Annotated in this window: 64 protein-coding genes and 1 pseudogene (2 of these 65 only partly in view); 53 read left to right on the plus strand and 12 right to left on the minus strand. The window is 40.4% G+C overall.

The genetic code is table 11. The annotated features are described in order from the left end of the window. Positions 1–490: the 5' portion of a DUF2798 domain-containing protein gene (locus tag UB51_RS06945; RefSeq protein ID WP_044876682.1), read on the minus strand. 2 nt of this gene lie to the left of the window's left edge; only the first 490 of its 492 coding nucleotides appear in the window; the start codon lies at positions 488–490; only part of the stop codon is in view: it crosses the left edge, with 1 base visible at position 1. 422 nt (positions 491–912) lie between these two features. Here UB51_RS06945 and UB51_RS06950 point away from each other — a divergent pair, with 422 nt between their 5' ends. The 4 genes from UB51_RS06950 to UB51_RS29580 all read left to right on the plus strand — a co-directional run bounded on the left by UB51_RS06950 (position 913) and on the right by UB51_RS29580 (position 2,827). Continuing rightward, positions 913–1,407: a hypothetical protein gene (locus tag UB51_RS06950; protein WP_044876683.1), complete on the plus strand. Its 495-nt coding sequence runs from the start codon at positions 913–915 to the stop codon at positions 1,405–1,407. A gap of 91 nt (positions 1,408–1,498) precedes the next feature. Then, complete coding sequence (locus tag UB51_RS06955; protein ID WP_044876684.1) at positions 1,499–1,972, plus strand: hypothetical protein; 474 nt, start codon at positions 1,499–1,501, stop codon at positions 1,970–1,972. A gap of 304 nt (positions 1,973–2,276) precedes the next feature. Beyond that, complete coding sequence (locus tag UB51_RS06960) at positions 2,277–2,531, plus strand: hypothetical protein (protein ID WP_144406972.1); 255 nt, start codon at positions 2,277–2,279, stop codon at positions 2,529–2,531. Between the two features lie 68 nt (positions 2,532–2,599). Beyond that, positions 2,600–2,827 carry a hypothetical protein gene (locus UB51_RS29580; RefSeq protein ID WP_044876686.1) on the plus strand — a complete coding sequence of 76 codons (228 nt, stop codon included), beginning with the start codon at positions 2,600–2,602 and terminating at the stop codon, positions 2,825–2,827. A gap of 202 nt (positions 2,828–3,029) precedes the next feature. Here UB51_RS29580 and UB51_RS06975 read toward each other — a convergent pair whose 3' ends face one another. Next, the gene (locus UB51_RS06975) at positions 3,030–4,142 is read right to left on the minus strand and encodes a hypothetical protein (RefSeq protein WP_044876688.1); all 1,113 of its coding nucleotides are present in this window, start codon (positions 4,140–4,142) and stop codon (positions 3,030–3,032) included. Between the two features lie 125 nt (positions 4,143–4,267). Between UB51_RS06975 and UB51_RS06980 the strand changes: the two genes are divergently transcribed. Next, positions 4,268–4,468, plus strand: a complete 201-nt coding sequence (locus UB51_RS06980) for a hypothetical protein (protein ID WP_044876689.1) — start codon at positions 4,268–4,270, stop codon at positions 4,466–4,468. Between the two features lie 53 nt (positions 4,469–4,521). On the opposite strand, the gene UB51_RS06985 is transcribed toward UB51_RS06980, so the two are convergent. Then, on the minus strand, positions 4,522–4,848 hold the full coding sequence (locus UB51_RS06985; RefSeq protein WP_044876690.1) for a hypothetical protein: 327 nt from the start codon (positions 4,846–4,848) through the stop codon (positions 4,522–4,524). Between the two features lie 32 nt (positions 4,849–4,880). On the opposite strand from UB51_RS06985, the gene UB51_RS06990 reads away from it, so the two are divergent. Continuing rightward, positions 4,881–5,306 carry a hypothetical protein gene (locus tag UB51_RS06990; protein WP_044876691.1) on the plus strand — a complete coding sequence of 142 codons (426 nt, stop codon included), beginning with the start codon at positions 4,881–4,883 and terminating at the stop codon, positions 5,304–5,306. A 65-nt stretch (positions 5,307–5,371) separates the two neighbouring features. Here the strand turns inward: UB51_RS06990 and UB51_RS06995 are convergent, their stop codons facing one another. From UB51_RS06995 to UB51_RS07010, 4 genes are all read right to left on the minus strand, one after another. After that, positions 5,372–5,653, minus strand: coding sequence for a YxcD family protein (locus UB51_RS06995; protein WP_044876692.1), 282 nt, complete (start codon positions 5,651–5,653; stop codon positions 5,372–5,374). 5 nt (positions 5,654–5,658) lie between these two features. Then, positions 5,659–6,084: a membrane protein gene (locus tag UB51_RS07000; RefSeq protein WP_044876693.1), complete on the minus strand. Its 426-nt coding sequence runs from the start codon at positions 6,082–6,084 to the stop codon at positions 5,659–5,661. Positions 6,085–6,180: 96 nt separating this feature from the next. Further along, a complete protein-coding gene (locus tag UB51_RS07005) occupies positions 6,181–6,729 on the minus strand; it encodes a PadR family transcriptional regulator (RefSeq protein WP_044876694.1) in 549 nt (182 codons plus the stop codon). A 136-nt stretch (positions 6,730–6,865) separates the two neighbouring features. After that, the gene (locus UB51_RS07010; RefSeq protein WP_044876695.1) at positions 6,866–7,435 is read right to left on the minus strand and encodes a beta-class carbonic anhydrase; all 570 of its coding nucleotides are present in this window, start codon (positions 7,433–7,435) and stop codon (positions 6,866–6,868) included. Between the two features lie 206 nt (positions 7,436–7,641). Between UB51_RS07010 and UB51_RS07015 the strand changes: the two genes are divergently transcribed. From UB51_RS07015 to UB51_RS07035, 5 genes are all read left to right on the plus strand, one after another. Beyond that, on the plus strand, positions 7,642–9,159 hold the full coding sequence (locus UB51_RS07015; protein ID WP_044876696.1) for a carboxypeptidase M32: 1,518 nt from the start codon (positions 7,642–7,644) through the stop codon (positions 9,157–9,159). A gap of 214 nt (positions 9,160–9,373) precedes the next feature. Then, positions 9,374–10,384 (plus strand): ABC transporter substrate-binding protein, encoded by a 1,011-nt coding sequence (locus UB51_RS07020; RefSeq protein WP_044876697.1) that lies wholly within the window; start codon positions 9,374–9,376, stop codon positions 10,382–10,384. A gap of 30 nt (positions 10,385–10,414) precedes the next feature. Then, positions 10,415–11,185, plus strand: coding sequence for an ABC transporter ATP-binding protein (locus tag UB51_RS07025; protein WP_044876698.1), 771 nt, complete (start codon positions 10,415–10,417; stop codon positions 11,183–11,185). Between the two features lie 17 nt (positions 11,186–11,202). Continuing rightward, positions 11,203–12,036, plus strand: coding sequence for an ABC transporter permease (locus tag UB51_RS07030; RefSeq protein ID WP_044876699.1), 834 nt, complete (start codon positions 11,203–11,205; stop codon positions 12,034–12,036). Positions 12,037–12,128: 92 nt separating this feature from the next. After that, a complete protein-coding gene (locus tag UB51_RS07035; protein ID WP_044876700.1) occupies positions 12,129–13,106 on the plus strand; it encodes an aromatic acid exporter family protein in 978 nt (325 codons plus the stop codon). Positions 13,107–13,263: 157 nt separating this feature from the next. Here UB51_RS07035 and UB51_RS07040 read toward each other — a convergent pair whose 3' ends face one another. Continuing rightward, complete coding sequence (locus UB51_RS07040) at positions 13,264–14,040, minus strand: polysaccharide deacetylase family protein (RefSeq protein ID WP_052675787.1); 777 nt, start codon at positions 14,038–14,040, stop codon at positions 13,264–13,266. 247 nt (positions 14,041–14,287) lie between these two features. Between UB51_RS07040 and UB51_RS07045 the strand changes: the two genes are divergently transcribed. The 15 genes from UB51_RS07045 (at position 14,288) to glnA (ending at position 33,077) form a co-directional block, all read left to right on the plus strand. After that, positions 14,288–14,851, plus strand: a complete 564-nt coding sequence (locus UB51_RS07045) for an outer spore coat protein CotE (RefSeq protein WP_044876701.1) — start codon at positions 14,288–14,290, stop codon at positions 14,849–14,851. Between the two features lie 296 nt (positions 14,852–15,147). Further along, positions 15,148–16,392: a putative amidoligase domain-containing protein gene (locus tag UB51_RS07050; protein WP_052675788.1), complete on the plus strand. Its 1,245-nt coding sequence runs from the start codon at positions 15,148–15,150 to the stop codon at positions 16,390–16,392. 36 nt (positions 16,393–16,428) lie between these two features. Continuing rightward, on the plus strand, positions 16,429–19,197 hold the full coding sequence (gene mutS / locus UB51_RS07055; RefSeq protein WP_044876702.1) for a DNA mismatch repair protein MutS: 2,769 nt from the start codon (positions 16,429–16,431) through the stop codon (positions 19,195–19,197). Positions 19,198–19,250: 53 nt separating this feature from the next. Further along, positions 19,251–21,182: a DNA mismatch repair endonuclease MutL gene (gene mutL / locus UB51_RS07060; protein ID WP_044876703.1), complete on the plus strand. Its 1,932-nt coding sequence runs from the start codon at positions 19,251–19,253 to the stop codon at positions 21,180–21,182. 168 nt (positions 21,183–21,350) lie between these two features. Continuing rightward, on the plus strand, positions 21,351–22,136 hold the full coding sequence (locus tag UB51_RS07065) for a class I SAM-dependent methyltransferase (protein ID WP_044876704.1): 786 nt from the start codon (positions 21,351–21,353) through the stop codon (positions 22,134–22,136). Then, positions 22,120–23,100 (plus strand): tRNA (adenosine(37)-N6)-dimethylallyltransferase MiaA, encoded by a 981-nt coding sequence (gene miaA / locus UB51_RS07070; RefSeq protein WP_044876705.1) that lies wholly within the window; start codon positions 22,120–22,122, stop codon positions 23,098–23,100. Before UB51_RS07065 ends, miaA begins: the two co-directional genes overlap by 17 nt. Before the next feature lie 20 nt (positions 23,101–23,120). Further along, positions 23,121–23,360 carry an RNA chaperone Hfq gene (hfq, locus tag UB51_RS07075; protein ID WP_044876706.1) on the plus strand — a complete coding sequence of 80 codons (240 nt, stop codon included), beginning with the start codon at positions 23,121–23,123 and terminating at the stop codon, positions 23,358–23,360. 139 nt (positions 23,361–23,499) lie between these two features. Then, positions 23,500–26,103: a transglycosylase domain-containing protein gene (locus tag UB51_RS07080; RefSeq protein ID WP_044876707.1), complete on the plus strand. Its 2,604-nt coding sequence runs from the start codon at positions 23,500–23,502 to the stop codon at positions 26,101–26,103. A gap of 172 nt (positions 26,104–26,275) precedes the next feature. Next, the gene (locus UB51_RS07085; RefSeq protein WP_044876708.1) at positions 26,276–26,833 is read left to right on the plus strand and encodes a ribonuclease FAU-1 family protein; all 558 of its coding nucleotides are present in this window, start codon (positions 26,276–26,278) and stop codon (positions 26,831–26,833) included. Next, complete coding sequence (locus UB51_RS07090; protein WP_044876709.1) at positions 26,830–27,489, plus strand: YdcF family protein; 660 nt, start codon at positions 26,830–26,832, stop codon at positions 27,487–27,489. Before UB51_RS07085 ends, UB51_RS07090 begins: the two co-directional genes overlap by 4 nt. 55 nt (positions 27,490–27,544) lie before the next feature. Beyond that, the gene (locus tag UB51_RS07095; protein ID WP_044876710.1) at positions 27,545–28,531 is read left to right on the plus strand and encodes an AAA family ATPase; all 987 of its coding nucleotides are present in this window, start codon (positions 27,545–27,547) and stop codon (positions 28,529–28,531) included. Between the two features lie 50 nt (positions 28,532–28,581). After that, positions 28,582–29,868, plus strand: coding sequence for a GTPase HflX (gene hflX, locus UB51_RS07100; protein WP_044876711.1), 1,287 nt, complete (start codon positions 28,582–28,584; stop codon positions 29,866–29,868). A gap of 88 nt (positions 29,869–29,956) precedes the next feature. Continuing rightward, entirely contained in the window at positions 29,957–31,210 is a 1,254-nt protein-coding gene (locus UB51_RS07105) for a methionine gamma-lyase family protein (RefSeq protein WP_044876712.1), read from the plus strand. 80 nt (positions 31,211–31,290) lie between these two features. After that, positions 31,291–31,701, plus strand: a complete 411-nt coding sequence (locus tag UB51_RS07110; RefSeq protein WP_044876713.1) for a MerR family transcriptional regulator — start codon at positions 31,291–31,293, stop codon at positions 31,699–31,701. A gap of 47 nt (positions 31,702–31,748) precedes the next feature. Then, the gene (gene glnA / locus UB51_RS07115; RefSeq protein ID WP_044876714.1) at positions 31,749–33,077 is read left to right on the plus strand and encodes a type I glutamate--ammonia ligase; all 1,329 of its coding nucleotides are present in this window, start codon (positions 31,749–31,751) and stop codon (positions 33,075–33,077) included. Positions 33,078–33,191: 114 nt separating this feature from the next. On the opposite strand, the gene UB51_RS07120 is transcribed toward glnA, so the two are convergent. Next, the gene (locus UB51_RS07120; RefSeq protein ID WP_082063061.1) at positions 33,192–34,193 is read right to left on the minus strand and encodes a tyrosine-type recombinase/integrase; all 1,002 of its coding nucleotides are present in this window, start codon (positions 34,191–34,193) and stop codon (positions 33,192–33,194) included. Between UB51_RS07120 and UB51_RS07125 the strand changes: the two genes are divergently transcribed. From UB51_RS07125 to UB51_RS28745, 9 genes and pseudogenes are all read left to right on the plus strand, one after another. Further along, complete coding sequence (locus UB51_RS07125; RefSeq protein WP_044876715.1) at positions 34,173–35,126, plus strand: hypothetical protein; 954 nt, start codon at positions 34,173–34,175, stop codon at positions 35,124–35,126. The two genes, UB51_RS07120 and UB51_RS07125, sit on opposite strands and share 21 nt — an antisense overlap. A gap of 164 nt (positions 35,127–35,290) precedes the next feature. Beyond that, positions 35,291–35,707, plus strand: coding sequence for a MarR family winged helix-turn-helix transcriptional regulator (locus tag UB51_RS07130; protein ID WP_044876716.1), 417 nt, complete (start codon positions 35,291–35,293; stop codon positions 35,705–35,707). Continuing rightward, on the plus strand, positions 35,698–36,051 hold the full coding sequence (locus UB51_RS07135; protein WP_044876717.1) for a DUF3147 family protein: 354 nt from the start codon (positions 35,698–35,700) through the stop codon (positions 36,049–36,051). The genes UB51_RS07130 and UB51_RS07135 overlap by 10 nt, the downstream gene beginning before the upstream one ends. A gap of 171 nt (positions 36,052–36,222) precedes the next feature. Further along, positions 36,223–36,629: pseudogene (locus tag UB51_RS07140) on the plus strand (phage holin family protein). Then, complete coding sequence (locus UB51_RS07145) at positions 36,629–36,853, plus strand: M23 family metallopeptidase (protein ID WP_044876718.1); 225 nt, start codon at positions 36,629–36,631, stop codon at positions 36,851–36,853. Before UB51_RS07140 ends, UB51_RS07145 begins: the two are co-directional and overlap by 1 nt. 179 nt (positions 36,854–37,032) lie before the next feature. Beyond that, positions 37,033–37,545: a GNAT family N-acetyltransferase gene (locus tag UB51_RS07150; RefSeq protein ID WP_044876719.1), complete on the plus strand. Its 513-nt coding sequence runs from the start codon at positions 37,033–37,035 to the stop codon at positions 37,543–37,545. Between the two features lie 40 nt (positions 37,546–37,585). Then, positions 37,586–38,161, plus strand: a complete 576-nt coding sequence (locus tag UB51_RS07155; RefSeq protein WP_044876720.1) for a GNAT family N-acetyltransferase — start codon at positions 37,586–37,588, stop codon at positions 38,159–38,161. A gap of 344 nt (positions 38,162–38,505) precedes the next feature. Beyond that, positions 38,506–38,610 carry a sporulation protein YjcZ gene (locus UB51_RS28460; RefSeq protein ID WP_199924991.1) on the plus strand — a complete coding sequence of 35 codons (105 nt, stop codon included), beginning with the start codon at positions 38,506–38,508 and terminating at the stop codon, positions 38,608–38,610. 260 nt (positions 38,611–38,870) lie between these two features. Continuing rightward, a complete protein-coding gene (locus tag UB51_RS28745) occupies positions 38,871–38,963 on the plus strand; it encodes a hypothetical protein (RefSeq protein ID WP_044876721.1) in 93 nt (30 codons plus the stop codon). Positions 38,964–39,269: 306 nt separating this feature from the next. Here UB51_RS28745 and UB51_RS07165 read toward each other — a convergent pair whose 3' ends face one another. Together UB51_RS07165 and lexA are read right to left on the minus strand one after the other, a co-directional pair. Further along, positions 39,270–39,698, minus strand: a complete 429-nt coding sequence (locus UB51_RS07165; RefSeq protein ID WP_044876722.1) for a DUF4183 domain-containing protein — start codon at positions 39,696–39,698, stop codon at positions 39,270–39,272. A gap of 144 nt (positions 39,699–39,842) precedes the next feature. Beyond that, entirely contained in the window at positions 39,843–40,469 is a 627-nt protein-coding gene (gene lexA, locus UB51_RS07170) for a transcriptional repressor LexA (protein ID WP_044876723.1), read from the minus strand. Between the two features lie 173 nt (positions 40,470–40,642). Between lexA and UB51_RS07175 the strand changes: the two genes are divergently transcribed. The 5 genes from UB51_RS07175 (at position 40,643) to UB51_RS07195 (ending at position 43,327) form a co-directional block, all read left to right on the plus strand. Continuing rightward, positions 40,643–41,008 carry a LysM peptidoglycan-binding domain-containing protein gene (locus tag UB51_RS07175; RefSeq protein WP_044876724.1) on the plus strand — a complete coding sequence of 122 codons (366 nt, stop codon included), beginning with the start codon at positions 40,643–40,645 and terminating at the stop codon, positions 41,006–41,008. Between the two features lie 93 nt (positions 41,009–41,101). Further along, complete coding sequence (locus UB51_RS07180) at positions 41,102–41,296, plus strand: DUF896 domain-containing protein (protein WP_044879949.1); 195 nt, start codon at positions 41,102–41,104, stop codon at positions 41,294–41,296. A 34-nt stretch (positions 41,297–41,330) separates the two neighbouring features. Continuing rightward, complete coding sequence (locus tag UB51_RS07185) at positions 41,331–41,855, plus strand: hypothetical protein (protein ID WP_044876725.1); 525 nt, start codon at positions 41,331–41,333, stop codon at positions 41,853–41,855. Between the two features lie 24 nt (positions 41,856–41,879). Then, on the plus strand, positions 41,880–42,680 hold the full coding sequence (locus tag UB51_RS07190; RefSeq protein ID WP_044876726.1) for an HAD family hydrolase: 801 nt from the start codon (positions 41,880–41,882) through the stop codon (positions 42,678–42,680). A gap of 230 nt (positions 42,681–42,910) precedes the next feature. Next, positions 42,911–43,327 carry a FixH family protein gene (locus UB51_RS07195; RefSeq protein ID WP_052675790.1) on the plus strand — a complete coding sequence of 139 codons (417 nt, stop codon included), beginning with the start codon at positions 42,911–42,913 and terminating at the stop codon, positions 43,325–43,327. A 108-nt stretch (positions 43,328–43,435) separates the two neighbouring features. Here UB51_RS07195 and UB51_RS07200 read toward each other — a convergent pair whose 3' ends face one another. Then, the gene (locus UB51_RS07200) at positions 43,436–43,978 is read right to left on the minus strand and encodes an acireductone dioxygenase (RefSeq protein ID WP_044876727.1); all 543 of its coding nucleotides are present in this window, start codon (positions 43,976–43,978) and stop codon (positions 43,436–43,438) included. 174 nt (positions 43,979–44,152) lie between these two features. Here UB51_RS07200 and metH point away from each other — a divergent pair, with 174 nt between their 5' ends. The 13 genes from metH to UB51_RS07265 all read left to right on the plus strand — a co-directional run. After that, positions 44,153–47,596, plus strand: a complete 3,444-nt coding sequence (metH, locus tag UB51_RS07205; protein WP_445322356.1) for a methionine synthase — start codon at positions 44,153–44,155, stop codon at positions 47,594–47,596. 89 nt (positions 47,597–47,685) lie between these two features. After that, positions 47,686–48,612, plus strand: a complete 927-nt coding sequence (gene rnz / locus UB51_RS07210; protein WP_044876728.1) for a ribonuclease Z — start codon at positions 47,686–47,688, stop codon at positions 48,610–48,612. 518 nt (positions 48,613–49,130) lie between these two features. After that, positions 49,131–49,919 (plus strand): HAD-IIA family hydrolase, encoded by a 789-nt coding sequence (locus UB51_RS07215; protein WP_044876729.1) that lies wholly within the window; start codon positions 49,131–49,133, stop codon positions 49,917–49,919. Between the two features lie 18 nt (positions 49,920–49,937). Beyond that, on the plus strand, positions 49,938–50,156 hold the full coding sequence (locus tag UB51_RS07220) for a hypothetical protein (protein ID WP_044876730.1): 219 nt from the start codon (positions 49,938–49,940) through the stop codon (positions 50,154–50,156). A gap of 97 nt (positions 50,157–50,253) precedes the next feature. After that, positions 50,254–51,069 (plus strand): Fpg/Nei family DNA glycosylase, encoded by an 816-nt coding sequence (locus tag UB51_RS07225; protein WP_044876731.1) that lies wholly within the window; start codon positions 50,254–50,256, stop codon positions 51,067–51,069. After that, positions 51,059–51,907 (plus strand): deoxyribonuclease IV, encoded by an 849-nt coding sequence (locus tag UB51_RS07230; RefSeq protein ID WP_044876732.1) that lies wholly within the window; start codon positions 51,059–51,061, stop codon positions 51,905–51,907. Before UB51_RS07225 ends, UB51_RS07230 begins: the two co-directional genes overlap by 11 nt. A gap of 37 nt (positions 51,908–51,944) precedes the next feature. After that, complete coding sequence (locus UB51_RS07235) at positions 51,945–52,286, plus strand: cyclic-phosphate processing receiver domain-containing protein (protein WP_044876733.1); 342 nt, start codon at positions 51,945–51,947, stop codon at positions 52,284–52,286. Next, complete coding sequence (locus UB51_RS07240) at positions 52,286–52,606, plus strand: thioredoxin family protein (protein WP_044876734.1); 321 nt, start codon at positions 52,286–52,288, stop codon at positions 52,604–52,606. Before UB51_RS07235 ends, UB51_RS07240 begins: the two co-directional genes overlap by 1 nt. Then, complete coding sequence (locus tag UB51_RS07245) at positions 52,603–53,376, plus strand: ABC transporter ATP-binding protein (RefSeq protein ID WP_044876735.1); 774 nt, start codon at positions 52,603–52,605, stop codon at positions 53,374–53,376. Before UB51_RS07240 ends, UB51_RS07245 begins: the two co-directional genes overlap by 4 nt. Before the next feature lie 17 nt (positions 53,377–53,393). Further along, positions 53,394–54,440, plus strand: coding sequence for a 23S rRNA (cytidine(2498)-2'-O)-methyltransferase RlmM (locus tag UB51_RS07250; protein WP_044879952.1), 1,047 nt, complete (start codon positions 53,394–53,396; stop codon positions 54,438–54,440). Positions 54,441–54,650: 210 nt separating this feature from the next. Beyond that, entirely contained in the window at positions 54,651–56,126 is a 1,476-nt protein-coding gene (locus tag UB51_RS07255) for a serine/threonine-protein kinase (RefSeq protein WP_044876736.1), read from the plus strand. Positions 56,127–56,180: 54 nt separating this feature from the next. After that, positions 56,181–57,200, plus strand: coding sequence for an SAF domain-containing protein (locus UB51_RS07260; protein WP_044876737.1), 1,020 nt, complete (start codon positions 56,181–56,183; stop codon positions 57,198–57,200). A 23-nt stretch (positions 57,201–57,223) separates the two neighbouring features. After that, positions 57,224–57,671 carry the 5' portion of a hypothetical protein gene (locus UB51_RS07265; protein ID WP_044876738.1) on the plus strand. Its footprint extends 263 nt past the window's final position, so 448 of the gene's 711 nt are visible here — the first part of the coding sequence; it begins with the start codon at positions 57,224–57,226; the stop codon falls past the right edge of the window.

Raw genomic sequence — 57,671 nt, forward strand, 5'->3', positions numbered from 1 at the left:
AATTGTATTCAAATTTAGGTTGAGTACTGTTTTTTTTTATAAATTTAACAAGTACCCATCTTGCTAATGGACCCACGACTAACAGTTGAACTGGATACGCAACTACAAAGTTTTGAATGAACAACATAAAATAATTTTTTAGTAGTGGACCTTCAAGACTGTTACTTAATAAAGCAGTGATTAGACCAAAAACGGACATACAAATGACCATACCAGTTACCATACAAGTTGAAACAGCAAGAATAACGTATACTTTTTTAGATTTATCATAAGGTAGCTTAAATGCAATTCCTCTCGCAATAGGTCCAACGATAAACGACTCTAATAGAAAGGCAACGATGAAAGTTAGAGCAAAATGCAATAAAGCACTCGACACTGTGAGCGTGCTCAATAATCCTTCCCTATACATGTTGTAGAAAAACATAACAAATACCATACTGAAAACCATCATTAAACCAAAATAAATACCTTCTCTTTTATTGCTCGGCAAATTCAATCTTCCTCTCTTTTTTGGGTAAGTTGTTATTATACCTAGATAAAATTTTCTTCATAAGTGAACTCTTTGTGATATTTCATCTTACACGTGCAAATATTTTTTGACCTTGTTTGATAGGGATCATAAAAATGAAGTCTTCCAAAAGGACGATGCGTTGGGAATTCGTCGATACGTTTCCAGATAGGGTTGTGGAATTAGATTTAAATTATGAAAATACTTACAAATACATTGGTCTTTGTAGTTTATGTCTTTTTTTATTCTCGTTGGGTAATATTAACTTAGAAGTATTGCCGAAAGAGAGGGTTTCATAATGGAACTCAAAGAAGGCCAACAGCCTAATCGCGCCTTATCCAGCACAAAAAGAACTATATATCCCTAGAATACATCAACAAGGCACAGGTGTTAATAGTCCTAAATTGGCTTGTGGACCATCAACAGGTGCAATGATAGCAAATTATTACAAGTCCAAAGGCTATAATATTCGAGGAAGTTCTTATTATGGCTCAGATGCGAAATTAGTTAATCATTTATATTCGGAGATGAATAGCGGAATGTGGGGAACTACTCTAACAAATTTTGCTTCTGGTCTCTTTACGCACTTAAGACACAATGATAGTCCTACTATTTGGAGAGGGTTAGCATATTCAGACTCTACTGCACATTTCGTTGAATATAAGGATGCTATTTATACAGATAGACCTGTTACAATTAGGTATGATTATTTCACAAATAACCCAGAAGATATAAATTATCATTTTGTGGTAGGAATGGCTTATAAGGCAGTAAATGGTTCAGATTATTTTGGAATAAAAGATCCAGACGGTGGACCAAACAATACTAGCACAAATTACTATAGCTGGTCTTCTCACTCTGGAGATTTCGCAATGCACTTAACAATACCACAATATTAGTTGGAATTTAAGCATAAGATGTTCGTTGTTTGGGGGCGTCTTATGCTTATTATAAATGGTTTATAGCACATTGATTGAGGTGGTGAAGTTCTTGAAAAAAGGTTATATTTATTCATTGGCAATTGTTTTTCTAGTTAATCTTATTCTTATTTTTCTAGTTGATTTATTTACTATTAAAATGAGTCCAAGTGGGCATATATCTGGTAATGGTAATCTTGGAATAATTTTATGGTTTTTTGAAATACCTTTATTCCTAGTGTTTCTTTTATTGTTTATTTTTTGGAAAAATATAAAATTTATCAATTTCATATCGTCAGGATATACCTTAGGAGTTGATGTCATTTTATTAATAGTTACCATTCGCCTTCAGTATGTTTTTGCTAATGGTATATATACGAAAATAGCAGGTAAAATTGATACCTATGGAACTGTTAACCAGTACACGAATACAATATTTATTAACTACTACACTTTCTTTATTGGGGTGATTTCAACATTATTTATTATGGGTGTGTTCTGGAAGATAAATAAAAGACAAGACAGACTCTCCAATTTAACCAGTTAGGTTGAAGAGTCTTTCATATTAATAACGTTCAAATTTGTGAAATACTATGTATTCAAGAAGTATAAGCAAAAACGTTATGTGTTCACCATAGATGAAATTTGGCAGGATTTCAAAAGATATTTTCAACCAAGTGGCTAAAATGATCCTACCAAATCAGAAAAGATGTTTCGCTACTATTTAGATAAGGCTTCAAATAAAAATACTTTTGACTTTGGTCAACATGATTGCAGAGAGGTTTGTTACTTTTCAATGACTCCAAAGTACACATTATCAACAGAGGGGTGAAATAAACGGATTGTATAACATGAAAATACATAATTCATTCTATCTATATAGTGTTGATGAAATAGATAGAATGAGAGATATAAATGATGAAATTAAAATGTTAGGATTTAGTAACTTTGGATATGGTGCGCCAACACTTTTTTCAGGCGGTATAGGATACTTCTACATTTCACCGATTGGTGAAGGGATGCCAAGCAAGAATGGAGCTAAACTAACTGATCAAGATAAATGGATCGGCGCTAAGTTGCCAGTAGAGGTACAAACGCTTTTATAAGAGTATGTAGCGATTATGCGTAAATGATCCTTATGAAATGCTTATTTCAGAAAAAGAGATATATTTATATGAAGTTAGAAATCCACTTTAAAGAATTAAGCTTAAAAGGTGGATTTAGATCAGAGCCTAAATTTCCGACGCCGCACAATCTGTTATTTCTCTTGTCTTATGCCAAGGCTTATGATGAGCCTCATGCTATTCATATGGTATCGAGAACGATAGAGAGTATGTATCGTGGTGGGCTGTATGACCATATTGGCTTTGGGTTCTCAAGGTATTCTACCGATGAGAAGTGATTGGTGCCTCATTTTGAGAAAATGCTATACGACAATGCACTACTCGCGATGTTTTTTAGAAGGCTATCAGGTGACGGAGGAGAGATTGTTCGCAGAGGTAGCGGAGACAATCCCAACAGACATATGATTAATTATGTGTTGTTTTTATTAATAAGAGCACTGGATACATATTTCTCAAGAAAAAAAGGTGGGATAACCCACCTTAATTAGACCATGACTTTAGAATTCCATCGTAAAAATATATATAAGAATTATCATATACCCACTGCTCCATATGCAAATTCGAGCTAGTGTAACTATTAATATCATTGGGACCTCCCCAAGACATTAAAACTTGATCTTTATTCATCCCAATAGATATCTTTTGTTTGACAATGTTATTCCATACATTTTGTGACCAATCTGGGTGTGTTTTTTTTGGGTCTGTAGTATAGAACCCATCATGTATTGGAGCGGAAGGATATCCACTCACAGGTAGTTTAAAGGTAACCATTTTTCCACTAGTCCTTTTTGCTTGAATTACAATATTCTCATCTCTGACATCAACAGACATAAAATAGACTTTTTCAATATTATTTAGTGGGTTTGAATATGGCAGTGAAAGATTTGCCCAATAATACTTATTTTTAAAACCAGTTTTTACTGTTTTATACTGAAAATATAAACAAAAACCAGAAGGGTCAGAATCGTATATTGTTTCATTAAGAGTCTTTCCGTCATTAAGTAGAATAGTTACATCTATTAAATCATAACCGGAATATTCCATGTCAATAATCCAGCCAACCTTATTTCCTTTGTACACAAAAACCTTTTCACCCATGTACCAAACCACATCATCAGGAACCTTGTTGAGTTTATTTATCATAACATTGGATTTATCAAATCCTTCTGTGTTACTCCAGATAAATATAGTAGAGGCTTTTTCTATGTACTTAGCTTTATATCCAGTTATTGTAAGAAATTGTTTTGTGTTTATGTAAGACACATTCTCATATATCTGATATTTAGTTTTATTAAGTTTGAAGTTTCCTTTGGGCGAGTCAATTAACAATGTACCATTTTTATACGAAACGTTAACTTTCTCAAGGTTTGACAACAATTTAACAGGAATATACACTTGATCATTGTTTGCTAGATAAGCTTTATGTTTTAGTATTTTAATCTTTCCGTCAAAGAAGACCGCTGTCTTTTCTGGTGCATATGAATGAGACAATTCGTATCCTGTATCAGCGTGAATAGCTTTTGGTAAAATAAAAGATCCTAGAATTAGAAAGCAAATCAAAATCAAGATAATTTTAGTGATTACTTTAGACATTATTATTAACCTCCAGTTTAGTAGTTCCTATGGAATAGTACCACGAACCTAATGTCTAAGCTAGAAGAATATGGGTAGCACGTACTATCAAATGAACATTTCTTAGAGAAAAGGAGAAAATAATAATGGACTTTGAAAAAGAAATTAAATCAATTTATAACAGTGGGCTTGGAGGATTCATTAATCCTTGGAATGCTATGAGTCAAATTGGAAATGTTTTAAAACGTCAAACAAATACAGTTAGTTTTGGAAATGGAACTGTATTTACAAATGATGGAATTATCGGGGAATTAGTTAATGGAAGTATGATAATTACCAATGAATAACCTCATGAAAATATCGTTTTACAACAAGAAAAAAGGGTGAAGATAGCATACCCTTAATACTCTATCTTTTCATATGTTACTTTTCCCGTGACTTTATGTACTTTGTACCACTTATATATATGTACTCTTTCTGGAAAGTCCTCATACGCCCCTACGTAATAGTAATTATCATCTTGGCTATCAACCATATAAATTACTTTAAGTTTTACTTTTTCAGTTTTCCTGAAATAATCTCCAACAAGAAACATTGCTTTAGTTTCGGTAATTTGTGTTACCGTTGGTTGTTTTCCGATATATAAATTATTTTCTTGTAATCCAACCTTCTCCCCAATAGATTCTCCAATAGAATGTAACAAGCTGTAAAAGATGAATCCAATCAAATGGATTTTTCCCTACGGATAAGGAAGGAAATATGATTTTCAAGAAAGACATTACACAAGATGAGACTCTTCAAGCGTATGCAGATCGGCAACTACACGTATTTGCAGGTGCGGTAACGCATTACCCTACTGGACATGCTATGTTCTTGATGGCAGCCATGCAGCCATTCCAGGGGGGCAAAGAGATCGTCCTAAGTGGGAAGGTGAGTGATCCGGTCCTACAGTCCATGATTGCAGCTGTACAGCAAGTCCATATCCCGGGAGCTAGCATTATCGTTCATTGGGAGGGTGAGGAAGGAGAATCTTTAAGAAGTCTTCTTCCTCATGTGGCAGATAAAAAGGCTATTCAGGGACGTGCAACGGCCTATCTATGCCAGCATTTTGCTTGCAGGAAGCCCATCATAACACTCGAAGCACTTCGTGAATCGTTATCGAACTTAAAGTTTCTAAGTCAGTAGAGTCATGTAAAAAGGGTTGTCCAATAAGTCTGTGAAGACTTATTGGACAACCCCTTATTTAATATTTATTCGATTGTTACGATGGCTGTGATCTCTTCATCTAGATCAAGTGTCACTTGCTCACGATAAGCGCGAACTTGGTATTCACTCTGTAGATAACGAAGGATTGCTTCGATCATGTTGGATTCTACTAAGAATTGGCTTCGACCTTCAGCCCATACCTCAGCGGAATACCCGCTGTCTTCATCCCAGCTAAGCTCGACCTTTACATCTGTTGGTCGAATTCTTTTGCGTTCAGCGATGTGAAGACAGATGGCGTTAATGATTTCATCCATACTTAGAACCATATTAATCAGTACCTTCCGTCACGATCATCAGCAGGTTTGCGACGATTCTTGTATGCTCTGAATCCTGCACGTGCGATCATGAAGAGAACATAAATAGCTAGCATATTAATGACCAATCCCATAAAGTCACCCATGAAGCCCATGTTACCGAACATGCCGCCGAATAACATTCCTGCTAAACCACCGATCATTAATCCCTTCATCAAGCCACCGCCGCTAAAAAATCCACGTTTAGCAGTCGTTCCAGAATTGGTATTAGACTTCGATTTCGACACATTGTTGTTCGTTGTTGATTTCTTAGGTGTGTTCGTAAAAGATTTAGTACCTGACTTGAAACCACCACCACCGCCACGTCTTGCGTCTACACTAGATGGTGCAATTGTTGCGAATATTAGTGTGAAAGCCATAACAATCATAATCCATTTCTTCATTGAGTAGAGTACCCTCCTAAGGTATAATGTGTATTTTTACTTTACGCATAAGATGTAATACGTAAGAGATGATTCAAAGTTTCAAAATTAATATAATTAGAGTTGTTGCTGTTTCGTGCGTTGATTTTTTAAAGTTTCTAACATCATACGGGTCCACTCAAGTCCTGCTGACACGCTGTAGACACCCTTTTGTACGAGTAAATAATCATAAAATTCATGATTTCCGAACTCCCGTTTCTCCTCAGGCATATCTTCTAATAGAAGATTGAAAATATTTAAGCGTTTAAGGTAATAGGCTTCTCTCCTCTCAATAATATCAATAGCATTGTCAATGTTAGTCATCCACATACAATATGTTTTCATAGACAATTCATCACGTGTGATGGGATCCGCTAGAGGAAGATACATCCACTCTTTTAGCATACGAATTCCATCCTCTGTGATATTATAAATTTTCTTGTCGGGTTTCTCACATTGTTTGATCCAAGTAGAGGTCAGAAGATGATCAGACTCCATTTGAGATAGGATGGGATAGATCTGACTATGCTTAGCAGGCCAATACGGTTGAAGCTTCAGCATAAGATCGTAACCAGAGTAAGGGGCCCGCGAAAGAAAGGCCAGCAAACCGTAAGAGAGTGTATTCATGAGTCTATAGCTCCTAAAATGAATAAATTTTGCAATACGAAAAGTGTACACTTAAACTGTATGCTTAGCAACCAATGGATCATCTTGACATAAAAAAGACACGAAAGGAAATCTTTCGTGTCGGATGAATGAAATACTAACCCAAATGATCATATCCATCTATCACAAGTTCCAAAGACCCCGTCTCTGGGTCAATGATCATGCCGTGTACAGGTGTGTTAGTGGGTAGTAATGGATGTTTATTAATGACACCTACAGTATGAATTATACCTTCTTTTATGTCGCTAAATCCTCGCAACCATTTCGTTAATTTAATCCCAGAATTCTCAAGTGTGGACAATACAGTCTCGGGAATGCCACGTTCTTTCATTTTATTTATCATGTGGTCCGCATTCAAGGCCGCCATACCACAATCTAAATGACCCACAACAAATACTTCATCTGCGTTTAGTTCATATATAGCGACAAGCACACTCCGCATAACACTTCCAAATGGTTGTGAAATGATTGCTCCAGCGTTTTTGATGACTTTTACATCACCATTCTTAAAGTTCATTGCTTTGGGTAGCAGTTCTACTAGGCGAGTGTCCATACATGTTATGACAACAATTCTTTTATCTGGGAATTTGCCAGTTAGATAGGGCTCATATTCTTTGTTCTCTACAAATTGACGATTGAAATCCAAAATTTCGTTAATGTGACTCATAAGGCATCTCGCCCTTCCTTTGGAATGGTTTATAAATGATTGAATAGGGTTAATTATCTGAAAAAGGCATTCGTAAAAGGTGCTTGCACAACGATCGAATGATGTACTCCTTCAAATTAAGGATATGTGTTAAAGTTGATTATACTTTTTGCAAAAAGTATCATCAAGAGGTAGAAGAAAAATAATTTGTGAGGTGAACCAAAAATATGGCAAATGATGTAAAATTAAAATTGGAACAATTTAAAGAACTGGTTCGAAAAATACGAAGTTATTACGAGGCAGTAGCTTTGCTTCATTGGGATCTTCGGACAGGTGCTCCACGTAAAGGGGCAGAAGTTCGCTCAGAAACCATAGGGATGTTGGATACAGAAATGTTCAAACTTCAAATTTCAGATGAAATGGGAGAGTTCTTGAAATATTTCTCCAACCCTAGTGTCGCTGAACAACTAGATGATATCGACCGGAGAATCGTTCTTGATTGTCAAAAAGAGTACGACCGCAGTAAATTAATTCCAGCTAAAAAGTTTCAGGAATACTCAGTGCTAACCGCACACGCCCAGACTCTTTGGGAGGAAGCTAAAGAGAATAGTGACTTTGAAGGCTTTGAACCTCATCTAAGTAAAATTGTAGAGATCAAGCAGGAGTTTATCAATTACTGGGGAGTCAAAGGAACGCGTTATGACACACTCATCGATATGTATGAGCCTGATATGACTGTGGAGAAGCTGGATCAGGTGTTCAGCAGACTTCGTGGTAGATTGGTTCCTCTTCTTGAAGCTATTAAGGCATCGGGAAATAAGCCGGAGAGCGAGTTCTTAAATCAAATATTTGAGAAGGAACAACAAGAGAAATTTGGATTGTTTATATTAGAACAGATGGGCTATGATTTCGAGGCAGGCCGTCAAGATGAAAGTGTACATCCATTCGCGACAGGATTGAACCCAGGCGATGTACGGATCACAACTCATTATCTGCAAGATGATGTGACGAGTGCATTGTTCAGTTCCTTACATGAGGGTGGACACGCTCTATATGAACAAAACATTGATGCAAGCTTGGCAGGAACTCCACTGGCCGAAGGTACGTCTATGGGGATTCATGAGTCTCAATCTCGCCTTTGGGAGAATATGATTGGTCGTAGTCGTTCATTCTGGGATCGGTATTATAGCGATTTACAGCAACATTTCGGACCCCAACTGCAAGATGTGGAGATGGAAGACTTCTATCGTGCAGTGAACCGTGTTGAGAATTCTCTAATTCGCATTGAAGCGGATGAGTTGACTTACAATCTACATATTATTATTCGTTATGAGATTGAGAAGATGTTATTTAACGAAGGATTGTCTGTCAAAGATCTACCTAAAGTGTGGAATGAGAAATACGAGGAGTATCTTGGAGTTACACCTCCAAATGACGGATTAGGTGTCTTGCAGGATGTTCACTGGTCAGGTGGGGACTTCGGTTACTTCGCATCCTATTCTCTTGGTAATATGTATGCAGCACAAATTGTGAATACGATGCGTAAGGAATTACCACAATTCGAACAATTTATCGCGAGTGGTGAATTGTTGCCGATCAAAGAATGGCTTACAGATAAAATCTATCGTTATGGAAAGAGCCGTACACCGTCTGAACTTATACTTGCCATTACAGGCGAGGACTTGAATCCAGATTATCTAGCTGATTATTTGGAGGAGAAGTATAAAGAAATCTATAAGCTGTAATTCATCACATCACTATAAAATAATATAATATAACAGCTTCTAAACAACCCTTTGCGATCATTGCAAAGGGTTGTTTATTGATCTATATAAGTTAGATTAAAGAAATGAGAGGAAGAAAGGGGACATAGCGATTCATTTATGCGGGATATTTTAACCTTTTTTAGGCTGATGCATATGTTGGTTTATATCAATAAAGAAGAATGGAGGGATGACGATGCGGAAAGGAACGAAAAGCTTAGCGGCTGCGATATCTGTGCTTCTCTTGTGCAGTATTGTGGCTACGGGATGTGGTGATAAGATTTCTGTAACCAAGGTGAAGATTGGTGAAGTGACTCGATCGGTATTTTATGCTCCTGAGTATGTCGCTTTGGAGAAGGGATTTTTTAAGGAAGAAGGGTTAGACGTTGAACTCCAAACGACTTTTGGTGGAGATAAGACGATGACCGCGTTGTTATCAAATGCTGTAGATGTGGCACTTGTAGGTTCGGAGACGTCGATTTATGTGTATCAGCAAGGATCGGAGGACCCTGTTATCAACTTCGCTCAATTGACACAGACGGACGGAACCTTCCTTGTTGCTAGGCAAAAGAGTGGAACATTTGCTTGGGATCAGTTGAAGGATAGCACTTTTCTTGGACAGCGTAAGGGTGGAATGCCTCAAATGGCAGGAGAGTTTGCACTGAAGAAGCAGGGGATTGATCCTCATCAAGATCTGGAATTAATTCAGAATATTGAGTTTGCCAACATTGCAGCTGCCTTTGCGTCGGGTACAGGTGAATATGTACAGCTATTCGAACCCCAAGCCTCTATTTTTGAAAAAGAAGGAAAAGGGCATGTGGTAGCTTCCTTTGGGGTGGAGAGCGGACATCTTCCTTACACGGTGTTTATGGCGAAACAAAGCTTTATCAAGAAAAATCCGGAAACGGTACAGAAATTTACGAATGCTGTGCAGAAAGCTCAGACTTGGGTAGCGGGACATAGCCCCGAAGAGATTACAGATGTTATTCTGCCTTATTTTAAAGATACAGATCGTGATATTGTCATCTCTGCGGTCAAGAGGTATCAAGAACAAGGGACATATGCGACGGATCCGATACTTGACGATAAGGAATGGAACAATCTTCTAGATGTTATGGATAGCGCAGGAGAACTGAAGAATCAGGTAGCACACGAAGCCATTGTAGACAATAGTTTTGCTGACAAAGCTAAATCTTCCTCGAAGTAACTTGGCTTTTCAATGGAAAGGAGAGTGCTCATGCTTCCCGTTGTTGAATTGAATCATGTCGCACACGTCTACGTTACGGACCGAGAGGCCTCTCTAGCTGTAAATGATCTTCAAATCTCCGTAGCTGAGGGCGAATTCGTCAGTCTTGTAGGTCCTAGTGGCTGTGGGAAGACGACTATTCTATCTATTATTGCGGGGCTCGTTATTCCGACTCTTGGTGAGGCTCTTATATATGGACACAAACTGGAGGGACCTTCTCCTGAAGTAGGGTATATGCTCCAACAAGATTACTTATTTCCTTGGCGAACTATTATGGATAATGCGCTGCTAGGGCTGGAATTAACCAATAGATTAACATCTGAAAGTAAAGAGATGACCTCAAAGTTATTAGAAGAAATGGGACTCGCAGGTAAAGAAAGGTTCTATCCATCACAGCTCTCAGGGGGGATGCGGCAACGGGTAGCACTCGTGCGCACGTTAGCAACAGAACCCGGTCTATTATTGCTTGATGAACCGTTCTCTGCGCTCGATTATCAGACGAAGCTCCAGCTGGAGGATCTGATCGTAAAGACTTTACGAGCTCGAGACAAGACGGCTGTGCTCGTCACTCATGATTTATCTGAAGCGATTGCGATGAGTGATCGTGTAATTCTTCTAGATCGAAACCCGGGAACGGTTCGTCGGATGTTCGAAGTACCGGATAATATACGTGATGCACTTCCTTTTGATGCGCGTGATCAAGTGGGATTTCAAGAGCTTTTCCATGAAATATGGAGCGAAATGGAAAGTACAAGTGCATAGAGGGGGTGTTGGCCAACATGAGCACGAGGAGTGATAAGGGCCTGCCTGTAGAGCAAAGTTGGCTTGATGAAATATACCAAGAACAACTAAAGCACCAAAAGAAACAGCGCCGCAGCGTGTTCTCTGTACAAATGGGAATATTGCTGCTCTTTTTCACCTTGTGGGAGACGGCTGGGCGTTTTAAATGGATTGATATACTTTTATTTAGCTATCCAACCCGAATATTCGAACAAATCTGGAAAGATATCGTGAGCGGAGAGTTATGGGGGCATCTAGCAATCACTGTAGGAGAGACGGTTGTTGGGTTCATTCTAGGGACATTGTTAGGAACCCTGCTTGCCGTGCTGATCTGGTGGTCGCCGTTCTTATCCAAGGTGTTAGATCCTTATATGGTTGTGTTCAATAGTATGCCGAAGGTTGCTCTAGGGCCTCTATTTATTGTCATATTCGGCGCTGGGTTTGCAGCTATTGTTATTACAACGTTATCGGTCATTGTGATTATCACGACGCTTGTCGTCTACAATAGCTTCTCAGAAGTGGATGCTAATTTAGTTAAGGTGGTACGAACGTTCGGAGGCTCTAGATCCCAAGTATTTCGTAAAGTGATCTTTCCAGCCTCTTTTCCGGCCATTATTTCTACTTTGAAAGTTAACGTAGGTTTGTCTTGGGTAGGCGTTATTGTCGGAGAATTTCTAGTCGCGCAGATGGGTCTTGGATATCTGATTATTTATGGATTTCAAGTGTTCAATTTCACGCTTGTATTGGCTAGTTTATTTGTAATCGCTGTTGTCGCTACATTGATGTATCAGCTTGTTGTGTATTTGGAGCATAAGTTAGTGTCGCACAGGTAAATATTAATGGGGTGACATGTCACATTGTACAGAACAATAAAATTTAGTACCATGAGAAGACATTTGATAATGAACAGAAGAGGGGCGTTCTCATGGGGTTTCGAGTGATCAAAACAGCGATTGCCACGCTAATGTCCATTTTGATTGCTAACGCAGTGGGGATTCCTAGTCCTCAATCAGCGGGTTTACTGGCAATACTTGGTGTGGAGGTGACGCGCAAAAGAAGTCTTAGGACGGTTACGGCTCGTTTTTTTGCCTCACTAGTGGGGCTTCTTTTTGCGTGTGGCTTGTTCGCACTATTTGGATTCCATTTCTGGGTACTTGCTCTATATGTTTTGTTCGGATTTCCTCTGATTGTGAAGTCCAGCTTCAAAGAAGGTATTGTAACGAGTTCAGTCGTAGTATTCCGTGTGTTTGGTAGTGGGAATGTGTCATTGGATACGTTGCTCACACAAATAGAATTACTTGTCATTGGACTAGGGTCTGCGATGATTGTGAATATGATCTATATGCCAACAGGTGGAGAACAGATGATGGATATTCGCAAAAAAGTGGACGGACTGTTCGCCGTTATTTTCAGTCATGTAGGTCGTACGCTACGCGATCCGAATTACATATGGAATGGAAATGAAATTATTGAAGCGGGTAAAGCCATCCAGAGTGGGGCTCAAGCATCCAATCGTGCGATGGAGAACCAGTTGGTTCATCCAGATGAGGCGTGGAATATTTACTTTTATATGCGAAGAGAACAACTAGATTTGATAATGCTGATGATGCAGATCATTGCAGAAGTGTACCAGAAGCTTCCACAAGCCGATTTAGTAGCCGAGCTGTTCGAACAATTAAGTGGTGATGTGACTGTAGAACAATACACAGGGCGTACAGAACAATTACTAAGTCAATTGGAACAGGATTTTAAGAAGATGGATCTTCCGACAACGAGAGAGGAATTTGAAGTTCGATCCTCTATTCTACAACTGTGCCGTGAACTATCTTTGTATCTAAAAATAGCTAAGAAAAACAAAACCTCTGTGCCAGAGCCAGAGAAAACAAGAGCGTTCTTCTTGTAGATATGTGGAAGTCATGAAGAAAGGCCCAGAGCTCAAAAGAGTCTGGGTCATATTTTAAAATATAAGGAAGGTTAAGTTTTCACTATACTTTGCTTATATTTCTAAGAGAACCGTCTTCGCCGTCCTTTTACGGACGGCGAAGCTGTTTCTTTTTGTTTTAATTAGTAACTTTCATATGCTTGTCTGAGTTTGAGTCTTTGTTCTTTAGCAGCTCAGATACGGTAACGAAGGAATATCCCCTTCGCTTAAGTTCAGGTAAAATTTTGGCTAGAGCTTCAACGGTTTGAGAGCTCTTATAAACATAATCGTGCATAAGTATAATATCTCCATTATGTACGTTTTTGAGTACTTTGTTTACAATTTTGCCTACACCTGGGCTGGTCCAATCCTTGGTATCCTGATCCCATGACCAGAGGATCATTAATAATTCATTTTCTTTACATATATTCACAGCCAATTCATTATAGCTTCCACCAGGTGGACGATATAGCGTTGGTTTGTGACCCGTGGCCTTATAGATAATCTCTTGTGTTCGATCTAATTCCGATCGCAATCCTTGGATGGAGGCTTGTCTGAAAGTAGGATGAGAGTAGGAATGGTTTCCAATTTCATGTCCCTCTTGTTGTGCCCTCTTAACGATATCAGGTAACTTTTCTGCGCGATTACCGACAACAAAGAAAGTGGCCTTTGCTTCATATTGTTTCAGTAATTCAAGAATTTTCGGAGTTCTTATAGGATCAGGTCCATCATCAAAGGTTAGTGCAATTAGCTTCTTATTGGCTGTCGGTACTTCCCATACGATGTCTCCGCGTTTCTCATAATACTCTCTCCCTTTACTGAAAGTAGAATTGGGCTCAGCAAAGGTAATGTTTACACATAATAAATTTATAGTTATAAACATGAATATTACGCGAGCTTGTTGTACTCTATTCATTGTACCCCCACCTTTAATATGTTCTAAATAACAGAACGCTATAGCGTCTTTCGGTGTTATTGTTTACGGTAATGAAATCTAATATTCAGAATAGATAATGAAAAGACATTTTCTGATTAATCATAAGAGAATCCTTTGCAATTACGTTATATTTGATCCGAAAAATTTATTTATACTAATATATTCAACATTCGCCCATGTCCTGCATACACTTAATAGTGAATGATTGTATGGAGGAGGTTCAAAGATGTCATTAAGCCGTAAACATCAATGTAGAGAGATTATAACGAAAGCGATCTGCGGCAAAGGTCGTAAGTTCTCTACCGTAACACATACCGTAACTCCGCCTCATAACCCGACTAGTATACTAGGTGCTTGGATTATAAATCACCAGTACGAAGCGGTTGCAGCTGGAGACGGAATTGAAGTTATTGGTACTTACGATATCAACATTTGGTATTCCTATGACAGAAACTCTCAAACCGACGTTGCGAAGGAATCAGTACCCTATGTAGATTTTGTTCCGCTATCGTATCTAGATCCCAAACACCGGACTTCAACGGTAGAGGTCTCTGCGGAGGCATCACAGGAACCAAGTTGTGTTGAAGCCAGTGTATCTTCAGGCGGAGGAAGTGTCCTCATCCGCGTTGAGAGAGAGTTCTCAGTAGAACTAGTAGCTGAGACGAAAGTATGCGTACAGATCTGCACGAATGGCTGTGGAGATTATGAAGACAAAGAATTTGATTATTCGGATGATGGAATTGTAGATTACGATGAGCTAGACCCCGATTCACTGGATGACGACCTGTAGAATCGGGAGTAGTATCGAGGAGTATACAGTAGTATATGTAACGAGGGCGGCGGCGTAAGGGCGTATGCCCTCCTTTTTTGTTTTTATTATTGGATATAAGTGCGAGTTCAAAAAGTCGACTATTCAGCACCGAGAAGGTGAGTTCAGACCGAAAAAGGAGTAGCGGAGTGTAGTCAAACCTACATGAGCAACGGACTTCGAGGGTTGAACTCAGATTCGATGCCGAATATTCTTCTAGCGCTACTTCGTGATCAATAGTTGACTTTTTGAACAACCTCTATAAGGTGGGGATGAAATTGAATCAAGGCGTTCGTCGCTATGAGTCCATGCCCCTAGCTGTTCGGCATGCTTGGCTCATTCGATCGGGTATAGAATCACATCTACTGCCGCTCACGTCGGTACACGATCAGACCACATTTCGTAGTAGATATGTTGTTCAGGTATATCATTTACGCGGTTTCCACATTAGTATGGTTGAGAGTGGGAGATCGAAAGGGATAAGAAGGACATTATTTCCGATGTCTGAAGGTACACATGAGCTGAACCCATTATTGAGGCGTCTTGAAAAGACTGCGATTCGATGCTTATACACTTTGGGATTATCAGATGGTGAGGTTATCCTCTCGGCTTCCGGGGAACGATGGTATGCCCTTGAACAGATTACCCCTGCCTCGAAACTGACAGATCCCCAATGGGTTAGATTGTATAAGCAACAGGCAAGAGGCGTGCGTCTTGCACTTCAGGCTGAAGAAGTACAAGGGTTCCAGCTGATGATGGGGATGGACCCTGAATTTCTGTTGGTAGATCAGACGGAAGGGAAGATGATTCCTGCTTCTCAATTCCTTGATCGTGAAGGTGAGGTAGGATGTGACGCTGTACATATGGAGGGAATGACAACCTACCCTGTAGCTGAGCTACGCCCGAATCCAAGCATGCAGCCGCGAGGATTGTTGGTGGAACTAATGCATGCTATGGCCACGGCCAGCTATTTGATTCATGACCGTTCGCTCATTTGGCAGGCTGGGGGAATGCCCATCCCTGGACTTCCCTTGGGAGGACATTTACATTTCAGTGGGATTCTGCTGACCCCGTCACTTCTACATGTCTTAGATAACTACTTAGCTCTTCCTATAGTGTTACTAGAGGATACATCATGTCTAACTAGAAGACCCAAGTATGGCTTTTTAGGTGACTTTCGAAGACAACCCCATGGAGGGTTTGAATATCGTACACTGCCTAGCTTCCTAATCTCTCCACTTGTGGCAAAGGGTATTGTATATATGGCTTATTTACTTGTAGGAAATTACAAACAGCTCGTCCGTCGTCCTCTCAATCGTGAATCAATTCATAAAGCTTACTATGAGGGCAATAGACAAATCTTACAGGATTGTCTTCATCCCCTATTTCAAGATATGATATCTCTTACGGACTATCCACAGTACGCTAAATATATTGATCCCCTTATAGACCATATGTTACGGGGTAATACATGGGATGAATCAAGGGATATCCGTCCGCTGTGGAATGTTCCTGTGCTATAATAAATAACAACTTAAGCATAAATACGGGGGTAAGTCATGGCCAACTATACGCCAATGATTGAGCAATATTTGAAAGTAAAACAACAGGCTCAGGACGCATTTTTATTTTTTCGTCTTGGCGATTTCTATGAAATGTTTTTTGAAGATGCGGTGTTAGCTTCTAAGGAATTGGAAATTACCTTAACGGCTCGTGCAGGTGGGGAGGAGAAGATCCCGATGTGCGGTGTTCCTTACCATGCAGCCGAAGGCTATATCCAGCGCTTAATTGAAAAAGGATACAAAGTCGCAGTTTGCGAACAATTGGAGGAAGCCTCTGCCACGAAAGGGATGGTGGAACGTGGAATTGTCCGCATAATAACGCCAGGTACTGTGATGGAAGGCAAAAATATAGCGGACAAATCTAACAACTACATCGTATGTACGGTTGAAACAGGCGGTATGATGAGTCTGACTGCCTGTGACTTATCTACGGGGGAACTCTATGTGACCTCTGTGCCTTCCTCATTAGAGTGGCTACGTGACGAGATTAATATCTATGAACCATCCGAGATTATCGGTGATGAGAGCGTCTTGGAAAGTATTCGTTCATTACAGCTTCAGGGGAATCGTCCAGTAGTCTACACGCCATGGAGCAGACGTGATGAGAAGTTAGTACGAAGTCAATTCGGGGAAGCCGTATGGGCGCGGTTAGATCAAGAGCGACAGGTTTGTATTTCTGTACTTATCTCTTATCTAAGTGAGACTCAGAAACGTTCACTCGGACAGCTCACACAGATTTCGCCATATGAACCAGGTCACTACATGATTCTCGATCCATTTACGCGGCGTAATTTAGAGCTTGTAGAGACGGTTAGAGAAAGATCGAAGAAGGGTTCACTGCTATGGTTATTAGACCGTACAGAGACGTCTATGGGGGCTAGGCTGCTTAGACGTAGAATTGATAAGCCACTTTTGCATGTTAGCCGGATTGAGGAACGACTTGAAGCGGTGGAATTATTATATAATCAGCTTATTCTAAGAGAAGATTTACGTGGTTCTTTAGGGAAAATTTATGATCTAGAGCGTTTGGTGGGTAGAATAGCTTTTGGGAATGCAAATGGACGTGATCTTACGGCTCTTAAAGTATCTTTAAGACAAATTCCTTCGCTTAAAGAATTATGTGCTTCTTCTTCATCTCGTACACTTGGCAAGATCGCAAGTGAGATGGATGCCTGTGTAGATTTGTGTGATGACATTGACCGAGCGATCGTTGACGAACCGCCAATATCCGTTCGAGACGGAGGACTCATTAAGCCTGGGTACCATGAGCATTTAGACGAATTGCGTGAAGCGAGTATGAATGGAAAGCGATGGATTGCGGAACTTGAAGCTCGAGAGCGAGTAGCTACGGGCATTAAGTCATTAAAGATTGGTTTTAATAAAGTGTTTGGTTATTACATTGAAGTGACTAAATCTCACATTGCTTCGTTGCCAGAAGGTAGATATGAGCGCAAGCAGACACTGGCGAACGCTGAGCGTTATGTAACACCTGAACTGAAAGAGAAAGAAGGACTTATTCTCGAAGCTCAGGACAAGATGGTAGATCTAGAATATGAACTCTTTACAGAGCTGAGAGATAAGCTCAATGCTCAAATCCCTCGTCTACAGAATCTTGCTGAGAAGGTTGCGGAGCTTGATGTATATCAATCTTTAGCTGCAGTTAGTGCCGAGCAGGGCTTTGTGAAGCCAACGCTTACAGATGATTACAATCTGATCATTGAAGGTGGCCGGCATCCCGTTGTTGAAGCGGTCATGAAAGATTCTTCTTTTATATCAAATGCCACAGAATTGACCCGTGAATCTGCGAATATCCTGCTTATTACTGGACCCAATATGGCTGGTAAGAGTACGTATATGCGTCAAGTAGCGTTGATTTCCATCATAGCTCAGATTGGTTGCTTTGTACCGGCCTCCTTTGCCAATATTCCGATGATTGATCGGATATTTACTCGGATTGGTGCTGCGGATGACTTAATCGGTGGCCAGAGTACTTTTATGGTGGAGATGGCTGATATTCAAGTGATGACTGAAAAAGCGACACCACGAAGCTTGATCATTATCGACGAGCTTGGACGGGGTACATCTACTAGTGAGGGTATGGCTATCGCTCAAGCTGTGATCGAATATGTACATGATCGTATTGGTTGTAAAGCTCTCGTCTCGACTCACTTTCATGAATTGTCACATATGGAGGAAGGGTTGAGCGGTCTACGTAATTATTCCATGTCTGTACAGGAAAGTGGCGATAAAGTACATTTTCTTCGGAAGTTAATTCCAGGTGCTGCGGGCAGTAGCTATGGCATATATTGTGCACGTCTGGCTGGCTTGCCAGGGTCCATTATTGATCGTGCGAACACGTTATTAGATAACTTAGAACAAGCAACATCACAGATTGCGGTTGGATTGGAGCGGAAGGCTGAAATCAGCCATAACCCAGTTCAGAAGGAGAATCAAAACTCTGGCATTCCCGCGATGGAATTAGGAAATTCAGTAAACTCAGGAGATGTTACTAAGCAGCAAGTGCTAGAGCAGACTGATGGGTATCATCTTGAGTCACTTGATATAGCTAGCGATGTTGTACAGCTTTCTATTTTTGGTGAGGAAGATTTGAAGGTGAGCAAGAAAGCTAACCCAGTAATAGCGCCTATGGATCGATCAGTAGCCGACATTATTGCGTCTGTCAAAAATGTAGATCTTATGAACATGACACCTTTACAAGCGATGCAGATTCTACATGAACTCAGTGTGAAGGTGAAGGGCCTATAAACGTTGTAACGTGAGATCAAGATGTGAATATATGGTGAAAGAGGGGAATCGGCATGGCCAAAATTCATATATTGGACGAGCATATTGCCAATCAGATTGCTGCAGGTGAGGTAGTGGAACGGCCGGCTTCGGTTGTGAAAGAATTGGTGGAGAATGCAATCGATGCAGGGAGTACCAAGATTGTGGTCACCGTAGAGGAAGGCGGCCTTCAGAGCATACGTATAACAGATAATGGGTCAGGTATAGACCCCGAAGACTGTGAGACAGCTTTTTACCGTCATGCGACCAGTAAAATTATGTTTGGACGAGATCTTTTTCACATCACTAGTCTTGGGTTCCGTGGAGAAGCGTTGGCGAGTATTGCGGCTGTATCGAAGGTAGAACTGATCACTTCAAGCCGTGACGACGGATTAGGCAGTAGGCTTGTTATAGAAGGTGGTAAGCTAATTGTAAAGGAAGATACAGCATCTTCACGAGGGACTGATTTTGTAGTTAGGGAACTATTCTATAACACGCCTGCAAGGTTGAAATATATGAAGACGATCCAGACGGAATTAGGCCATATTTCGGATTATATGTATCGGATAGCACTCTCGCATCCCGGCATTGGCATTACGTTCAGACATAATGACAATACGTTATTGCAGACGTTAGGGAATGGAGATTTGTTACAGGTCATTGCTGCAATTTACGGGACACAGGCCGCTAAGGCGATGCTTCCTATCCAAACGGAAGATCTAGATTTCAATATCCAAGGTTTCATTAGTCGTCCAGAATGGACACGCTCCAATCGAAACGCGATTTCTATCATTGTGAATGGACGTTACATTCGTAACTATGGGTTAAATCAAGCGATATTGAGAGCATATCATACGCTGTTACCCATTAACCGCTACCCTATGGGCATTCTAGCTTTGAACATGCATCCCTCCTTGGTTGATGTTAACGTTCATCCAGCGAAATTGGAGGTTCGTTTTAGTAAAGAAGCGGAACTATACCCATTTGTTGAACAAGCCGTACACGCTGTTTTACGACAAGAGGTACTTATTCCACAGCCTGTGAAGACAAACATTGGAAGTAGTGACTCCTCTTTTATCCAAGAACAGTTTCGTTTTTCTAAAGCGCCTTCTGTCATTGATCATTCTGACGCTAATCGTGCAGATTCTAATCATACGAACAAGCTGGAGCAGGGTATTGCGAACCCATTGGTAGTATCGAAAGATGGCGTTGCAAATCGCCCAATTGGAAATGATTCGGTGCGTGAGGCGAGCGCTCAAGGCTATTATGCCAAAGGAACTACTAATGGCTTATCAGCTCCGAGTTATCGGAATTCACAAACTGTGAATCCTGTGATGACTCAGGAACTATTTGCTCAAGCGAGTAGCGGGATTAGCGAAATTCCACCTTTTCCTGAATTGACACTCATTGGACAGCATCATGGTACGTACTTGATTGCTCAGAATGAAAAAGGGCTATACTTGATTGATCAACATGCGGCTCATGAGCGGATTAATTATGAGTTCTATTACGAACAATTTGGACAACCCGCAGATGCCTCGCAGGAGCTATTGATACCGATTACGTTAGAATTTACACCTTCTGAAAGTGAACAGTTGAAGCAGAAACTGAATTGGTTCGAACAAGTGGGCGTGTTTCTGGAACATTTCGGAGGTCAGACCTTTCTCGTACGCTCACACCCATATTGGTTCCCAAAAGGGGATGAGCAAGGAATTATAGAGGAAATGGTTGAATGGGTACTCGGTGAACGTACCATCGATCTTGCTAAATTAAGAGAGAAATCGTCTGTGATGTGCTCTTGTAAAGCCTCGATTAAAGCAAATCAGAAGCTTACGAACCTTGAATCAGATGCACTTCTTGAACGTCTTGCGGCATGTAAGCAACCTTATACATGCCCACATGGAAGACCCATCGTGGTATCTTTTACCACCTATGATTTAGAAAAGTTATTCAAGCGTGTCATGTAGAAATATTGAACTAGAATCATCGAGGACCTAGACCATGATCAGTGCGTGCTAAAATAGAATTTTATGCTGATTGTAGCGGTCACTTATCAACACTATAGATTTTTCAAGCACTAAATTTAGTGTCAGAATGATTGTGATTTAAATATGGATTGACGTCAGGAGATTGTAATGATTATTACGACAGGAAGCGCGGATTCAGACGCCTTGGTCACCCGCGCTAAGGCATTATCGGTACTTACAGGATTTACATATGTACCCCGGCGAAATACTTCTCTAAGCAAGCTAGTACAAGCTCATAGTGATTCCATTGTACTTGTTGTGCTTGAGAATGGTGCGCGCTTGGTTAGACCTGGGTTCCCCCCAATGGAATACCACCCGAGCATGGGATTTGTTCGCGCCAAAAGACTACTTAAAGGGGAACCCGATCCCATGGTTGAAGCGGCGGGAATGGTTGCTGGAGATACGGTACTAGACTGTACAGCAGGCCTTGGTAGTGATGCTCTTGTGTTTGCTGTAAAGGGTGGTTCAGAAGGCAAAGTTATCGCGATTGAGAGTTCTGAACATTTATCAACGCTGCTTACAGAAGGACTCTGTCATTATGTGACAGGTGTTGAGGAAGTTAACCAAGCTATGCGCAGAATTGAGGTAAGACTAGGCCATCACCTTGATATTTTACAAGAAATGGCGGACAATAGTGTGGATATTGTATACTTTGATCCGATGTTTCGTGAGCCCATTATGGATTCTGCTGCGATTAATCCATTACGAGAATTTGCCAATAGTGATGCCCTGAGTCTTGCAGTCATTGAAGAAGCAAAGAGGGTAGCCCGCAAATCGATTCTGCTTAAAGAGAAATGGGGCAGTCCTGAATTTGCACGTTTGGGCTTTACGATGCAGGAACGTAGCCATTCAAAAATCACGTATGGAGTGATATTCCTTGACAACAGAGACTAAACCACGATTACTAGTGCTTGTTGGACCGACTGCAGTTGGCAAAACCAAAATGAGCATTGAAATAGCTAAGCATTACGGCTGTGAAATTATCTCAGGAGATTCTATGCAGGTATATCGGCAAATGGATATCGGAACAGCCAAAATTTCTGAACATGAAATGGACGGAATTCCGCATCATTTGATCGATATCCATGATCCGGACGAACCTTACTCAGTGGCTGAATTTCAAGAACAGTGCCGACGATTAATAGGCGAGATTCATGCTAGAGGGAAGCTCCCCTTTATCGTAGGGGGGACTGGATTATATGTTGAGTCTGTGTGCTATGGATTTCAATTTACGGAAGTGGGGGCGGATGAGGATTTCAGGCGTGAACAGTTTGCCTACGCAGATACTCATGGCGCTGAAGCACTCCACGATCGATTGAAGGTAGTGGACCCCGTAAGTGCCGAGAGACTTCATGCAAATGATCAACGACGAGTTGTTCGTGCGTTAGAGATATATCATCTCACAGGTACGACTCATTCGGCTCAAATGGCATCTCAGACTAAGGAGTCTCCCTATCAATTATGTCTCATGGGTTTGACAATGGATAGGCAAATGCTATATAAACGTATTGAAGGCCGCATCGAACAGATGTTGCAGCAGGGTTTGGTTGGGGAGGTATCTTCATTGCTGCACAAAGGCTACGGACCTGGGCTAATCTCTATGCAGGGGTTAGGTTATAAAGAAATAATATCGTATCTACAAGGAGAGATGACTCTTGAAGATACGATAACGCTATTGAAACGGGATACGCGAAGGTTTGCCAAACGACAGCTATCCTGGTTTCGCCACATGAACGAAATTTCGTGGGTAGACGTTACAGAAACTGCAAACTTTTCTGCGAATTTTGATCAGATCCGTGGTATAATAGCAGGAAGGTTTCTTACAGATATTGAATATATATCTAAACAATCTAATTGAATCATTGGGGGTACCAATTCATGAACAAATCCATTAACATCCAAGATACATTCTTGAACCAACTGCGGAAAGAAAACATCCCTGTTACCATATTCCTGGTCAACGGTTTTCAAATCAGGGGGACAATTAAAGCATTCGATAATTTCACGGTTGTTGTGGATAGTGAAGGCCGCCAACAAATGCTGTTTAAGCATGCAATTTCAACCATAACTCCACAGCGTAATGTTTCGCTGATGCAGGAATCCCAGACTGAGGGATAATGAAAAGATAATCTAAGTAATGAAACTTTTTTAGGTATTATTTCGTTTAAGAGAATAGGTAGCAGACCTGAGCAACCTGTAAAGGTTGTTCTTTTCATTAAAACGGAACAAGTATAAAGAGGGAGTTAGGAGGTTTACAATGGATAAGAAAGAAACTCCAAGGGGAAGGGTAACGACAACTACAAAAAGAGAAGTGCCCAAGCCGAAGAAAAAGAAAAGAATTACGAAAAAACGTGTCTTTTGGACAATGTTTTTCACAGTAGCTTTTGCTATCTTTTGTGCATTAGGAGGATATCTATATATCACGCTATCTGGAGAAAAACTGCTAATGGAAAATGCAGATAAATTGACGGTCCATGAAAATTCGAAAGTATATGATCGCAATGGTCAGCTTATGGGTGAACTTTCAATCCAGAAAAGTGATCCTGTAGAGGGAGATGAAATTCCTAAACTGCTGAAAGATGCATTCATTGCTACTGAAGACAAACGATTTATGGAACACGCTGGGGTCGACATTTGGTCAATCGGTCGTGCAGCGGTTAAGGACGTTATCGCAAGATCTGCAGTAGAGGGTGGTAGTACCATTACTCAGCAATTAGCGAAAAATGTTTTCTTAACCAGAGATAAAACCTTTTTCCGTAAAGCAACTGAAGTGTCTATTGCTATGGCGCTTGAGCGCGATAAAACGAAAGATGAAATTATTACGATGTATCTCAATCGAATTAATTTCGGGGGTCAAATTTATGGGATCAAGGCTGCCTCTGAATATTATTTTGGTAAAAGTGATCTGAATAAGCTGAAAGTATGGGAGATGGCTACATTAGCTGCAATGCCGAAAGGACCTTCTAAATATAATCCGCTTCGTAACCCAGATCTCTCTATGCAACGTCGTTCCGTTGTTCTTCAATTGATGGAGGAACAAGGATATATAACGAGCGAAGAAAGAAATGAAGCCAAAGATGTGGTGTATGACTATTCTCCACCACCTAAGAAGCAACAGTATCTTGCGTTTATGGATTATGTTATGAGTGAAGCAGAGCGTGTTAGTGGATTATCGCAAGATGATCTGAATATCGGTGGATACAAAATCTATACGACAATGGATGCTAAGGCACAATTAGTCGTGGAGAAGGAATTCGCCGATGCTAGTAATTTTGAAGAGAGTGTGGATGATCAGCAAGTTCAAGGTTCTATGATCATCATGAATAATGAGAATGGAGCTGTGATTGCATTACTCGGTGGACGTGACTATGAGCGTAAAGGATACAGTCGTGTAACGGGTAGCCGTCGTCAACCTGGATCAGCTCTTAAGCCAATTGTATCTTATGCTCCTGCCTTAGATTCGGGCAGCGTTACAATCGATACACCTTTGAGTAATAGAGAGCAGTGTTTCGCAAATTATTGTCCTCGTAATCTTCATGGTTACTCGAATACCATAAGTATGGCAGAAGCGATCCAGAGATCTGAGAATATCCCTGCCGTGTGGCTACTGAATGAAATTGGTGTAAGCACAGGATTTAAGTTTGCGCAAAAACTCGGCATCAACATGGAGGCTGAGGACAAGAACTTGTCATTAGCGCTTGGTGGTATGAGTACAGGGACGAATACGTTGGAAATGACCCAAGCTTATAGTGCACTTGCTAATGGTGGAGTTCTTAATCCGGCTTACTCGATTAAGAGCATTGTTGATAGTGATGAAAAAGCTGTATATGAGCATAAAAATAAAGGAACACAAGTCATGAGTGAGAATACCTCCTATCAAATGACGCAGATGTTGCAGAATGTTGTCAATAGCGGTACAGGAAAAAAGGCTAAAATTAGTAGACCGGTTGCAGGTAAAACGGGTACAACACAGAGTGGTATCAAAGGTAACAGTTCTAACCGGGATGTGTGGTTCGTAGGTTATACACCTGAGCTTACCGCAGCGGTATGGATGGGCTACGATAAACCGGATAAAGATCATATGCTTCACAGAAGTAGCTCGCTTGCTGCCTCATTCTGGGGCAAGGTGATGGAACAAGCGGTCCAAGAGTTCGATTCTAAGAGCTTCCCTGTTCCTAAGAATGTGGAGCAAGTTGAGCCGGAGCCAGCCCCAGAACAGGAACCGGTTCCTGTGGCCAGTGTAAGTGGCTTAATTGCTTCTTATAATCCAGAGACTCAGATTGTATCCTTGTCATGGAATGCTTCTGCAGAAGCGAATGTGAAGTATCGTGTATATCGTAAAGAATCGTCAGAAGGTAGTTATTCGATGATTACCGACTCTACTTCGACGGAAGCTGAAGATCTTAACGCACTAGAGGGTCTCACTTACGATTATTATGTGAGAGCGATTCAATCTGATAGTGGTGTTGAATCAGAACCATCGAATACAGTTCAGATTATGATTGAATTGGCAGACATTATTGAAGAGCCAATTGAAGAGCCAGATCCGATAGAACCACCTATCGATAATAATAATAATAATAATAATAATAATGGGAATGGTAACGGAAATAGTAACGGCAATGGCAATGGTAACACCGGAATCGATAATGGGATGGGTAACGGTACTGGTAACGGTAATGGTAATGGCGAAGAGGTTACTCCACCGGGTAGCGAAACAGGTAATGATACCGGGATAGAAGAAATACCGTCTGATAATACGCAGACTGATCCTGGAACCTCAACAAATGGCGAACCTGTTGATAGTTATCAACCCGATACGCCCGATGGAGGCGAAGTATCTGGAACGACAACTCCTTAGCTAAGATAGATAAAGCTCCCATGTGGGGGCTTTATCTATTTTTAATAGACGGATTATCAAGTCCAAGTGCGATGGGGTTTTAAAATCCATCTGTAAGGAAGTTTTTTTACATTTTGAGTGTGATTCCTAAATGTGTTAAGCTGTAACTACCATACTGGAGAGGGTATTTCCCATGAAACGTAAATTTGGAGATCGCGCGAACTGGCGTCGAATTTCACGCCGCCGTTTTACTTGTCGTTATGTCGAATCCGAGAGGTTCACGGGTTATATAACGTTGTATACGATTTATAACTTGAAGGAACCCCTATGGAAAACTTATGGAAATCATACGTATCGTATTGCAGACAAAGGGTACTCTTGGTTACAGTACTTCCCTGAGAATTGCCATTATATTGTCACTGCTATGTTTAATGAGCGACAAGAAATTATTCAATGGTATATTGATACTTGCAAAATTCAGGGTGTGACTGATCAGGGCGTACCTTGGTTCGATGATTTATATTTGGATGTGGTGGTATTAAGTAATGGAGAGGTCTTCCTATTGGATGAAGATGAATTGGATGATGCTTTAAGACGAAGCGATATAACGACAGAGGATTATAATCTTGCTACGTTAACTGCTAAACATTTGTTGCATGAGATCGATGCACATCAATTTCCCTACTTCATGATGTCACTCGAACATCGTAAACAATTGTTTGAGAATGGTGAATTTAGGAGGAAAATATGATCCTTGTATCAAATAAGGCCCGATTGACGTTCAAAAAAATAATTTTCATCATTCTATCTATCTGTCTAGTAGTTCTTCTATGGCTAGGCTATGTTATTTGGCAAATAAATCGGACGACTAGTTCGGACATTAACCCACGAGTAGATGTTGGTATTATTCTTGGCGCTGCGATGTGGGGGGATGTACCTAGCCCAGGCCTTCGGGAAAGGCTAGAAGAGGGATTAAGGTTATATCAAGACGGTAAATTTGAGCACTTTATTGTGACTGGAGGGTTGGATCGTCCAGGCATGAGACTTACAGAGGCGCAAGGGATGGCTCAGTATTTACTGGAGCATGGAGTTCCCGAAGAGGACGTTGTTCTAGAGAATGAAGCGACGGATACGTGGGAGAACTTGTTATTCAGTCAGAAGCTCATGGATAAGCAGGGCTGGACGTCTGCCGTGATCATTACACATACATACCATGGGATGCGTTCCCTCAAGATAGCGGAGTATTTGCAATATGATGAACCTAAACTTGGGCTTGTAGAATCGAAGGTGCTACAGATGTCCATTCACAAGACTAGAGAGACTTTAGCCTTCACGAAATGGAAAATAAATGAATTATTAATGGATCTTGGCTTTAAATCGGATGAAACTGTTAATAACGTTTCATGAAGTAGAATACATTGAATAGAGATGTCATCCCAGTAGATAATGAGGTGATGGATGCATGAGCGGGCGTGTCGCGGCCACAAATGGCCAGCCTGAAGGCAGGCCATCCAGGCAAATTAATGTGGTTTTACGTAGTCAAGAGGCCCCCGTATTAAACAATGTAGTGCTGGATCATGAGCCCGTAAAGGTAAATAAGAAGAAGGCTGAGCAGAGTCTATATCAAGAAATTCAACGAGAGCTCGACCAATTGATTGGATTGGATAACATCAAAGAGCTAGTTCACGAAATCTATGCGTTACTTCAGGTAGCACAATTACGTTCGGAAGCAGGACTGGCAAGTGGTGGGCATGTGTATCACATGATTTTCAAAGGTAATCCAGGTACTGGAAAGACGACGGTAGCGCGTATCGTAGCTAAGCTGTTTCAAAAAATGGGTGTACTCAGTAAAGGACATCTTATTGAGGTAGAACGTGCTGATTTGGTCGGTGAGTATATCGGACATACAGCACAGAAGACTAGGGAACTCGTCAAAAAAGCCATGGGTGGCATTCTATTTATTGATGAAGCCTACAGTCTTGCCCGAGGTGGTGAGAAGGATTTCGGTAAAGAGGCTATCGATACTTTAGTAAAGTCTATGGAGGACCATAAGAATCAATTTATCCTTATTCTGGCGGGCTATTCTGAAGAAATGGAGTTCTTCTTACAGACTAACCCAGGTCTTCCTTCTCGATTCCCTATTCAGGTCGATTTCTCGGATTATTCAGTGGATCAACTGATTCAAATTTCAGAAGTAATGGCTAAGGAAAGAGACTACATTCTTATGCCTCAGGCGATACTTAAACTGAAGCAGCACATTTTACAGGAGAAGAATGAAAGCTTACATGCATTCAGTAATGGGAGATATATACGCAACATGATTGAAAAGTCGATACGTAATCATGCGGTTAGGCTCTTGAATCAATATGTGAATAGTCAACCAGGTAAGCTTGAGCTCATGACACTTCGAACGGAAGATTTCAAATTGGATTTGAAACAAGGACTATAGAAAAGATATACCATTTCGAACAACATGTAGATAAAAGGGGCCATTTATTCATGATTAACTCCACGTATGACACAGAGACAGATTTGCAGGACCGTGCGGTTCTAGTAAGCCTAGTAACGGATGAGGTAAAGAGAAAAGGGATTGATCCGGAATATTCCCTCCATGAACTCGTTCAGCTTGCGGAAACGGCAGGTGTCGAGGTGCTCGATTCACTTAGTCAGAATCTTCAAAAACCTGATCCTAAATGGTTTATTGGAAAAGGGAAAGTTGAGGAGCTACGACTAGTGATGGAAGCCACTGATGCCAACACTGCTATTTTTGATCATGAACTTTCAGGTGCTCAGGTTAGACATCTAGAAGAAAGCCTAGATGTTAAAATTATTGACCGAACTCAATTAATTCTGGATATATTTGCTCAAAGAGCTAAAACACGTGAAGGAATCATTCAAGTGGAATTAGCGCAGCTAACATACCTTTTACCACGCCTTTCAGGTCAGAGTCAGAATCTTTCTCGGCTCGGTGGTGGGATAGGGACTCGTGGTCCCGGTGAAAGCAAACTGGAAATGGACCGTCGTCATATCCGGGATAGAGTCAATGATCTGAAACAACAATTGGATGAAATTACAAAGCACCGGAAATTGTATCGTGAACGTAGACAGAAGAGTGGTGTCACACAAGTAGCTCTTGTGGGTTATACGAATGCAGGCAAATCCACTTTATTGAAACAACTAACCGATGCAGATGTATATATTCAAGATCAATTGTTTGCGACGCTTGATCCTACTTCTCGCGTATTAGAATTACCAAGTGGTAAAGAAGTGGTGTTGACGGATACGGTAGGGTTTATTCAGAATTTACCCCATGATTTGATAGCAGCATTCCGCGCAACTTTAGAAGAAGTGAATGAAGCGGATCTGATTCTGCATGTCGTTGATTCTTCTTCTGAAATGAGAGAAGACCAAATGAAGGTGGTACAGTCGATTCTGCAGGATCTTGGAGCGGCGGATAAACCTCAGATTACTCTATACAACAAAAAAGATATGTGTAACCCTGAACAGTTACAGATGCTGGGTTCGGGTGAAGGTTATTTGAAAATAAGTGCCTTTGATGAAGCAGATTTGTTAGTGATACGTGAAGCTGTTCAGACAACTTTGACCGGAGATACGCTCACTTTCCGTATTCCTGCTAACCGCGGAGATTTAACCTCTTTATTGTATCGTGTCGGAGATGTCTTGGAGCAGGAGTTTGATGAAAGTGATTTACTTTATAAGGTTCTACTACACAAAGCAGATTACGTAAAGCATGAATATATGCTTAAAGAGTACATTGAATTGTAATTTGAATGTTATCTTCATGGTAAGTTTGATTATTATATGGGACAATTAACGTTTGATTGACGACAGCAGGGGAGAGAATTAAAAAGCGATGGCACGGTTTAGTGAAGAATTGGAACAATGTATGAATGAAGTAGAGCAACAAATTGAAGGCCAGCTAAGAGTGATAGACAAGGTAGTAGATCGCAATCAATGGAAAGTCATCGATGCTTTTCAACAACATCAGGTAAGTGATTATCATTTTGCCGGTTCTACAGGATATGGATATAATGATCGAGGACGTGAAGTGTTAGATTTAGTCTATGCAGATGTGTTCGGTGCTGAAGCTGCTTTGGTACGGCCTCATTTTGCCTCGGGTACTCACACGATATCTACGGCGTTATTTGGAGTTCTGCGTCCAGGTGATGAACTGTTCTATATTACAGGGCGTCCTTATGACACACTTCATAAAGTTATCGGTCAAGCAGGGGACGGGAATGGTTCTCTGCTTGACTTTGGGATAACTTACCGAGAAGCTGCATTGAAAGAGGATGGAGGCGTTGACTGGGATGCTGTTGAACGTGGAATAACATCAGCTACCAAAGTTATTGGTATTCAGAGATCTAGAGGATACGATTGGCGCTCATCTTTCACAGTGGAACAGATTGGAGAAATGGTTAGTCGGATTAGGTTAATCAAACCGGAGATCATTGTATTCGTTGACAATTGCTATGGTGAATTCACAGAAGAAGTTGAACCTACCGAAGTGGGCGTAGATCTAATGGCGGGTTCATTAATTAAAAACCCTGGTGGCGGAATCGCTGAGACAGGTGGCTATATTTGTGGGAAGAAGGAGTATGTAGAGCTCGCTTCTTACCGCTTAACCGCGCCGGGAATTGGTAGAGAAGTAGGAGCAATGCTAGGAACAACACGTGGAATTTATCAGGGGTTGTTCCTAGCTCCTATGATTGTTGGACAAGCTGTCAAAGGGAGCGTATTTGCCGCGGCTATGTTTGCTAAGTTTGGCTTCGATACGAAGCCAGCATGGGATGAGAAACGTACGGATTTGATCCAAGCGATTTCTTTTGCTGGACCAGAACACCTCATCGCTTTTGTGCAAGGCATTCAACGAGCAGCAGCAGTGGATAGTCATGTCGTACCTGAACCTTGGGACATGCCGGGATATGAGCATCCCGTAATCATGGCTGCAGGTACTTTTATTCAAGGTGGTAGCTTAGAATTATCAGCTGACGCACCAATTCGTGAGCCCTATATCGGGTATATGCAAGGTGGCTTAACCTACTCTCATGTGAAATATGGAGTACTTAAGTCGATCCAGATCATGCAAGACAGAAAATTATTGTGAGTTTATCTAACATACCATTGACATGGAAGATCATGAAATGTACAATGATAGATATTAGATCATTGGAAGGTAGATGAGTCATGGGTGACGATATTCGTAGAAATATGGCTTTATTCCCGATTGGCATAGTAATGAAATTAACCGACTTATCTGCGAGACAGATACGTTATTACGAACAACATAGCTTGATTGTCCCAGCTAGAACAGCAGGGAATCAACGCCTATTCTCATTTAATGATGTTGAGAGGTTGCTTGAGATTAAAGCGCTGATCGAGAAGGGTGTTAACATTGCTGGCATCAAACAGGTAATGAATCCTGTCTCGAAGGAATCTGAAGAAGCTACAGTCATTACACCTGACACAGAGGTTAGACGTAGAGAACTATCTGATTCACAACTTCACCGTCTGTTGAAACAGCAACTAGTCATTGGTAAGAGACCGGGTCAAGTGTCATTATTTCAAGGTGAATTGTCCCGGTTTTTTAATAAATAAACTATTCATTTAACAATGAACACGGAAGAGAAAGGGAGAGGGTATAAATGAGTTATACACAAGATGATATTCTTCGTATGGCCAAGGAAGAGAATGTTCGATTTATTCGATTGCAGTTTACTGATCTACTAGGCACGATCAAGAATGTTGAGATCCCTGTCAGTCAATTAAAGAAGGCAGTCGATAATAAGATGATGTTTGACGGTTCTTCTATTGAAGGATACGTACGGATTGAAGAATCGGATATGTATTTATATCCTGATCTTGATACTTGGGTTGTTTTCCCTTGGGTAACGGAAAGTCGTGTTGCTCGTTTGATTTGTGATATTTATATGCCAGACGGTACACCATTTGCTGGTGATCCACGTGGCATTCTGAAACGTTGTCTTAAGGAAGCCGACGAAATGGGTTATACATCCATGAAGGTTGGACCTGAGCCTGAATTCTTCTTGTTCAAAACAGATGAAAAAGGAAACCCAACAACTGAATTGAACGATAATGGTGGTTATTTCGACCTTGCACCTATGGATCTCGGTGAAAACTGTCGTCGTGAAATCGTTCTTACTCTTGAAGAGATGGGCTTTGAAGTCGAAGCATCTCACCATGAGGTTGCTCCTGGGCAACATGAAATTGACTTCAAATACGAAGATGCAATTAAAGCAGCGGATCAGATCCAAACGTTCAAGTTGGTCGTTAAGACGATAGCTCGTGAACATGGATTGCATGCTACATTTATGCCTAAGCCTCTGTATGGTGTGAATGGATCAGGTATGCACTGTCACCAATCTCTATTCAAGGGTGAAGAGAATTCATTCTATGATGAGAGTGATGAGCTAGGTCTAAGCCAGACAGCCCGTCATTATATGGCAGGTCTTCTGAAGCATGCTCGTGCTTATGCAGCTATTACGAATCCAACAGTGAATTCATATAAACGACTTGTACCTGGTTATGAAGCACCTTGCTATGTAGCATGGTCTGGTAGTAACCGTAGTCCAATGATTCGTATTCCTGCTTCACGTGGACTAAGCACACGTGTAGAAGTACGTAATCCAGATCCAGCGGCTAATCCATATCTTGCTCTCGCTGTGATGTTGAAAGCAGGTCTAGACGGAGTTAAGAATGAAATGAAGTTACCTGCTCCAATTGATCGTAACATTTATGTGATGTCGGAAGAAGAACGGATCGAAGCAGGTATTCCTAGCCTACCATCCGATTTGAAAGAAGCATTGAATGAACTTATTCGTAGCCAAGTTATTACTGAAGCATTAGGAGATCATGCACTAGCATACTTCTATGAACTGAAAGAAATTGAGTGGGATATGTTTAGAACTCAAGTTCACCAATGGGAACGCGATCAATATATGACTTTGTACTAGGACTTTGAAACCCTTGACGCTCTAAGCGTTGGGGGTTTTTTCTCTTTTGTGGGCATTTAAACATTTTGGAGCCATCAACTTTGATTGCCCACAAAATGCCCACAAACTTTTAGATTATTCAAGCACGTTTTTTAGATGCTCTTCAAATTTATTCATGTTTGTCTCTTCGATCTTCTTTGAAATGTGGGCATAAACATCTGATGTAATTTGAATACTACCATGTCCTAGGCGCTCCTGAACATATTCCATATTAGCACCGGATTCCAAAAGCATGTCAGCGGATGTGTGACCAAGGGAATGGATAGGTAGGGAGGGAATGCTTGCTCGTTTGAGTATTCGGGAAAAAGCATTGAAAAGAGATGACTTTGGCATGAAATTTCCATCTTTGCGGGATAGAACAAGATTAAGGTCATGGTGATATAACTCCATAAATCCTAACTTATTTTGATTCTGATACTTCACATGATCCTTTAAGTTGTTGATTAGATCTTGGCTGATACGTATAGTACGTGTGGAATCGAATGTTTTAGGATCTCCCATTAATTCTTCTGAATCCTTTGCGGTAAAATCAAGAGTTTTGGAAATTGATAAGGTTTTGTTCTTGAAATCAACATCGCTCCATTGGAGTGCAGCGGCTTCACCTTTTCGCATCCCCGTTTCTATAAGTAATTTAGACATTATCCAATATATATAGTCATACTGGTAAGCAGCCTGAAGAAATTTAGGAATGTCTGAAGATTCTATATACTTGATACCATTCTGTTTCTTTTTTCCTTTGATACTCACACCAACACAAGGTTTTTTTTCAATTTTATAGAGTGTAACGGCTTTTTTTATGGAATTATTCATTGTAGAATGCACTATTTCTATTGTTCTGTGACTATAGCCATTTGTAATAAGTACATTAATAAATTCTTGATACATGATTGGTTTTAATTCTTTTAGTAAGATATTCTTAAAATAAGGGAGTATATGATTATTGATACTATATTGAAGTGATGTAAGGGTGTTTTTACGTACGGTACCCTCCTTGTAATCGGTTAACCAAAGTTCAAGAAATTTAGTGGATTTTATGATGGAACGGCTAATACAAAGGTGAAAGCCTTCGACCCTAATTACATTTCAGATAACATACGAGCAGGAACAAGCATATTCGGTGTTCCTGGAAAGCACACGGTAGTAGACACAGTTGATGCAGTTCTTAATCCGCAGTTTTTGTTGGTCGGAAGTAGCGGCTACGATGACGGAGTACTAAAACAGGGTACCATGCCCGATAGAAGCACAGAAAATCACCATATGCCAGCGATTACCACGAATGTTTTTCTAGGTGACCGCGTTTTTTTACAACCACCACATGGGTTTTATAACGGGGGCACTTGGGTAGCTACCCCAGCGCCTGCATTCACACCTGGAAACATAAAAAAAGGTGTTGATATATTGGGTATAGTCGGTACAATGCCGACCATAGGATCTTTACAGATGAATTTTACTAAAGTTTATGAAATACCAGCAGGCGGTCAAGCAATTAGAGAAAATTTATATATTATACCCCCATGTTCATCTTTCATAAATTTTGAATGTTCAACAATATGGAAAGAAACATCAATTCAAAATACAGGCAATGGGGGAAGTGGGAGACTTCAACTTGTAGACGCAAACGGTGTAGAATGGGAATTGTTTGAAGGGTGGAGAGGTGAAAAAAGGTCATTTTTATCCTCATACATTTCTATACCTACGAGGGAGTTTTTTCATTCGTCAGTATCGGCGACATATGTCACCTCTCAAAACAGAGGAATGCCCTCTATTTTCGATTTCACAAAACCAATGAGGGGGGGTAGTAACTTATGCATGATGAATTTTACGTTATCTATAATGTTGTTGGCGGCAACGTCGGTAGCGTTCACGCAATCCGGTTCTATGATCAAGAATGTTGCTCAAGGCAGTCTTAGGCGTGGTGAACGTGTCATGACAGCCGTTGATAGATTAAGGAAACACTTACCTGATTACTATGATGAAATCGTAGAGATGGACAATGCTGTTAGAAATTAAACTAGGAGTTGCTTAACAAACAAGAGGACGATACTGTGTAGCAATTATTATTGAAGTAACAATAGGTTAGTTAAACACATTCAAAAATTGTTAATATAATAATTCTTTATTTATATCGTTCATTACGATATAATCTTATAAAACGACATAGATAGGGAGATTATATGAATAATAAAATTGCTTTATTAAATCAATATTGGACGGACATCTATTATTACTTGCATTATCCTCACGAAGAAATAGTTACGCATCAAATAATTCGAATACTCCAGCTTGTTGATAAACAAGTTGATGTAGGGATTAATGAGGTTGCTGCATCATTGAAAGTCACTCATAATACTGCTTCAGAGCATGTTAAACGAATAATAGAAAAAAACTATCTTTTTAAAAAGAGAGACACCTTTGATGAAAGAAAGGTTATTCTTTGTTTAACTGATATGGGGAAAGAAGCTCTTCATCGAAACACATGCCTTGATGAGCAAAAATTAGCTAGTATTCTAAATGAACTAAGCGCTAATGAAAAGGAAATAGTGGTAAATGGCTTGAAAATATTAAGTGAGCGTGTAAAACAATGTTTGTAATTGTTAAGATAATTGTTTCAGCTATTGTAATCGGGATAGTTACTGAAGTTTCTAGAAGGTTTCCTTCCTATGGAGGTATAGTAGCCGCTCTGCCTTTAGTCAGTTTGCTTAGTATGATATGGCTATACGTTCAAGGTGAACAGAATAGTACTTTGAGTAAATTTGCCTTAGGGGTATTGTGGGGGTTTCCAGCCACTTTCTTATTGTTATTCATCGTTTATATATCATTAAAAAATGCTATTCCCTTATTCGTATCAATAGGTTTGGGATTAGTCTGTTGGTTTATATTTCTACTTATTCAAGAAAATATTTCTAAATATTTAAAGTCCGCGTTCTTCAACTAATGTGTAACGATAGTTGAAGAAGGAGTTACCGGAGTCAGTCAACATTTTAATTGTTGGCTTTTTTTATGTCGCATACGGACGATTATACGCAACATCAACAGCACCCAGAGAGGTGTATTTTTATGCCCTCATACCTATGGGGGCTTTTTATATTGAATAGGGGGAAATGGAATGGAAAGATTGGATTTGACGTTGAAGTGGGGCATAGCTCTTTTAGGATCGGCAGGGACTTACCTTTTAGGAGGATGGTCTGAATTGATTTCGTTTTTTTTTTACTTGCGATAGTGATCGATTATGCAACGGGTGTTGCTGCGTCTTTAAAAGAGGGCAAAGGGCTTAGTAGTAACGTTGGCTTCTGGGGATTAGCTAAAAAGGGGCTTATGCTACTAGTTGTTATATTGGCACACAGGCTAGATGTCTTGATGGGCACCGATGTGATCATGATTGGTTCCATTTATTTTTATCTTGCGAATGAACATATTTCCGTGACAGAAAATTATGGTCGTTTGGGCCTTCCAATGCCGAATTGGATTAAAGATGTTATTGCTGTATTCAAGCAGAAGGGTGGTAATATATAATGAATCCATTTGAAATTTTTAGACTAACAAGTCCATTTGGTATGCGTATGCATCCCGTTGATCATGTAAAGAGATTCCATAGAGGTGTAGACCTTGTAATTTCCCCAGCGAATGGTGCTCTTAAAGCATTTACAGCTGGTGAAGTGTTACACGCTAAGATGGGTGTCACAGGCTCGGGATTCGGTCACATTTGCTGCTCCGGATCTACCTCCGCCCCTTTTTAATGATGTGTGGTTATGACAGGATATTTTACGTTTCATGAGAATGCATATTAGACTGCTACGTTATTAAACTGACGAGCAGGATAGTTGAAGAAGGACTGTTTAATTTAGAGGGTATTTAACATCTATTGTCGAAACGAATTATAAATGAATTAATAATTTTGATGGGGGAAGAGTGAAGAATGTATATAAAAACAGATAGATTATTGATACGCGAATTTGAAGTTATGGATTGGCAAGCTGTACATGAGTATACATCAGATATTAACGTTATGAAATATTTACCTGATGGGATTTTTTCTGAAAAAAATGCTAAGGAGTTTATACGTAAAAACATTGGTGATAACGCTGGGAATTTTCCTGTTGTATTAATGGAAGAAAACCTTCTCATTGGTCACATTGTTTTTTATAAGTATTTTGGTGATCATACTTATGAGATCGGTTGGGTGTTTAATCCTAAATATCACAAAAAAGGGTATGCTTCTGAAGCAGCACAAGCTATATTGAAATATGGTTTTGAGAAAATGAAATTACATAGGATTATAGCTACATGTCAGCCTCAGAACATTCCATCATATCGAGTAATGGAGAAAATTGGAATGAGGAGAGAAGGCTATTTTAAGAAATGTATACCAGATGGTGTTAAATGGTGGGATGAATACTATTACGCTATTTTGGAAGAAGAGTGGAAATGAGCTATAACTGATATTATTCGTTAGATAAGGAGCGAGAATCATGAGTGAAAATCCTATTTTGCTTACATTTCCAGAAGAGTTTGAAAGTGATCGTCTTATCATTCGTGCTCCGAAGTGGGAAGATGGACATGCTGTAAACGAGGCTATTCGAGAAAGTGTCAATGAGATGCGACCTTGGTTACCATTTGTAAAAAATCTACCTACAGTTGAAGAATCGGAAGCATATGTACGGAAAGCTAGGCTAAATTTTCTAGAGCGTTCTGATTTAGTTTTGCATTTATTTGATAAGCACACGGGTGAGTTTGTAGGTAGTAGTGGGCTCCACCGTTTTGATTGGACCGTTCGTAAGTTTGAAGTAGGATATTGGCTTAGGACCGCTCGTACAGGTCAAGGTCTGATGACAGAAGCTGTAAACGCAATTACCTCGTTTGCAATAAATTATTTAGAAGCAAACCGTATTGAGATATGTTGTAACCGTTTAAACACTTCAAGTATTCGAGTTGCAGAACGAGCTGGGTTCTCATTAGAAGGAACACTGCGAAGCTATAGCTTGAACGATTCAAGTGAATTAGCAGATATAAAGATTTTCTCGAAGGTAAGAGGGTACGAATTTTAAACTAACGGGACACGAGAGTGCAACCAACCCCTATTGGGATGCTAAATACATTTACAACGCTAAATTATATGATGAAAAGCATATAAACTGGGTTGAGATTTTGTCAATCATTTCAGCAAGTTGTTCCGCTTTGCAGTCTAAAGTTTGCTGTTGCATACGGCGAAGTCTGTTTTTTTATATACGGATTTACGATTCAAGGTGTTCATCGTAAGTCTAATAATAAAGGTTTCGATTAATGTATAATGAAGGGGGAATTCCATGTGAATTTTTTTCCATAAAACCTAATCTCTAGTAAATATTTCAACATAAACTATGGTGTAGTCAATTGAAAAGGAGGGATTATTATGGGTGAAGCTTTAGGAGGATACGGTGGCGGTTTTACATCTACTGCTGGGATTTTGGTTCTGTTTATTCTGTTAGTAATCATTACTAAGTCTATCTGGGTTTAATCCTTTTTCATTCCCCTTTCATTTAATATCCGTCAGGTATTATAAACTGACGGATATTTTTTACATTGATTCAGACCGTATGTTTATTGTTGTGAATAGTATCCGTAATGGATTGATTAGAGCATTGCAGCCATACATAGGGTCTGTTTATCTCTAAGATTGTGAACAATTTGGGTTTGAACAATTTGCCGAATAGCCCTCCCTATATCCTAAATATTACATAAGCTATGATGTAGTCTAAAGTAAAGGAGGAATGACTCATGGGTGCTATCGGTGGTTTAGGTGGAGTTACAGGTGCGGTTTTGGTATTGTTTATTCTGTTGGTAATTATATCGAAAACAATTCTTCTGTAAGGATTAGTCTTAGTAAAAAGTACTTTCGAATTAGACCATATAGAGGAGTCATCACGATCGCGACTCCTCTTTTATTTTATATTTACATATTTCAGTTGTTTGTTTTAGGAATCAAGCGATATGGATTGATAATGTCTGAATTTTATCTTGCTGAGGAACAATGACGAGGTTGTGTCGAGCCTTAGAGGGACGCTGAATGAGGAGTTCGAGTTCTGTTAATTGTAGAAAGAATGTATCACAATGGATTCACCCTGTAGTCCCGGAATATTAAGCAGGATGACAGGAATGACTAACCTCATGTATAAATTATGGAGTAATGGTTGTCAAAACGACCAATTTGTGTGTAGAGGTAGAGGTAGAGGTAGAGGTAGAAGTAGAGACGAAATTAACAACTTCAACAACGACACTTACACCTATGGTAAGTGCTGTATTAATAACCAGATTGGTTACAGTGAGCGTACTTTGTCCTCCTAATTGCAAGACGCCGTTTACGAATAGATTATAGTATCCATTTGAGGTAGGTATGGTAAGACCATCAGCGGCTAAAAGGGTACCCGTATCATCTCTAAACGAGATGGCAGGTATTATAGTGGTTCCAGCTACTATGTTGTCTAGGACTACGGTCGAAGCGAATCTTGTTGTAGTGGGAATAACGGATGTAGTTGTATTGGTGGTAATCGTTCCCGTGATGGTGCTTGATGCAGGTAAACATAACACAATAAGCTCTGCAGCCATATGACATGCTCCTTTCAACTCTAAATGGATAGAATAGTATATGCTAGATTGCAGTGCTCGGTTTGGACAAATCTATCAAAAAGAAACGGATACACCCATATAAATGGAATGTATCCGTTTCTTAATTAAATAGTGCGATAGAAATCAATGAATATCGCGGAAAAGTCCAATGACTTTACCCAGAATTGTAACATGATTCAAACGCAAAGGTTCGTAAGTTGGGTTCTCTGGCTGAAGTCTAATGTGGTCTTTCTCTTTATAAAAGGTTTTGACCGTAGCTTCGTCTTCTTCCGTCATAGCAACAACGATATCTCCATTGTCAGCGGTCTGTTGCTGGCGGACGATAACAAAGTCTCCGTTATGTATACCGGCTTCTATCATACTGTCGCCCATGACAGATAACATGAATACTTTGTCTTCACCTACGAAATGTTGAGGTAGAGGAAAGTAATCTTCTATATTCTCTGTTGCTGTAATTGGAACACCGGCAGTAACTTTGCCGACCATGGGAACACGGGATACTGTATGTGTGAAAAGATGACTACTATCTGATTCTTCTTGTCCTAATATTTCAATAGCTCGTGGCTTAGTAGGATCTCTTCTAATCAAGCCTTTCTTCTCTAATCGATCAAGATGACCATGAACCGTTGAACTAGAAGCTAGTCCGACTGCTTCGCCGATCTCCCGCACAGATGGCGGATATCCCTTAGAGCGTACTTCGTTACGTATAAACTCCAATATGGCTAATTGCCGGCTAGATACCTTCGACATAACACTCTCACCCCATTTAGTGATTTTGACAGAATTATAACATAGAACTTCCGTTCGTACAAACGTAGGTTCTAATAATAGGGGAACAATTGTTCTGAAATGTGTTGAATAAAACAAGTGTTCGTGCTATATTGGATTTATCAAGAGAACAAGTGTTTGGGAGATGATCAAGTATGATGAAATATAGTACTTACCGCAGTATTTATGATACCAACAAAGAATTACAAACATATGTATGGAGAGATAAACTAAGAGATATGATATCTCGTCCCTTGCTTCTAAAGTTATTGCTAGTTATGTTACTTCTAATAATAGGGTGTACTGGAGCAGTTAGTGCTTTCTCAGGGAAATCCGGTCAGTCTAGTGAGATGATGAAGAATATTATTATACAACCTGGGGATACGCTTTGGAAGATTGCAGTATCTGAGAAGCCTGATTATCTAGATACTCGAGTGTATATTAAGGAAATGAAAGAGATAAATGGATTGTCTCAAAGTGGAATACGAGCGGGTGAGGTATTGTCTCTACCTCAATATTAATGATAGCTGAAAGAGCTTGGAAAGGAGGAATCCTTGACAAGCTCTTTTGATCATGGCAAAGTTAGAAAAGAATTCATTAATGGAGGAGATTTCATGGATATTGATAGCTTGATACAACGAATTAATGAGCTTGCCAAGAAGTATACATCTACAGGATTAACAGAAGAAGAAACTCAGGAACGTGCGAGTCTCCGTGAAATCTATCTTCAGAATGTTCGCAACAATTTCCGCAATCAATTAGATTCGATTGAATTTACTGATGATTCGCCTGAGTCAGGTCGGAAATAGCTTATAGAAGTGTATAAATTAAGGGGGATAAAGAATGGCTCGTTCTTGGGAAAGAATGGTACAGAAGAATTCGAAGCAATTGAATAAGAAACGTAAAGAGCAAGGTCTTACGAGTATCTCAAGTTCAAAATCAGTGATGAGTGGTGACATCTTTAAGGGACGTAAAATTCTATTACCATTTACGCTTGTTGTATTGGCCGTATTTTATGGATTGCTTGGGACAATAGCTGAACAAGTTACTGCGGTTGAACAGAAAAGCGCGATTCCTCAATGGCTAATAATAGGGCTATACGTTTTACTGGGAGTCATTATTTTTATGCGCCGTCCTTATTTGCGTGTCGACAAAGAGTCTCTGTACACAACAAGGATGAATCGTGAAGCTCGTGTAGGTGCTATAAATATTAAGAAGATTAGTGTGAAATCAGGTTCTGTAGTGATTGAACAATTGAAGGGGCGTAACTGGGTATTTAGCCGTCTTATAAATCGATACAATACAGAAGCAATGGGCGAAAGTTTAGAGAAATTTGCCGCAACTCATAAGATTCCATTCGAAAAGTAAATGACTTAGAAGAGGGGAAAGAGCATGCCGATAAAAGCCGTATTTTTTGATTTGGATGACACGTTGCTATGGGATGAGCGCAGTGTAGAAGAAGCTTTTGCAGCCGCTTGTCAGACTGCAGCTACAGCTACAGGGGTTGATCCTAAGCAGCTAGAGGAGGCTGTCCGAAGCGAAGCCAGATCACTATATGAATCGTATGAAACATTCTCTTTCACTTCTATGATCGGTATTAACCCTTTTGAAGGCTTGTGGGGAAACTTCACAGCTGGTGAACAACCAGAGTTTCGTCAATTAGAGAAGATTGTGCCTACATATCGTAAGGAATCGTGGAGGCTAGGTCTTTTGAAGTTAGGCATTGATGATGAGAACTTAGCTGGTGAAATATCAGAGCAATTTGGATTAGAGAGACGATCTCGCCCCTATATGTATGACGAAACGTTGCAAGTGTTAGAGGAACTTCACGGTAAAGTGAAATTACTTCTACTTACGAATGGCTGCCCAGCATTGCAACAAGAAAAGTTAGATGGAGTTCCAGCATTAACTCCGTTCTTTGACCAGATTGTCATTTCAGGTAACTTCGGTAAAGGCAAACCAGATGTTTCTATTTTTGAACATGCTTTATCCTCCGTAAATATGTCATCTGATGAAGTACTAATGGTAGGAGATAAGTTAACTACGGATATTCGTGGAGGCCTGAGTGCGGGGATTAAGACGGTATGGATTAATCGGACAAACAAACAGTCTGACCCCGAAATTACGCCAGATTATGAGATCACACATCTATCTCAAGTGCACGATATTATTACGGAGTTATCTAATTCTTAACTCTATTTTGTATACAATAAGAAATTAACCTGTTCTCTATTGAGTTTTAGAGGATGGGTTTTTTGTTTGGATATGATAAATGTCACAATATTGTGAATAAAGCCTCTCTATTTAGGATTGAAAACTCGATATAATATAGAGAATGTGCAAGGATGAACGACTTCGTCTACCCTATAGGGTAGCATTGGTTTGTTTATCGATGAAATAGGAATATAGAGAGGCGGTTTAACATGAGAAATAAGTTTAAGTTTGGTATTGTAATGTACATAGTGCTATTGATCATCGTTGTTGGATGTGGAAAAAATGATCAAGCGAATATGGAGATGGGTTTCAACGATGCTATGAAGCCTATTGAAGCAGACCTGAGTATTTTGCCTGAGCAAGCTAAGGTGAATGAGAAGATTTCAATTGAAGTGGTAGTAACACAGGAGAATATGAAAGTAACGAATGCAGATAAAGTCATTATTGAAATTGCTCCACCGAATAAAGATAGTAAGCACATAGAAACACCTGCAACTCACATGGGTGAGGGAAAATATGCGATCGAGACATCATTTGAGCAAGCGGGAACGTATAGGATTACTTCACATGTCACGGTTGGAGCTATGCATACGATGCCATCGAAGGAGATTATCGTAGCTGAATAGCAGGTTGTAGTGTAGAAATAACAATTACCCCGTTATCCTAAATGGAGGATGAACGGGGTAATTGTTAGATTTATAGAGGTTAATGATGATGATGATGATGAATTCAACCTAAGCCTTTTGGAAGTCAGGATCAATTACAGGCTGTGAAATCCAGCCATTCTCTTCAACAAAGAGACGAACTGCAATAATTTGACGATTCTCCATTAAGGTGAAGAAGTGATTTGTATTCTCTGGAACAGAGATAACATCACCTGCAGTTAATTCAACATCGAAATATCCTACATCACCAGCACCTTTGATGACAAAAATACCTTTACCCGCGACAATGGCCCGGATTTCATCTTCGGTATGCGTGTGGACCTCTTCAAATTTGTTCAACAGGTCACTTAAATTCGGAGTGGAATCAGAGAGCGTGATGACATCCCAGATTTTATATCCTCGGCGTGCAGCCAAGTCTTTAATTTCACCATCATAGATATTTAAAATTTCTTGCTTCTGATCATCGTTTAATACAAAATTAGATTGGTATTCCTCAGGTAGCTTCGTGGTCTCCCAGCTTTCATAAATGACCCCTTGTTGCTCTAGAAAATTACGAACATTTTCTTCACCAGCTATGCGTTCGTTCGTATTACGAATTACAATTTCAGCCATGTAAAACCCTTCTTTCCCACTTGGATTAATTAGTATTATAATATAGGTTGTTTTCTTTGTCGATGGTTGTTTTAAGATAAACTCCTAGTACATATGGGGTATCGGCTGAAAAGTTGACTTTTCTAATGATAGCTATTCTGTTAAACTAAGGTCTAACGTTTTCAGGGGGGATACATGTTGAAGAGACCAAGCATTGAAGAAGCACTGAAAGAACGGATATTCATTATGGATGGGGCTATGGGTACTATGATCCAGCAGGAAGACCTCACTGCCCAGGATTTCGGTGGTGAAGAGTTGGATGGTTGTAACGAAATGTTAGTGCTTACTCGTCCAGATATTATTGAACGCATTCATGAGATGTATCTAGAAGCTGGCGCTGATATGATTGAGACCAACACATTTGGAGCAACTGCTGTTGTGCTCTCCGAATATGACATACCTGAAAAATCTCGTGAAATCAATCTTAGAGCTACCGAAATTGCTCGTAGAGCAGCTGATAAATATAGTACGGAAAGTAAACCTCGTTATGTCGTTGGAGCAATGGGACCTACAACGAAGACACTATCTGTAACGGGCGGAGTAACTTTTAAACAATTAATTGATAGTTATGAAGAACAAGCGGTTGCCCTAATCGAGGGTGGAGCTGATCTATTACTGTTAGAGACGAGCCAAGACACACTCAATGTTAAGGCCGGAAGTATTGGGATTGAGAATGCTTTTAAACAATGTGGTGTGAAGCTACCGATTATGATATCTGGAACGATAGAACCTATGGGAACAACCCTAGCTGGACAAGGTATCGATTCATTTTATGTATCACTAGAGCATTTGAAACCTATTTCAGTAGGTCTTAACTGTGCGACTGGACCAGAATTCATGAGAGATCATATTCGTACACTTGCTGAGATATCTAAGTCTGCTGTCAGCTGTTATCCAAACGCTGGACTTCCAGATGAGAACGGTAATTACCATGAGTCACCTGAATCGCTTGCTCGTAAGATGGCTGCTTTTGCTGAACAGGGTTGGCTTAACATAGCAGGTGGATGTTGTGGTACAACGCCTGAACATATTCGGGTTATGGCAGAGTTACTTACGAAGTACGAACCTAGACTTATGAATGGGGAGCATTTACCTGCTGTATCAGGCGTGGATGTTTTATTCATAGAACCAGATAATCGACCGATTATGATCGGCGAACGTACGAATATATCAGGATCAAGAAAGTTTAAGCGATTAATTAAAGAAGAGAAGTTTGATGAAGCTTCTGAAATTGCTCGTTCCCAGGTTAAGGGCGGGGCACAAATCATTGATATCAATTTACAGGATACCGATATTGATGAGGCTTTTGCTGTGAATCATTTTCTTCCCTTAGTCGCTAAAAAGGTTAAAGTTCCGCTCATGATTGACTCTACTTATGATCATATTATTGAGCTTGGGTTACAATACTCTCAAGGTAAAGCGATAATTAACTCTATTAACCTTGAAGACGGTGAAGTGAAATTTGAAAAAATAGTACCGCTAATCCATCGTTATGGTGCTGCTGTAGTCTGTATTCTGATTGATGAGAGAGGACAAGCTGTCACTCGTGAAGCCAAATTAGAGGTTGCCACGCGCTCTTATGAACTTTTAGTGCATAAATATGGTCTTCATCCATCAGATATCATTTTTGATCCAAACATGTTCCCAGTCGGTTCAGGAGATCCACAGTACATAGGATCTGCATTAGAAACAATTGAGGGTATTCGATTGATTAAGGATAAGTATCCTGAGACCAAGACTATATTAGGGCTTAGCAATATTTCGTTTGGATTACCTGAAGCGGGGCGAGAAGTTCTGAACTCTGTATATTTGTATGAATGTACGAAGGCAGGACTGGATTATGCTATCGTTAACACGGAGAAGCTAGAACGATATGCGTCCATTTCAGAAGAGGATCGACGCCTTGCTGAGGCGCTCATATATGAGACTAGTGATGAGACACTGGCAGCGTTCGTTGCAGCATTCCGTGAGAAGAAAATTGTGAAAAAAGATAAGATTTCTACACTTACGCTTGAGGAACGCCTTGCCTCGTATGTGGTAGAAGGAACAAAGGAAGGGCTTATTCCAGATTTGAACGAAGCCTTAAAGAAGTACAGTGCGCTTGAGGTGATTAATGGCCCACTGATGGATGGAATGTCGGAAGTGGGTAGACTTTTTAACAACAATGAGCTAATCGTTGCTGAAGTGTTGCAGAGTGCGGAAGTGATGAAGGCATCTGTTATATATTTAGAGGATTTCATGGAAAAGAATGAAAGTAGCTTCAAAGGAAGAATATTGCTTGCAACCGTTAAAGGTGATGTACATGATATCGGTAAAAACCTGGTAGAGATTATACTATCTAATAATGGTTATCATATCGTCAATTTGGGTATAAAAGTACCACCGGAGAAGATTATTGAAGCTTATCGAGAAGAGAAGGCGGATCTAATCGGCTTGTCTGGTCTACTTGTGAAATCTGCTCAACAAATGGTCATTACTGCTCAGGACTTGAAAAGTTCAGGCATTGATATCCCAATCATGGTGGGTGGAGCAGCGCTTACACGTAAATTCACTAAGAATCGCATTAAACCTGAATATGATGGTATGGTCCTATACGCTAAAGATGCTATGGATGGACTAGATATAGCGAATAAGCTAATGAATCCAGAGCAGCGGGAACAGATGCGAGTGGACATGCAAGCAGAGAAAGAAGCTCAAGATGCTGTTCAGAAAGAGATTGTACCGTTGCCTGAATTAACAAGAGCAGTGAAGTCTAATATTGCTACAGACAATCCAGTATATTTACCACCAGATACTGAGCGACATGTATTACGTAATTATCCAATATCTCATATTCTTCCTTATGTAAATATGCAGATGTTGATGGGGCATCATCTCGGTCTACGCGGGTCCGTAGAGCAATTACTCGCTGAAGGTAATCCTAAGGCAGTGGAATTAAAAGCGAACGTTGATGCTATATTAAAAGAAGCAACGCAAGATGGAATTATTCAGGCACACGCTATTTATCGCTTTTTTCCAGCACAGTCCCAAGGAAATGATATTATCATCTATGATCCACAAGATCAGACCCAAATATTGCACACGTTTAGTTTCCCACGGCAAAAGGTAGAGCCATACCTATGCTTAGCAGATTTCTTGAAATCTGTGGATAGTGGCATCATGGATTATGTAGGATTCTTGATCGTTACAGCCGGTCATGGTGTTCAACAGTTATCTACGGAATGGAAGGACAAAGGAGATTATCTACGCTCTCATGTTCTACAGGCTGTTGCTCTTGAGACAGCAGAGGGGTTAGCTGAGCGAATTCACCATATGATGCGTGACACATGGGGATTCTCAGATCCAGCTACGATGACAATGAAACAACGCCACGGCGCTCGTTATCAAGGTATACGTGTATCCTTCGGCTATCCAGCCTGTCCTGATCTTGAGGATCAAGGGCCTTTGTTTAAGCTTCTGAAACCTGAAGATATAGGGATTGAATTAACAGAAGGGTTTATGATGGAACCCGAAGCATCTGTATCGGCAATGGTGTTCAGTCATCCTCAAGCTCAATATTTCAACGTAGAGAAGCTATAACAATAAAATAGAGCAAGAACCTGAAGCGCAAAATCCTCCGACACTTCGGAGGTTTTTTGCTGGATTAGTGAAGGGAGAAAGTGAGTGGTATGGAGATCGTCTTCTTAGGTACGAATGCAGGAGTACCGACTTTGCAGCGTAATGTAACGGCTATTGCGCTCAGATTATTCGAAGAGAGAAGGAGCTTTTGGTTGTTTGACTGTGGAGAAGCAACACAACATCAAATATTACGCTCCTCACTTAAACTTAGTAAACTTGAAAAAGTATTCATTACACATTTACACGGAGATCATTTATTTGGCCTACCAGGATTACTGGCCAGCAGGTCTAATCAAGGGGGGAAATCTCCGTTAACCTTATATGGACCACACGGCTTAAAACAGTTTATTGATACGGTGATGTCATTGAGTCAATCAAGAATGGATTATGAATTAACTGTGGTGGAACATGATGGTGGAGTGATATTTGAAGATGAAGGTTTCATGGTGGAGTCTGAATTATTGGACCATCGGATCGATAGCTATGGTTATCGCGTTACAGAGAAGGATAGACCAGGAAGTCTAAATCTTGCCTTACTCGAATCTCATGGATGTAAGCCTGGCCCTGTATATGGCAAGCTGAAGAGGGGAGAGAGTATTGACTTAGGTGAGGGTAAGATACTAAAACCAGAAGATGTACTGGGTAAACCCAAGAAGGGGAGAATTGTTACTATTCTCGGAGATACGAGACCTTGTTCTTCTGTCATCTCACTTGCTAAAGATGCTGATTTACTTGTACATGAAGCTACTTTCCTACATGATATGGTGGACACTGCACATGATTATCATCATAGTACAGCTTTACAAGCTGCGGAAGCAGCGAAGAATTCAGGTGTTCAAGAGCTGGTCTTAACCCATTTCAGCTCTCGTTACAAAGATTTAGAGCAATTAACATTTCTCTTAGATGAGGCTCGTGAGTTATTTCCTAAGACGAGACTGGCTGAAGAGCTTATAATGATTGAAGTGAGAAGGTCGTAGATAGGGCAGCATTATTCGGGTAATATAGATATATAATTATTTCTCGGGAAAGCGCAGAGAATGACAATATATTCTATGTCAATGATATTTGTTGCACTTAAACTTCGATAATTTATGACGAATCCTGATTCAAATTTCTTTCATATGAGCTATAGATGGTTAGAAATCAGGGAAATACTTCATTCTACGATAAGTTATTGCGTTCTCTTAAGCTTGCTTTTTCAAGGAAATAAATGATCTAGTGGAGAAGCGAAGTGTTCTCCTAAAAGCTTTCCCTTGGGAAGCTACTCCGAAAGCATACACTTTGCCCCTGAATTTTAACCGCAAACAGCGGAATTTCCCAAAAATTTGGCGGTAACAGCGATCCGAAGGACAATCCGTCCGCGTAGCGGTCAGTTATCAACTCGATATATTTTTGAGTGTTGATTTTGGCGTTGAGCCAATTTGTTTATATTTAAATACATTAATAATTGATACTATGAAATAAGTGGTCAATAAGGAAAGGAAGGTTATCGTACATGAAACAGATTAAAGGGTTACTAATCGATTTGGATGGTACACTTTATCATGGGAATCACATGATTCCTGGAGCTGACGTTCTAATTGATACATTGAAGTCTCGTCATATTCCTTATTTATTTGTAACGAATAATTCTTCTCGAACACCACAGAGTGTTGCTGCATTACTTAATGGGATGGGAATCCAAGCAGCACCGGAAGATATATGTACTTCTTCACAGGCAACGGCAAAGTATATTGCTCAGAAGTCTCCAGGAGCAAGAGTGCTAATCCTTGGAGAAGATGGACTACGTGATGCATTACTAGGTGCAGGATTGCAAGAGGTAGACGAATCCCCACAGTATGTAGTGCAAGGAATAGATCGAACATTTACATATGCTTCATTATCAGAAGCAGTTCGATGGATTAATGAAGGTGCGATCTCCATTCTTACCAATCCTGATTTAAGGCTTCCATCTGATCATGGTTTTATTCCTGGAGCTGGAACGATAGGTGCAGCCATTGAAGCGGGATCAGGGGTTAAGCCCATTGTAATTGGTAAACCCTCAAGTCATCTAATGACTTATGCAACTGATTTGTTGAATTTACATCCATCTGAGGTTACTGTTATGGGTGACAATATGCATACAGATATCGCTGCTGGAGCGGCGGCAGCATGTGAAACGGTACTGGTGCTTACAGGTATCACGACAGAAGAAAACCTACAGCAGCATATTGAGGCAACGGGTATTCAACCTGACGCTGTATGCAAAGACTTACAAGAGGCGCTACAGCTCTTATGCCCTTGATATAAAAGGGGAGTAATTATGCCTCTAACCGTAACGAATTCGCTGAAAACAATGGATTTTGCAGATCGTAGCGGAGAGGACGGAACTGTTCTGGAGAAGCGTAGCGTTCGCCTGAAGCTTTCCTTTGGAAAGCAACTACGAAGGCATATGCTTTGCCATCGAATTTTACCGCAAACAGCGGTATATTCAAAAAAATTTGGGGGCAACAGCGATCGGAAGGACAATCCGTCCGCGTAGCGGTCATCAATCAACACTATACTTTTTTTCATGCACTAGTTTTAGTGTTGAGCCTTGATGTTATATAAATAGTACAACAAGAAAGGAAGAAGATAATATGCCAGAATTACCTGAAATGGAACATTACCGAAGAGTGCTTTCTAATCATATACTTGATATACCGATCTCAGACATTAAAGTAACTCGGGATAAATCCATTAATGTACCCGTAGATACCTTTACATCTGCTTTAATAGGGAACAGAGTTATTTTTGTAGAAAGAAGAGGTAAATATCTGAATTTCCATTTGAATAATGGGGGTCGCTTACTTGTCCATCTTATGTTGGGCGGGCTAATGTATTATGGCACAAATGAGGACCTTCCGGACCGTAGTACGCAAGTAGAGATTTCGTTCGGAGAACATACGTTATATTTCATAGGACTAAGACTAGGATATATTCATTTGTTATCGGCCAAAGAGGTAGAACAGGTGTTCAGTGAGCTTGGACCTGAGCCTTTGGATCGTAGAATGAACGCAGAGCGTTTTGTCAAAATTGCAAAAAAACGTCGTGGCGGGCTTAAAACGATGATCGTAAATCAGCATGTTATTGCTGGGATTGGGAATCGTTATGCAGATGAAATTGCTTACCGTGCCAGCTTATTACCTTCCGCTAAGGTTCAGGATCTTGGAGAAGAGGCGTTGCAAAAGCTCTACGATAGCATGATTGAAGTTCTGAATGAAGGTATTGAAGATGGTGGTTATATAGATACGCCGATCCAAAAAGATGACCAACTAACGGGAAATTACAAAGCCAAGTTTAAGGTATATGATCGTGAAGGGGAGACTTGCTACCGCTGTGGTGGTGTAGTGAGTAAAGTAGAGCTAACTGGACGGAAGGCTTTTTTCTGTCCATCATGCCAACATGATCAATGAGATAAAGATTGGAAGCCATATGAGTATCCGAGGCGGCTATGGGAGAGCAGCACGTCGCGCGGTAGATATGGGAGCCAAGTCTTTTCAATATTTCCCGAAAAACCCTCGTAGCTTACACATTAAAACATTGAATAGCAGAGATGCAGCGGATTGTGCAATGTATAGTCAAGAAAATGGGATTTTGAGCATCGCCCATACACCATATCCAGTGAATATGGCGATCGGTCAGAGTCGTGGAATCGAACTTTACAATTTGACTGTATCCTCACTTCAGAATGATTTGGACATTGCGGAGGCGTGTGGTTCACTTGGAATTGTGGTACATTTTGGACATTACAAAGGCACAGATCCATTACAAGGGTACAAAAATATTATAGAATGTCTAAATGACGTACTAAGTTCTTGGGAAGGCAATACCAAGCTGTTGATTGAGAATCAAGCGGGTCATGGGGGAATCATGGGGACCACGTTGGAAGAGATGGTTAACATTCGTGGTTTGTCTCGTTATTCAGATAAGATTGGATTTTGTTTCGATACGTGTCACGCCTTTGCTGCGGGGGTATGGGATCCGTCTAATACTAGGGCTCTGATTGAGAAAGGTCGGCAGTTAGAATATTGGAAGGATGTAGTAGCTATTCACTTGAATGACTCTAAATTCCCTTTTGGCTCAGGTCAGGACCGACATGCGCGAGTTGGAGAGGGGTGTATTGGGGAAGAAGCATTCCGTCAACTATTCTCGTATCCTGAATTCCAATATACCGTTGCGATTATGGAAACAGAGGCGGGTGAGGATGGAACTCACAAAGAAGATATAGCTAAAATTATGAAGTGGTCTTGAATATGATCTTTTAGTCTGTATGAAAGGAAGGTGTACTGTGATTCATTTATATTTAGATGATTGCCGGCGCTGCCCTGCGGGCTTCTCATTGGCACGTAGTGGGGAAGAGTGTTTAATGATGCTACGAGAGTGTAAGGTAGATATTTTATCTCTGGATTATGAATTAGGTTTAGATAGTACCATGTGTGGTAGGGATGTCGTATCTGCGATCATTCGTGAAGAGTTATATCCTAGAGAAATCTATCTGCATACATCAAGCCTTCACGGTAAACAGGAAATGTATCAGCTACTGTACGAACATAAGCCTTCAGAAGTGGTTCTTCATAATGGTCCGATGAGTACTGAGGTGCTGGAACGAATTGCGGCAGAGCATATCTGATGAAAGATCTTAATCAGCAAGAGCTTATTATGGAACTAAGTAACACGGAAACGCCACTAGCTGTTTTCTTCTATACGCCACTATGCGGAACGTGTAAGGTAGCTAGAAGGATGCTTGAGGTTATTGAACACCTACTGCCGCCGGGTATTTTAACAAGTGCCGATGTGAATATGATGCCTCAACTGGTACAGCAATATCAGATCACAAGTGTTCCGGCACTACTCGTTGCAGACGCTAGCAAGGTGAATCCACCTAGTATACGCTATCGAATGGGATCTGTAGAAGAACTGCTGAATGAAATAAGGAGTGTGGTAGAATGATATCGATGCAGCATATTTTTCTTCGAAGAGAAGACAACCTTATTCTGGATGATGTATCTTTGCAAGTAAATAAAGGTGAGAATTGGGTCATACTAGGCCGGAATGGTTCAGGTAAAACGACACTATTAGAAATGATGACAGGTTATCTTTTTCCAAGTAAGGGCCGGATTGAGGTATTAGGAAATGTATACGGACAATGTGATATACGTGAAGTCCGCAAGGAAATAGGTTATATTAGTCCAACGTTGCTTGAGAAAATGTCGCTTACTGATCCAATATGGGAAGTTGTAGCCACTGGAGCCTATGCGTTCTTACGATTTTATCAAGACATTCCTGCAGAGGTAAAAGAGAAATCGATCCAACTGTTGAAAGATATGAATCTTGGTGGGCTGGTAGATCATCCACTCGGGACGCTGTCACAAGGGGAACGTAAAAAGGTGATGTTAGCGCGTTGCTTAATGGGCAATCCGAAGCTGTTAATTATGGACGAGCCTTGTGCAGGTCTGGATCTATTTGAGAGAGAGAAAATGCTAGTAGAAATTGATCAGCTTAGACAACGGGATATTACGGTTGTATATGTAACACATCACGTAGAGGAAATTGTACCCTTATTTACGCACGTAGCACTTATAAAAGATGGCAAGCTTGCTGGAGCAGGTCCGAAAGAACAAGTTCTAACTAAAGAAATGATTAAACGTACCTATGAAATTCCAGTTGAGCTGGAATGGGACAATGGACGTCCCTGGATCAAGGTAACTTCTGGAGGTTAATCCGTTTGGATGATAACATGGCAAGCACAAGTGAAGAGGAACGTGGTCAGTCACGGTTTATAATGACGGCAAATCATGGATTTGCACCTTTTGCACAAGAAGAATTAAGAAGATTATTTGGTAGTGTTAAAAGTACAGTGCTCGTGTCTGGAGAAGTCTTTCTAGTTACAGTATCTTATAGCTGGCAGGAAGCTGTCGAGATGATTACAAATCAAGCTCCCATCTTTGTTAGACATATTCAACCTGTTCAATGTGAGATAGCTATAGATAATCTTGCTACTGGATTAGAACAGTTAAAGTCATTCGTTATGCAGCAGAATGAATTGAATGGAGCAACGGTATCTTTACAAGTACGTAAAACAGAGGATAGTCTAAGTGAACAAAGTGCTGGAGCGCTTCGTGAACAATTATTAAGCGAATTCAGTGAGCTAAATGCTCAATTTATTGTGCAGGATGCCGAATGGATACTGTCTGTGTTAGTTTCTTCGGATCACATTTATGCAGGGGTATCTTATCCTAAGGATAATATCTCGGATTGGAGTGGTGGGGCTGTTCGCTTTCAACGCGAAGATGGACAGATCTCTAGAGCTAAGTTCAAATTGTTAGAGGCAGAAAAAACGTTCGGTATCGATTTCTCTGCATTTCATCATGCGCTGGATATTGGAGCTGCGCCGGGTGGATGGACGTCCTTTCTCCTAGAACGAGGAATGCACGTTACTGCGGTTGATCCTGCGTTGATGCACGAATCACTTAAAGGTCATGCTCAGCTGAAGATTATGCGGAAGAATGCTTCCGAAGTGAAATTCCGTGATAATCAGTTCGATTTATTAGTGTGCGACATGAGTTGGAGCCCGAAGCAGATGGTAAGACTTGTTAAGGATCTGCTCTACGCTCTGTCCCCTGGGGGAACCGCAATCGTGACTGTGAAGCTGATGCACAAAAAACCAATGGCTCTGATTAGAGAGGTTATTGCCTCGTTTGAAGAGGCTAATATGCAGCTACAGTATGCGAAGCAGCTCTTCCACAACCGTGATGAGATAACACTTCATATGATTAAATATTAACAATGTAAATCTATATTTTTCCAACCATTGGGTATGTATTCTAAAATTATCCCTTTACAACTCTTGTCATATTGTTCTATACTAATCCCAAATTTAACTAACAACATAGGGAAAGCATCCCGAAAAGTACGAAGTGATCGATTCTAATCGTAACTTCAACTTTTCAGGGGGCTTTCTCTTTTTTTGTTGTAATGAAATGGAGGTGAAACTATGAATAAGGGATCTTTACATCAAGAGGGACACATCATCGGGGGGAGATATAGGATTCAGCAAGTGATTGGCTCCGGGGGGATGAGCTATGTTTATTTGGTTGAAGATATGAAGCTTCCAGGTAAACATTGGGCAGTTAAACAATGCTATTCACTGCCACAGCAGTACAGCAGTGTTGAAGAAGAGGCAGAGTTACTCATTACACTCAGTCATCCACGTTTGCCACGTATTGTTGATTTTTTTCCACCGGATGGGTCGGGCGTTACCTATTTGGTGATGGACTATATCCAAGGCATGACACTGGAGAAATATTTCAACGATCATAACGGAAAAGTGAAGAGCGCTTTTATTCTACATTTGGCTGATCAGTTGCTTGAAGTCCTTGATTATTTACATCATCATGATCCGCCCGTTGTGTTCCGTGATCTTAAGCCATCTAACATCATGCTGACTCCTCAGCTGGAGTTAAGGTTAATTGACTTCGGTATTGCACGTAATTATAAACAACATCAAGACCAAGATACGATGAAGCTGGGTACCGTTGGTTTCGCTGCACCTGAGCAATACGGAAGTGGTCAAAGTGATGCGAGATCAGATTTATATGGATTAGGTGCACTACTCTTATATTTGTCTACCGGAGGGAAGAGAAGCGAATGGTTAACGGGTGTTGATCAATATATACAGATTGATCTTCCAAGTGACATTATTCCCGTCATACGTAAGTTGCTGGAACATTCGCCAGATGATCGGTTTCAATCCGCAAGTGAAGTAAGACAAGCTCTGCCTCATAACCGAAGAATACCTAAGCTAGCTCCACCATTGATTAGTAAGGCAACAATGGGCACATGTGTTATTGCAGTGATGGGTGCATCTGGAGGGACGGGCACTACGCATACAGCTATTGCAATGGCACATTATTTAGCAAGAAACTCAGAGAAGGTTGCCATTGTAGAGATGGATATGCATGCGAATGCTTTTAGCAGAATTCAAGAGATTGCTGAGGGTAATCACACTATGGGACATCATCATGATCGAAGATTCTCCATAGAGGGAGTGGATTATTGGGTACAGATGGCTAGAACGAATGTAATAGGTCTTCTTGGGGGGAGCTATCGTTATGTCATTATGGATTTGGGGGCCTATCAGGATAACGATCGCTTGGAAGAATTTCTACGGGCTGATATTCCTATTCTGGTCGGTTCAGGCTCAGAGTGGCGGTTGCAAGATGTAACCGATGCGGTAATAAGACTATCAGAGCATCCCCAGAGTAAGTGGATTTATTGTCTAGCATTAGCAGCTTCCGAAGCTGTACAACGGTTGCGAAAGCAGTTAAATACTACAAAGGTATACAGTCTGCCATTGCATCTAGACCCTTTTGACCATTGCGAGGAGATGGAAAGAGTGTGCTCCCAAATATTTCAAGGCTTCGTTCCAACTGCTGTGAAAAAGAAAAAATTTCGTTTCGGTCTACGTTGATGCAAGGATTGTTAATTATCTTCATTGATAAGTCTATAGAAAAGGAGAATATGCATGTCAAAAATTAGGCAGCGGAATAAGCACCTTATCTATGCTGGGCTTGCTGGGGCTGCCATCATGGGAATTATTTTTGCAGGATATGTGATTTATAACATGAAGCTTGAGCATAATCGCCGTGCGAACCTTAAGCAAGAGTATCAACAAGAAATTAAAGTCTTAAAAGATGCACAGATTGAGCAAGAGAGGTCAATGATTAGTGGATTTATGTCTGCGCGGAATATTGAACCTGGACAGACGATAGCTTCGAAAGACCTCATTGCTGTGAAATTACCAGGGCTTGTGGCTCCAGATAATTTGATTAATAATCCACAGGTGATTGTTGGCTCTAGTTCAAAGATTGAGTTGCATAAAGGAACGCCTCTTACGAAAGCGATGTTTAATGAAGGTCAGATGACTCCCCCTGATCTAAGGAACAAGGAATTAAATGAAATTATGGTTCCAACGGATTTGAAGAAAGGGGATGTCATCGATGTACGGATTCAATTTCCGACAGGGCAAGATTTCATCATTCTCTCTAAAAAGAAGATTGAAGATTTATTGAGTCCAACGATGTGGATTACCCTTAGTGAGGCAGAAATTTTATCATTATCGAGCGCAATGGTGGATGCTTTACTTCATGAAGCTTCGTTATATGCATTGACCTATGTTGAACCTGAGATGCAAGACAGAGCCATACCCACTTATCCTGTGAATAAAGAAGTACTTAAATTAATGGCGAGTGATCCCAATATTGTGAACAAAGCTGAGAAGCATTTGACTGAATCCGTACGAACTGCTTTAGAGAGAGACTTAGCAGCTCTGAATCCTTCACAATCTAGAGATACGTCAGTCATTTCGGAGACTGTTCCAACGTACTCCTATCAATCTTCATCACGGCAACCTAACGTAGAAAGTAATCTATATGAGGAGAGCAGCAACATAGACAATGGTACACAACAAAGAGAAGATATTCTATCTCAAAATGCTGCGGATGCGTCTACCTTTACAGATGTCCAGGAGAAATCTTCACCATAATATGAGGAAGGAGCACTATTGTATTGAAAACATGGATTTTTGCTGGAATATGTGAAAAAAGCGATTTACTTTTCTATTTGTGTAAATTGTTATCCTCATTAGACAAGCGAGTGTTATTAGTTGATGCAACACAAACCCATAAATATCCTCTCTATATTGGTCTATTGGATAGACCTTTAGAGGTAACTGAATTTATGAATTTTGATGTAGCGTGTGGTTTTACTTCACAGGTTCATTTGGAAGAACACCTACGAGATGGGGAGGAGAAGTTAGAGCGATATGATTATGTAATTTATGACGTGGAGAGGTTATCATTCTGTTCTATGGAGATATGGAGAGATGCAGATGTACGGGTCTGGACTACGGACTATGGGGTGTGGTCACTAAATGAAGGTAGTCGATGGTTGAATGCTCTTCATCGTCAGCACGCAGAACTTATAAATTTGACGTTTCAACTTGTCTATATACATG

The organism is Paenibacillus sp. IHBB 10380 (assembly GCF_000949425.1).
Classification (GTDB): domain Bacteria; phylum Bacillota; class Bacilli; order Paenibacillales; family Paenibacillaceae; genus Paenibacillus_AQ.

What these genes read in the sequence shown, in the direction of transcription:
- UB51_RS06960 (WP_144406972.1), top strand. Translation starts at nt 2,277, where the DNA reads ATGAAAATACATAATTCATTCTATCTATATAGTGTTGATGAAATAGAT.
- UB51_RS29580 (WP_044876686.1), top strand. Translation starts at nt 2,600, where the DNA reads ATGAAGTTAGAAATCCACTTTAAAGAATTAAGCTTAAAAGGTGGATTT.
- UB51_RS06975 (WP_044876688.1), bottom strand. Translation starts at nt 4,142, where the DNA reads ATGTCTAAAGTAATCACTAAAATTATCTTGATTTTGATTTGCTTTCTA.
- UB51_RS06980 (WP_044876689.1), top strand. Translation starts at nt 4,268, where the DNA reads ATGGACTTTGAAAAAGAAATTAAATCAATTTATAACAGTGGGCTTGGA.
- UB51_RS06990 (WP_044876691.1), top strand. Translation starts at nt 4,881, where the DNA reads ATGATTTTCAAGAAAGACATTACACAAGATGAGACTCTTCAAGCGTAT.
- UB51_RS06995 (WP_044876692.1), bottom strand. Translation starts at nt 5,653, where the DNA reads ATGGTTCTAAGTATGGATGAAATCATTAACGCCATCTGTCTTCACATC.
- UB51_RS07000 (WP_044876693.1), bottom strand. Translation starts at nt 6,084, where the DNA reads ATGAAGAAATGGATTATGATTGTTATGGCTTTCACACTAATATTCGCA.
- UB51_RS07005 (WP_044876694.1), bottom strand. Translation starts at nt 6,729, where the DNA reads ATGAATACACTCTCTTACGGTTTGCTGGCCTTTCTTTCGCGGGCCCCT.
- UB51_RS07010 (WP_044876695.1), bottom strand. Translation starts at nt 7,435, where the DNA reads ATGAGTCACATTAACGAAATTTTGGATTTCAATCGTCAATTTGTAGAG.
- UB51_RS07015 (WP_044876696.1), top strand. Translation starts at nt 7,642, where the DNA reads ATGGCAAATGATGTAAAATTAAAATTGGAACAATTTAAAGAACTGGTT.
- UB51_RS07020 (WP_044876697.1), top strand. Translation starts at nt 9,374, where the DNA reads ATGCGGAAAGGAACGAAAAGCTTAGCGGCTGCGATATCTGTGCTTCTC.
- UB51_RS07025 (WP_044876698.1), top strand. Translation starts at nt 10,415, where the DNA reads ATGCTTCCCGTTGTTGAATTGAATCATGTCGCACACGTCTACGTTACG.
- UB51_RS07030 (WP_044876699.1), top strand. Translation starts at nt 11,203, where the DNA reads ATGAGCACGAGGAGTGATAAGGGCCTGCCTGTAGAGCAAAGTTGGCTT.
- UB51_RS07035 (WP_044876700.1), top strand. Translation starts at nt 12,129, where the DNA reads ATGGGGTTTCGAGTGATCAAAACAGCGATTGCCACGCTAATGTCCATT.
- UB51_RS07040 (WP_052675787.1), bottom strand. Translation starts at nt 14,040, where the DNA reads ATGAATAGAGTACAACAAGCTCGCGTAATATTCATGTTTATAACTATA.
- UB51_RS07045 (WP_044876701.1), top strand. Translation starts at nt 14,288, where the DNA reads ATGTCATTAAGCCGTAAACATCAATGTAGAGAGATTATAACGAAAGCG.
- mutS (WP_044876702.1), top strand. Translation starts at nt 16,429, where the DNA reads ATGGCCAACTATACGCCAATGATTGAGCAATATTTGAAAGTAAAACAA.
- mutL (WP_044876703.1), top strand. Translation starts at nt 19,251, where the DNA reads ATGGCCAAAATTCATATATTGGACGAGCATATTGCCAATCAGATTGCT.
- UB51_RS07065 (WP_044876704.1), top strand. Translation starts at nt 21,351, where the DNA reads ATGATTATTACGACAGGAAGCGCGGATTCAGACGCCTTGGTCACCCGC.
- hfq (WP_044876706.1), top strand. Translation starts at nt 23,121, where the DNA reads ATGAACAAATCCATTAACATCCAAGATACATTCTTGAACCAACTGCGG.
- UB51_RS07080 (WP_044876707.1), top strand. Translation starts at nt 23,500, where the DNA reads ATGGATAAGAAAGAAACTCCAAGGGGAAGGGTAACGACAACTACAAAA.
- UB51_RS07085 (WP_044876708.1), top strand. Translation starts at nt 26,276, where the DNA reads ATGAAACGTAAATTTGGAGATCGCGCGAACTGGCGTCGAATTTCACGC.
- UB51_RS07090 (WP_044876709.1), top strand. Translation starts at nt 26,830, where the DNA reads ATGATCCTTGTATCAAATAAGGCCCGATTGACGTTCAAAAAAATAATT.
- UB51_RS07095 (WP_044876710.1), top strand. Translation starts at nt 27,545, where the DNA reads ATGAGCGGGCGTGTCGCGGCCACAAATGGCCAGCCTGAAGGCAGGCCA.
- hflX (WP_044876711.1), top strand. Translation starts at nt 28,582, where the DNA reads ATGATTAACTCCACGTATGACACAGAGACAGATTTGCAGGACCGTGCG.
- UB51_RS07105 (WP_044876712.1), top strand. Translation starts at nt 29,957, where the DNA reads ATGGCACGGTTTAGTGAAGAATTGGAACAATGTATGAATGAAGTAGAG.
- UB51_RS07110 (WP_044876713.1), top strand. Translation starts at nt 31,291, where the DNA reads ATGGGTGACGATATTCGTAGAAATATGGCTTTATTCCCGATTGGCATA.
- glnA (WP_044876714.1), top strand. Translation starts at nt 31,749, where the DNA reads ATGAGTTATACACAAGATGATATTCTTCGTATGGCCAAGGAAGAGAAT.
- UB51_RS07130 (WP_044876716.1), top strand. Translation starts at nt 35,291, where the DNA reads ATGAATAATAAAATTGCTTTATTAAATCAATATTGGACGGACATCTAT.
- UB51_RS07135 (WP_044876717.1), top strand. Translation starts at nt 35,698, where the DNA reads ATGTTTGTAATTGTTAAGATAATTGTTTCAGCTATTGTAATCGGGATA.
- UB51_RS07145 (WP_044876718.1), top strand. Translation starts at nt 36,629, where the DNA reads ATGAATCCATTTGAAATTTTTAGACTAACAAGTCCATTTGGTATGCGT.
- UB51_RS07150 (WP_044876719.1), top strand. Translation starts at nt 37,033, where the DNA reads ATGTATATAAAAACAGATAGATTATTGATACGCGAATTTGAAGTTATG.
- UB51_RS07155 (WP_044876720.1), top strand. Translation starts at nt 37,586, where the DNA reads ATGAGTGAAAATCCTATTTTGCTTACATTTCCAGAAGAGTTTGAAAGT.
- UB51_RS28460 (WP_199924991.1), top strand. Translation starts at nt 38,506, where the DNA reads ATGGGTGAAGCTTTAGGAGGATACGGTGGCGGTTTTACATCTACTGCT.
- UB51_RS28745 (WP_044876721.1), top strand. Translation starts at nt 38,871, where the DNA reads ATGGGTGCTATCGGTGGTTTAGGTGGAGTTACAGGTGCGGTTTTGGTA.
- UB51_RS07165 (WP_044876722.1), bottom strand. Translation starts at nt 39,698, where the DNA reads ATGGCTGCAGAGCTTATTGTGTTATGTTTACCTGCATCAAGCACCATC.
- lexA (WP_044876723.1), bottom strand. Translation starts at nt 40,469, where the DNA reads ATGTCGAAGGTATCTAGCCGGCAATTAGCCATATTGGAGTTTATACGT.
- UB51_RS07175 (WP_044876724.1), top strand. Translation starts at nt 40,643, where the DNA reads ATGATGAAATATAGTACTTACCGCAGTATTTATGATACCAACAAAGAA.
- UB51_RS07180 (WP_044879949.1), top strand. Translation starts at nt 41,102, where the DNA reads ATGGATATTGATAGCTTGATACAACGAATTAATGAGCTTGCCAAGAAG.
- UB51_RS07185 (WP_044876725.1), top strand. Translation starts at nt 41,331, where the DNA reads ATGGCTCGTTCTTGGGAAAGAATGGTACAGAAGAATTCGAAGCAATTG.
- UB51_RS07190 (WP_044876726.1), top strand. Translation starts at nt 41,880, where the DNA reads ATGCCGATAAAAGCCGTATTTTTTGATTTGGATGACACGTTGCTATGG.
- UB51_RS07195 (WP_052675790.1), top strand. Translation starts at nt 42,911, where the DNA reads ATGAGAAATAAGTTTAAGTTTGGTATTGTAATGTACATAGTGCTATTG.
- UB51_RS07200 (WP_044876727.1), bottom strand. Translation starts at nt 43,978, where the DNA reads ATGGCTGAAATTGTAATTCGTAATACGAACGAACGCATAGCTGGTGAA.
- metH (WP_445322356.1), top strand. Translation starts at nt 44,153, where the DNA reads ATGTTGAAGAGACCAAGCATTGAAGAAGCACTGAAAGAACGGATATTC.
- rnz (WP_044876728.1), top strand. Translation starts at nt 47,686, where the DNA reads ATGGAGATCGTCTTCTTAGGTACGAATGCAGGAGTACCGACTTTGCAG.
- UB51_RS07215 (WP_044876729.1), top strand. Translation starts at nt 49,131, where the DNA reads ATGAAACAGATTAAAGGGTTACTAATCGATTTGGATGGTACACTTTAT.
- UB51_RS07220 (WP_044876730.1), top strand. Translation starts at nt 49,938, where the DNA reads ATGCCTCTAACCGTAACGAATTCGCTGAAAACAATGGATTTTGCAGAT.
- UB51_RS07225 (WP_044876731.1), top strand. Translation starts at nt 50,254, where the DNA reads ATGCCAGAATTACCTGAAATGGAACATTACCGAAGAGTGCTTTCTAAT.
- UB51_RS07230 (WP_044876732.1), top strand. Translation starts at nt 51,059, where the DNA reads ATGATCAATGAGATAAAGATTGGAAGCCATATGAGTATCCGAGGCGGC.
- UB51_RS07240 (WP_044876734.1), top strand. Translation starts at nt 52,286, where the DNA reads ATGAAAGATCTTAATCAGCAAGAGCTTATTATGGAACTAAGTAACACG.
- UB51_RS07245 (WP_044876735.1), top strand. Translation starts at nt 52,603, where the DNA reads ATGATATCGATGCAGCATATTTTTCTTCGAAGAGAAGACAACCTTATT.
- UB51_RS07250 (WP_044879952.1), top strand. Translation starts at nt 53,394, where the DNA reads ATGGCAAGCACAAGTGAAGAGGAACGTGGTCAGTCACGGTTTATAATG.
- UB51_RS07255 (WP_044876736.1), top strand. Translation starts at nt 54,651, where the DNA reads ATGAATAAGGGATCTTTACATCAAGAGGGACACATCATCGGGGGGAGA.
- UB51_RS07260 (WP_044876737.1), top strand. Translation starts at nt 56,181, where the DNA reads ATGTCAAAAATTAGGCAGCGGAATAAGCACCTTATCTATGCTGGGCTT.